The following is a 57,240-nucleotide window of genomic DNA, read 5'->3' as shown; positions in this document are numbered from 1 at the left end:
GACCTTCCGGGCGTACGGCGTCGGCGAGCGGTCGATCATCGGGCGGCACGCCCTGCGCGGGGCGTTCGCCCCGATCATCGCGCTGAACGCCAACAACGTCGGCTCGGCGGTCGGCGGCGCGGTGCTCACCGAGACGCTCTTCGGACTGCCCGGCATCGGACAGGAGCTGGTGCACGCGGTGAACGTCGTCGACCTGCCGGTGGTCGTCGGCATGGTCCTCGTCATCGGCTTCTTCGTGGTCATCGCCAACGCCGTCGCGGACGTGCTGTACGCGGTGGCCGACCGACGGGTGGTGCTCGTATGAGCTTGGTGGAAGTCACCGACCTGACGGTCGGGTTCGGATCGCTGCGCGCCGTCGACGGACTGTCCTTCCGACTGGAGAAGGGCGCCGCGCTGGGCCTGGTCGGCGAGTCCGGCTCGGGCAAGTCCACGGTCGCCTCGGCCCTCCTGGGGCTGCACCGCGGCACGGGAGCCGACGTCGGCGGCTCGGTGCGCGTGGCCGGCATCGACGTACAGGAGGCGTCCGACGCCGAACTGCGGCGGCTGCGCGGCGGAAAGGCCGCCATGGTCTTCCAGGACCCCCTGTCGTCCCTCGACCCGTACTTCGCGGTCGGCGACCAGATCGCCGAGGTCTACCGGGTGCACGTGAAGGCCTCCCGGCGTGCCGCACGCGCGCGTGCCGTCGAGGTGCTCGACCGCGTCGGCATCCCGGACGCAGCGCGCCGGGCGCGCTCCCGCCCGCACGAGTTCAGCGGCGGTATGCGCCAGCGCGCGCTGATCGCGATGGCGCTGGCCTGCGAACCCGACCTGCTGATCGCCGACGAGCCGACCACGGCCCTCGACGTGACCGTCCAGGCCCAGATCCTCGACCTGCTGCACACCCTGCGCGAGGAGACCGGAATGGGCCTGCTCCTCGTCACGCACGACGTGGGCGTCGCCGCCGAGAGCGTCGACGAGATCCTGGTCATGCGGCACGGGCGGGCCGTCGAGCACGGCCTCGTCGGTGCCGTCCTGGGGGCGCCCGCGCAGGCGTACACCCAGGAACTCCTCGGCGCGGTGCCCCGTGTGGACGCGCCGCGCACCGCCTCCGCGGTGACGGAGGAGGTCGTTCTCGAGGCGAGCGGTCTGCGGCGCGAATTCGGACGCGGGAAGAAGGCGTTCGCGGCCGTCGACGACGTGTCGCTGACGATCCACCGGGGCGAGACCCTCGGGATCGTGGGCGAGAGCGGCAGTGGCAAGACCACCCTGGGGCGGATGCTCGTGGGGCTGCTGGAGCCCACGGCGGGGGAGATCAAGCCCGGCGGAGGCGTGCGCCCGGACGTCCAGATGGTCTTCCAGGACCCCGTCTCCTCCCTCAACCCGCGCCGTAGCGTGGGCGAGTCGATCGCCGATCCCCTGCGCGCCCGCGGGGAACACGAGGAGGGACGCATCCGGGGGCGCGTACGGGAACTCCTGGAGCGCGTGGGGCTCGAAGCGGCGCACTACGACCGCTACCCGCACGAGTTCAGCGGCGGACAGCGCCAGCGCGTCGGCATCGCCCGGGCGCTCGCCGCCGACCCGCGCGTCATCGTCTGCGACGAACCGGTCTCCGCGCTCGACGTCACCACCCAGGCCCAGGTGATCGCCCTGCTCGCCGAACTGCAACGGGAACTCGGGCTCGCGCTCGTGTTCGTGGCGCACGACCTCGCGGTCGTCCGCCAGGTCAGCGACCGGGTCGCGGTGATGCGACGCGGCCGGATCGTCGAGTACGGGCCCGCCGACGAGGTGTACGAGTCTCCGCGCGACCCGTACACCAAGCAGCTGCTGGCCGCCGTACCGGCGCTGGATCCCGAGGTCGCGGCGCGGCGGCGGACGGCCCGAAGGCAGCTGACGGCGGTGTGATGCAACGTGACTGATTGATCTCGTAGCGCGACGGAACGCGACCCGCACGGGAAAGTTACGACCGTTCACCCCTTTTGGTGGCGCGATGGACAACCGTCCGTCGCGCCACCGCCATGTGCGCATACGTTCTTCCCGCTGCGAGCCGCCGGGTCAACGGCGGCTCCCCATAGGGAGATCGGGGGTGCACTGGTGCGCATCGGACTGCTTACGGAGGGTGGCTATCCGTATGTGAGCGGTGACGCCAGACTCTGGTGCGACCGGCTCGTGCGCGGGCTCGGGCAGCACGAGTTCGACATCTACGCGCTCAGTCGCAGCGAGCGGCAGGAGGACGAGGGCTGGATCCAGCTGCCGCCACAGGTCAGCCGGGTGCGGACGGCTCCGCTGTGGACGGCCGAGGACGACGGCGTGGTACACGGGCGACGGGCGCGCCGGCGGTTCGCCGAGTGCTTCGGGGAGTTGGCGGCGGCCGTGTGTGCCACGCCCGCGGTCCTCGACGGCTCGGAGGTCCCTGGCGGTGTGACGGCGACGGAGGCCTCGCACGGAGTGGTGGTGTCGGAGGCCTCTCACGGAGTGGTGGCGGACCGTTTCGGCAGTGCGCTGTACGGGCTCGCGGAACTGGCCCGCGACGAGGGCGGGCTGGTCGGGGCGCTGCGCTCCGAGGGGGCCGTGCGCGCCCTGGAGCGCGCCTGCCGTGCGCCCGGCGCACTGCGCGCCGCGCGTACCGCGCGTGTGCCCGACCTGCTGTCCGTCGCCGCTCACGTCGAGCGCGCTCTGCGCCCCCTCTCGCTGGACTGGTACGAGGACGACGGGCTCGGCTCGGTCGACCTCTGCCACGCGGCGGCCGGCGGCGAGGCCGCCCTGCCCGGCCTGCTCGCGCTGCACTTCGCCGGGGTGCCCCTGCTGGTGACGGAGTACGGCGTGCAGCTGCGGGCGCACTACCTCGCCTCCGCCGCCGCCGAGGAGTCCCCCGCGGTACGGGCGCTGCTCGCGGCCTTCCACGGCGCGCTGGCCGCCGAGGTCTACCGCAGGGCCGCGCTCATCACGCCCGGCGGCACCCACGCGCGCCGCTGGCAGGAGCGCTGCGGCGCCGACCGCGCCAAACTGCGCACCGTCTACCCCGGTATGGAGGCCGCCCGCTTCGCGGAGGTGGGCGAGCGGGCCGACGGCTCCGGATGCGCGGACCCGGACACCCTGGTCTGGGTCGGCCGCATCGAACCGGCCAAGGACCTGATCTCACTGCTGCACTCCTTCGCCGAGGTCCGCAAGGAGGCACCGAAGACCCGGCTGCGGATCGTCGGCGCGCCGGCCGACGGGCCTGAGGGCGCGCTGTACCTGGCCCACTGCAAGGCGCTGGCCGCCCAGCTCTTCCCCGACGAGGCGGAGGGGGTGCACGCGATCGGGGACAACCCGGTGTCCTTCGAGGAGATCGGCAGCCCGGAGGTCCCGAGCCTCGCGGAGGCGTACGCGTCCGGTGCCGTGGTCGTCCTCTCCAGCGTCGTCGAAGGCTTCCCGATCAGCCTGGTCGAGGCCATGTTCTGCGGGCGCGCCACCGTGTCCACCGACGTCGGCGCGGTCGTCGAAGTCATCGGCGGTACGGGGCTGGTGGTGCCGCCGCGCAATCCGCGGGCGCTCGCCGAGGCGTGCGTGGCACTGCTGCGCGACCCCGAACGGCGTGCGCGCCTCGGCGCGGCGGCCCGTGCGCGAGCCCTCGAACTCTTCACGGTCGAGCAGAACATCACGGCATTTCACGGCATTTACCTGGAGATCGTCTCGCGCTCCCCGGCCCGGCGGCTCGTCGTGGACGACGCGGGGGATCCCCTGCCGTTCGGCGTGCCGGCCGAGGCCCACGTACCCGGCCGCTGGACCGAGGCCCGCCTCATGGTCACGGGACGACCGCGCTGGGCGGCGGGGGCGCCGGTGCGTGCCACAGCTCCGCTGCCCGCGGGGGAGGGCGCGTGATGAGCGAACTCGTACGGGACGGCTCGGGTGGTGCGCGCGGCGACGCCGGGGGTGGTCCGGGGAACGACTCGGGGGGCGACTCGGGGGGTGCCCGCACCCCTCTCGGCGGTGGTCGCCGCGGTGCCGTGGACCCCGTGAAGGCGCTGATGCACCGGCATCGTGAACTCTGCGAGCGTGCCGTCGACCCCCTGGAGATCGCGGCGGGCCTGGAGGCGCACGGTGTGACCGACCGCACCGCCGCACGGTTCCGGCACCGGGACGTGTTCTCGCTCGCCGAGGAGATGTACGCGCGCGTGGCCCGCGACTCAGACCCCGCGCCGCGGCCCGCGACCCCCGAACACCCCGGCGCGCGCGCCGACTGGGCCCTGCTCTCCCTGCTGCCGGGTGCTCTGTGCGCGGCGACCGTAGCCGGGCTGCGGCTCACCGAAGGGCAGCCGCGCCTCGCGGTCGCCGCCGGCGGCACCCTCGCGGTGACGCTCGGCCTGCGCGCTGCGCTGCGCCGAGGTCCCCTCAGCACCACGCACCGCACGACGGGCGGCACCCTTGCCTGGACCTGCTGGCTGATCGCGTACGCCCTGCTCGGCGACGGACTGCTGAGCGTCGGCATCGAAGGCGGCCCCGACGGCCCCTGGCCCCCGGCCACCGCGCCCGTGCTGGCCCTCGCCCTGGCGTGCGCCCCCGCGGTCTGGTGCGCCCACCTCTTCACCGCGGGCGCCCGCCGCAAACTGACCGCGAGCCGGGGCCTGGAGGAGTTCGCCGTCTCCGTGCGGCCCCTGCTCCTGGGAGTGTTCGCCCTGTTCCTCTGCGCCCTGGGCGCGCTGCTCGCACTGTGCCGGGAGGCGCCGAGCGAGCCCGGTGCCTACAACGGGCCCGGCGCGTACGCCGGAGCGGGTGCCCTTGGCGCGCTGCTCCTGCTCGCGCGCCTGCTCACGACGCGCGGCTTCACTCACGCCCCGGCCGTCGTCCTCGGCGCCGCGGGCGCGGCCGAAGTGACCTCCCTCACCACGGTCTTCGCGGCCCGCCTGCCCGGCTGCTCGTTCGTCGCCACCCCCGTCGAGACCGTCGCCGACGCCTGGGGTCCGGGCGCCGTCCCGGCCCTGGTGTGCGGCGCGGCGGCGCTCGTCCTCCTGATCCACGCGACCCGCACCCTGACCCGGGCCTCGGCCCACGCCACACCGGGCGGGATGCCATGAGCCGCGACCGGCGCCCGAGGGTCGAGCCCTCGTGCCGGGCGCACCCTCCCGCGGGGCCGACACCGCGGGCGCTCCGTCCGACCCACGGCACCACCCCGAAGGAGAACGCCAGATGATCACCTCCCGAACCGGAGAATCCGCCCCGGGAGCCGCCCGATGAGGGTTCTGCTGATCGGAGCCAACGGATACCTCGGCCGTTTCGTCGCCGACAGACTGCTCGCCGACCCGGCCGTGCAGCTCACCGCGCTCGGCCGGGGCGACGACGCCGACGTACGGTTCGACCTCGCCTCGGGCAGCCCCGGCGCCCTCACCCGCTTCCTGGACGCGGTGCACCCCGGAGTCGTCATCAACTGCGCGGGCGCCACCCGCGGCGGAGCCCGCGAACTGACCCGGCACAACACCGTCGCCGTCGCCACCGTCTGCGAGGCCCTTCGCCGCAGCGGCTGCGGTGCCCGCCTGGTGCAGATCGGCTGCGGCGCCGAGTACGGGCCCAGCCAGCCCGGCTCCTCCACGGCCGAGGACGCCGTACCGCGCCCCGGCGGCCCGTACGGCGTCAGCAAGCTCGCCGCCACCGAACTGGTCCTCGGCTCCGGCCTCGACGCCGTCGTCCTGCGCGTCTTCTCGCCCGCGGGCCCCGGCACCCCCGCCGGATCCCCGCTCGGCCGCCTCGCCGAGGCCCTGCGCCGCGCCATGCAGTCCGGCGACGGCGAACTCAAACTCGGCGGACTCGGCGTCCAACGCGACTTCATCGACGTCCGCGATGTCGCCCGCGCCGTGCACGCCGCCTCCCTCTCCGCCGCGCAGGGCGTCATCAACATCGGCTCGGGCCGCTCCGTCCGCCTGCGCGACGCCGCCGCTGTCCTCGCCCGTGTGGCCGGCTACGGAGGCACGCTGCACGAACTCGACGGTCCACCCGGACCGATGAGGTCGGCCATCGGTCATCCCCGCACCGAAGCGGATCACGGGGCGCAGGTCGCGTACCCCTACCCGGACGGCTGCGGCAGCTGGCAGCAGGCCGATGTGCGCACCGCACGTGACCGGCTCGGCTGGCGGCCCCGCATCAACCTCGAGGAATCCCTCGCCGATATCTGGATGGAGGCCGCATGCCGCATCTGACCAGCGCCGCGACGGACATCGCGAGTACGGACTTAAGGGTCGGCCTCGGCGTCCCCGGCTATGCGCACCCCCTCGTCGCTCCGGCCGAGTGGGGCGAACTCACCCGCCCCGGTACCCCCGTGCACTGGGCCGCCCTGAACGTGGCCAACGGTCCCGGCACCCGTCCCGACCCGCACTGCCTGGAGGCCGCCGGCCGACTCCGCAACGCGGGTGTGCGCGTCCTGGGACACCTGGACGTGACGTACGGCGCACGCGCCTTCGCCGAGGTGATCTCCGACGCACACCGGTATCTCGACTGGTACCGGGTCGGTGGCTTCCTCCTGCACCGCTGCCCCACCGAGCGTGCCGCGCTCCCCGAGGTCCGCCGGGCGGTCACCACGCTGCGCACGCTTCTCGACGACGCGCACCTCGTCTTCGGCCACGGCACCCACCCCTACCCCGGCTATGCCGAAAGCGCCGACCAGCTGGTGACCTTCTCCGGCGCCTGGAGCGACTACCGCTGGTCGCAGGTGGCCGAGTGGACCGCCGACTATCCGCCCGAGCGCTTCTGCCACTTCGTGCACGGGGTACCGCGCGGTCATCTCGACGAAGCGCTCCGCATCGCCCGCTGGCAGGGCGCCGCCACGATCTACTTCACCGACCGCACGGATCACGGTGGACGGGCCGATCCCTGGGAGACGATGCCCGGCTACTGGGACGAGATCGTCTCGCGGATCGGAACGGGTGTCTCGGAATGAAGAAGGGCGTGGCAGTGTTACGGGGAGAACAACTGTAGTGATTGACCGACCAACGGAGTCCCCGTGTCGCTGCCACCCCTGGTTGAGCCAGCTGCTGAGCTCACCGTAGACGAGGTCCGCAGGTACTCCCGCCACCTGATCATCCCCGATGTGGGCATGGACGGGCAGAAGCGGCTGAAGAACGCCAAGGTGCTGTGCGTGGGCGCCGGCGGCCTCGGATCGCCGGCGCTGATGTACCTCGCCGCCGCGGGCGTGGGCACGCTCGGCATCGTGGAGTTCGACGAGGTCGACGAGTCGAACCTGCAGCGCCAGATCATCCACAGTCAGGCGGACATCGGCCGCTCCAAGGCCGAGTCGGCCCGTGACTCCGTGCTGGGCATCAACCCGTACGTGAACGTGGTCCTTCACGAAGAGCGGCTCGAGGCCGAGAACGTGATGGACATCTTCAGCCAGTACGACCTGATCGTCGACGGCACGGACAACTTCGCGACCCGCTACCTGGTCAACGACGCGTGCGTCCTGCTCAACAAGCCGTACGTGTGGGGCTCGATCTACCGCTTCGACGGCCAGGCCTCCGTCTTCTGGTCCGAGCACGGTCCCTGCTACCGCTGCCTCTACCCCGAGCCCCCGCCGCCGGGCATGGTCCCCTCCTGCGCCGAAGGCGGCGTGCTGGGCGTGCTGTGCGCGTCCATCGGCTCCATCCAGGTGAACGAGGCGATCAAGCTTCTCGCGGGCATCGGTGAGCCGCTCGTCGGCCGCCTGATGATCTACGACGCCCTCGAGATGCAGTACCGCCAGGTCAAGGTCCGCAAGGACCCGGACTGCGCGGTCTGCGGCGAGAACCCGACCGTCACCGAGCTCATCGACTACGAGGCCTTCTGCGGTGTCGTGTCCGAGGAGGCCCAGGCGGCGGCGGCCGGCTCGACGATCACTCCCAAGCAGCTCAAGGAGTGGATCGACGACGGCGAGAACATCGAGATCATCGACGTCCGCGAGATCAACGAATACGAGATCGTCTCGATCCCCGGCGCCAAGCTGATCCCGAAGAACGAGTTCCTCATGGGCACCGCCCTGGAGACTCTGCCGCAGGACAAGAAGATCGTCCTGCACTGCAAGACGGGCGTCCGCAGCGCGGAGGTGCTCGCCGTGCTGAAGTCCGCGGGCTTCTCGGACGCGGTGCACGTCGGCGGCGGTGTGATCGGCTGGGTCAACCAGATCGAGCCGGAGAAGCCGGTGTACTAGGCGCTGGTGTACCAGGCGAACGGCTTTTCGGGAGGGGCTCGGCACCGTGCGTGCCGGGCCCCTTTCCGTTGACTGGTCACTCGCGGGCCGGGGGTTCGCCGACCGGGCATCCGTGCACCGGGTCTTCGTCGGCCGGGTGCTCGCCGAGCGGGGGTTCGCCGGCCGAGTGCTTGCCGGCCGGGTGCTGGCCGGCCGGGTCGGCCCGGGCACAGGTCCGCGCCCGTCGGCCGCACCCGCCACTACGACGCGCAGACCTTCCCGTCCTTCGGCACCGTCCCGTCCAGCAGATAGCTGTTCACCGTGGAGTCGACACACTCGCTCCCGCTCCCGTAGGCGCCATGGCCCTCGCCCTTCCAGGTGAGCTCCACACCGACACCCTTGCCCAGCTCGTCGGCCATTCTGCGGGCGCCCTCGTACGGAGTCGCGGGGTCCCCGGTGTTGCCCACGATCAAGATGGGCGCGGCGCCCGGCGCGCTGACCTCCGGGTTGTCGTACTGGCCGGCGACCGGCCAGTCGTGGCACCAACCAGCGGTGTCCCAGCCCATGAAGTCCCCGAAGACGGGCGAGATCTTCTCGAACTCGGGCAGCAGCTTCTTCGTCTCCGCGGGAGTCGGCCGCTGCTTGTCGTCCAAGCACGATATGACCCGTTGGGAATGGGTCGTCGTGCCGTAGTGCCCTGAGGAATCGCGGTCGTTGTAGCCGTCGGCGAGGGCCAGCAGGCCCGAACCGTCACCGCCCTCGGCGCCCTTGAGCGCGCTGGTCAGGCGCGGCCAGCCCTCCTTGCTGTACAGGGGCAGGACGATGCCGGTGAGCGCCAGCGTCTGGGTGAGCTTGCGGCCGTCCGCCGTCGGCAGGGGGTTCGCGTCGATGCGGTTCAGCAGGTCCACGATCTTCTGGGAGCCCTGCTTGGGGTCCTGGCCGGTGGACTTGAGGTAGTCGTCCAGGGCGCGCTGGAAGCCCAGGGTCTGGTTCTTGGCGTGGCCGACCGTGTCGGCGCTCGGGTCGACGACGGCGTCCAGCACCAGACGGCCCACGTTCTTGGGGAACAAGTGGGCGTACACGCCGCCGAGTTCGGTCCCGTACGAAAAGCCGAGATAGTGCATCGTCCCGTCGCCGAGGACCTGGCGCATCAGGTCCATGTCGCGGGCCGTGTCGGTCGTGGAGACGTGTGACAGCAGCTTTCCGGCGGCCTTCGCGCAGCCCTTGCCGAAGTCGGCGGCGTCCTTGAAGTACGCGGTCTCCTCGGCCGCGTCGTCCGGGGTGGCGTCCACGGACTCGGCTGCCTGGATCGCCTTGTCACTGCGGCAGCGCACGCCCTCGCTGGCGGCGACGCCGCGCGGGTCCCAGCTCACCAGGTCATAGCGCTCGTGGAGCGGGCCGACGGCGCTCTCGTACGACGGCATCGTGTCGACGCCCGAGCCGCCGGGGCCGCCGAAGTTGAACAGGAGTGAGCCGATGCGCTTGTTCTGGCCGCCGGTCGCCTTCGAGCGGATCAGCGCCAGGCCGATCGTCTCGCCGTCCGGCTTCGCGTAGTCCAGCGGCACCTTGAGTGTCGCGCACTGCCAGCCGCTGCCCGGCGCGGAGGAGCTCTTGCAGTGGCCCCAGTCGAGCTTCTGTGAGGTGAGCGAGGCGGGCAGCCCCGAGGCGGTGCCGGAGGAAGGCGCCCCGGCCGACGGCCGGTCGCTGTTCTTCCCCTCGTCCTTCCCGTCCCCCGACGAGCCGCTGCCGCAGCCTGCCACCAGCAACGCGGCGGCCGCCGCGGCCGTCCACCGTGCGAAACGCGTCATGAACTTCCCCCCTCGCCCGTGGTCCGCCGGATGTCGCGGATCACATGCGGGCCATGGTAGGCGCCCGCGGCCGACACCGCGGAGGCCTGTGGATAACCCTTTGACCTGCACTTTCTCGGTTGGGATGGCGTCGGTTCTAGGTGCAGACGGTTCCCGCGGGCGGTACGGTCCCGTCCAGCAGATAGCTGTTCACCGCGTTGTGCACGCACTTGTTCCCGCTGTCGTACGCGCCGTGCCCCTGGCCCTTGTAGGTCAACTCGACGCCGACGCCCTTGCCCAGCGCGTCGACCATCTTCTTCGCGCCCTGGTACGGCGTGGCCGGGTCGCCGGTGTTGCCGACCACGAGGATCGGCGCCGCACCGGTGGCGCTGACGTCCGGGTGGTCGGCGGCGCCCGGGACGGCCCAGTTGGTGCAGCTGAGCATGCCCCAGGCCAGGAAGTCGCCGAAGAGCGGTGAGGCGGCCCGGAACGCCGGCAGCCCGGCTTGCACGTCGGGGATCGTGTACCGCGGTTTCGCGTCGGCGCAGCTGATGGAGACGTTGGCCGCGTAGAGGTTGCTGTACTGGCCGTTCTGGCTGCGTCCGTTCATCGAGTCGGACAGCAGCATCAGTACCTTGCCGTCACCGCTGTACGCCTGGTCCAGGCCCTCCGTCAGGTACTCCCAGAAGTCCTTGGAGTACAGCGCCTGCGCGATGCCGTTGGTGGCCTCGGTCTGGGTGAGCTGGCGTGGGAAGACGCCGGGGATGGGCTTGCTGTCCAGGTCCTTGAGGAGTTTGGCGATGCGGTTCTTGACGTCCTGCGGGGTGTCGCCGATCGGGCAGGGCTCGGCCTTCGAGGTGCAGTCGTTGGCGAAGTTGTCGAGCGCGAGCTGGAAGCCCCTGGCCTGTCCGAGCGCGCTCTGTTCCGGGTTCTGCGTCGGGTCGACGACCGCGTCGAAGACGGCGCGTCCTACGTTCTTGGGGAACAAGTGGGCGTAGACGCCGCCGAGTTCGGTGCCGTACGAGATGCCGAAGTAGTGCAGTTTGGCGTCGCCGAGCACCTGGCGCATGAGGTCGATGTCGCGGGCCGCGTCGGTGGTGCGCACGTGGGGGAGGGTCCGCCCGGAGTTCTTCTCGCAGGCCGCGTTGAACGTCTTCGTGTTGCTGAGGAGGTTCTTCTGCTCGGCGGCGTCGTCGGGGGTGGCGTCCTGCTGGAAGAACACGTCGAGTCGGCTGTCGTCCTCGCACTTCACGCCCGCGCTGCGGCCGACCCCGCGCGGGTCGAAGCTCACCAGGTCGTAGCGGGTGCGCAGCTTCGCGTAGTCCTCACCGAAGGCGGGGAGCGTGGTGACGCCGGAGCCGCCGGGGCCGCCGAAGTTGAAGATGAGGGAGCCGATGCGTTTGCTCTGGTCGCCGCTCGTCCGCGCCCGGATCAGCGCGATCCCGATGGTGTCGCCCTTGGGGTCGGCCCAGTCGAGGGGTGCCTTCATGGTGGCGCACTGCCACTGTGTGCCGCCCGGCAGGGGAGAGGGAGCGTTGCCGCCGCCCTCGGACTCGGCGGGGGCCGGGCAGTCCTTCCAGCTCAGCTTCTGGGCCGGCAGGTCCTCGCTGTTCGAGTTGTCGCTGCAGCCCGTCAGCACGGCGGACAGCACAGCGACGGAGAGCGCCAGCGCAGCGGCGCGCGGCGGAGACGGGTTCGGCATGCTCCCCATCCTGCGGTCGTGCGGGGCGGGGCGCTCGGGACACGGGCCGTGCGGGTGAGGGCGCGCGGGGGGCTCGTACGGGAGGGTCGGCGCGGGGCTCTAGAGGGCGCCCTTGCGGGTCAGGTGGTTGAAGAACAGCCAGCCCGGAAGCACCGGAAGCCACAGCGTCAGCAGCCGGTACAGCAGCACCGCGGGAGCGGCGACCTCCTTGGGGAGCCCCACGGCGATCAGACCGACCGTGAGGGTCGCCTCGACGGCGCCGACGCCACCGGGGGTCGGCGCCGCGGAGCCGAGCGCGTTACCGGCGAGGAAGACGACGGCGACGCTGGCGAGGCTGAGCGTGGTGGGCTGCTGGTGGCCGAAGGCGCGGATCGACGCGTCCAGGCACATCACGAAGCAGGCGGTCAGCAGCAGCATGCCGCCGATGCCGGTGATCAGCTTCTGGGGCCGCTGGAGCACGTCGAGCATACGCGGTACGACGCCCGCGAACAGCGACCTCACGCGCGTGCTGACGAATTTGCGCAGGAACGGCACCGACGTGACGACGAGCACCAGTACGGCGACCGTCAGCAGACCGGCGATGACCGTGCGGGAGGGCGACAGGGACGGCGTTTTCTCGGTGCCGGTCAGATAGCCGAAGGACAGCAGCATCAGGATGTGGCAGCCGAGCCCGAACAGCTGGGACGCGCCGACACTCGCCACCGCGAGCCCCGGCCGCACCCCCGCACGCTGCAGGAAGCGCGTGTTGAGGGCCACACCGCCGACCGCGGCGGGCGCCACGATCTTCACGAACGAGCCGGCGACCTGTGCCGCAACAGCCCGCATGAACGGCACCCGCTCCGGTACGAAGCCGAGCAGCGCCATCGCCGCCGCGAAGTAGCTCACCGCGGAGAACAGCACGGCCGCGGCGACCCAGCCCCACTGGGCGTTGTCGAAGAGCGTTCCGAACTCGATGTGGGTGAGCTGCGTCAGCAGGAAGTACCCGCCGATGGCGCCGGCGATGAAACTGATCAGTGTGCGTGGTCGCACCCGCTCCAGGCGGGCCGGTTCGACCGGCGCCTGCGGGCGGATCCGCAGCACCTGGTGGCGGATCTGGGTGAGGAGATCCTCCTCGCGCGCTTCGTCCAGTGCCTCGTCTATCGCCCGCTTCTCGGCCCGCTGTTCCGCGCGTACGGCCTTCTTGCCGGGCTTCTCCACCGCGGCCTCGGCGTGCTGGGCCTGTTCCGCGCGGGCGAGCTTGTTCTGCCGGGAGGCCTCCAGGACCGCGTCGCGTTCGCGCTGGGCGCGCTCCCGGGCCAGCTTGCGCAGTGTCGCGCGCGTGGAGCGCGTCAGCGCGATGGGCTGCAGCAGCGGCAGGCAGTCGGCGATCGCGTCCGGGCCGAGCACACCGACGGCCGACGCCACCGTGCGCTCGGCGCCGACGCGCAGCCCCAGCGTGGTCAGCAACTGGGCGATGTCCATGCGCAGCAGCAGATCGCCGGCCGCGATCTCGCCGCCGCGAAGGTCGGTGAGGATCACCATGCCGGAACGATCCACCAGAATCGCGTCACCCGCGAGCCTGCGGTGTGCGATGCGTCGCGACTGCAAGGCCTGCACCTGATGCCAGGTGTCGCGCAGGAGATCATCGGTGATGAGTTCGTCGGGCAGCGAGTCCAGTGTGTGCCCGCCGGTGTGCTCGTAGACGAGCATCACGGCGTCTGGGCCGAGCTCGGAGGTCGCGATCAGCTTCGGGGCGTTGGCCCCGGCCGCGATGGCCGCGTATGCGAGGAGTGCCTCCTGCTCCAGGGCCTGGCGCAGCGACTGGAGACTGCGACGGGTGGCGAGACCACGCAGCGTCAGGTTGCGCCACACTCGGTAGAAGAAGCCCTGCGCCTGCTGCTCGCGGTCGACCACGGTGACGTCCAGCGGCGGGCCGTCCTCCAGGGTGACGAAGTAGCGCCGCCCGCGATCGCCGTTCTCCGTGGTGTCGGGCGTGTCCTCGCGGGCCGCGCTGACGGGGTGGAAGCCGACGTGCCGCAGGCCGGCCATCAGCGTCCGCCCGGTCGGACGTACGTTCGGTGAGCCGACCGCGTACAGCGTCCCGTACGCGACGCTCCAGCCGATCAGTACCGTCAGGATGATCGAGAACGGTGTGGTGTAGCCGGTGACCAGCATGGAGAAGGCGTCGAGGAGCAGCACCACCCACAGCACCGCGCGCCAGCGCGGTCTGCGGGACATCCCGACGGCAGTCATGTACGCGATGACCGGCGCCAGATAGCCGTGTACCGGGTCGGTCAGGGCGTGGATGTCACCCGGCGAGGGCTGGGTGAGTGCCTCCTGGATGGAGTTCGGGGCACCCTTGGCGACCCACAGGTCCGTGGCGAGTGTCACTCCGTGCGCGAGCACCGCGGCCAGCACGCCGTCGGCGATGCGCAGCCCGTCCCGCTTGATCAGCCGCTCGATCGCGAAGGCGACCGGCACCAGGAGGATCGCGATGCTCGACGCCAGACCCGCGATCTTGATCAGCAGATCGGGTGCCTGACCGGTGCCCTTGTTGATGTCCTGTTCGAGCCCCGAGGTGGTGCCGTGCGCGAACGCGGCGATGGCCAGCAGCACGGCGATGGCGAGGACGCCGACCATGAGCCGCATCAGATCCGACGGACGGTGCACGCGCGCGGGCAGCAGCGGTTCGTCGCCCTCGACCTCGTCGTTGTGGACCTCGTCGCCGCAGTCGTCCGTCGGATCGAGTCGCTTCTGGGCTCGTCCGTGGGTGTCAGGAACGGGTTCTTCGTCCACCGTCGTGGTGGGCTCGTCCGCCGCCTCGCCCGGGTCCTTCGGGCCGGTATCGCCGGTGTCCGGACGCGACGAGGCCGCGGAGGTGCTCTCCGCGTCTTCGGGGTGCACGCCCTGCTGCCTCATCGTCTCTTCTTGATCTCGTATCACCAGTCACCGCCCGCACGATGGTGGCATGCCCCACCGACACACGGGGGCATCAGGGTGCAAATACGGGGGCGCACAGTCTGCCCCAAGTGCGCCTTCGTGGCGAGGGATACGCACAGTCACCGCATCGTCGCACTGTCGGTGGGATGGGGCAGGATGGGGCGGATGAGCGAGGAGAGCCTGCCGGCGGATGCCCTGCCGGAGTACGCGGAGCGGGTCCTTGAGGTCGCCGAGTCGATCCCGCCCGGGCACGTGATGACGTACGGGGACGTCGCCGAGTGGCTCGAGGAGGGCGGACCGCGCCAGGTGGGCCGGGTGATGGCCCTCTACGGAGGAGCGGTCCCGTGGTGGCGGGTCGTCCGCGCGGACGGCGCGATGCTCCCGGGCCACGAACTCGATGCGCTGGGTCACTACCGCGACGAGGGCACGCCCCTGAAGGAGGCGAGCAGGGCCTCCGGGGGGCATCTGCCGCGCATCGACATGAGACGGGCACGATGGGACGGCGGCGAACGCGCGCAGGGTCACACCTGACAGCTTCCGGCATCGGACGGGGCGATGGGGAACCTGTGGCCCGTACGGGGGAAACGGGGCACGCCCGTGACATGCCGTACGTTCGAGAGCCGGGGGACGCACGTGGTGTGAGGGAAGAAGGGGAAGCCCTCCTTCCACGATGCTCACCGGCGTAGCGTCGACGGCACGCATCCGCTTCACCCCGCGGCCACCGCCCTGAACGCGCGGTGCTCCTCCCACCCGTCGCCCGACCACCACCCCTCAACGACGGCGCTCCGCGCCGGCAGTGATATCCCGCACAACCTCCAGGACCGGCGAACCACGTGAGCTCCTCTTCTTCCACCAGGCGCCTGTCGCACCCCCAGGTGCGGCAGGGGACCCGCGGCGCGTACCGACTGGTACGTACCGCGCCGGTCCGAGTGGGGCCCCCTCGTCTGGACGCAGAGCAGCGCGCGGTGGTTGACCATGACGCGGGACCGCTGCTCGTGCTGGCCGGCCCCGGCACCGGCAAGACGACCACGCTCGTCGAGTCCGTCGCGGCGCGGATCGCGCGGGGCGGCGACCCGGAACGCATCCTGGTGCTGACCTTCAGCCGCAAGGCGGCCGTCGAACTGCGCGACCGCATGGCGCCGCGCATAGGGGCCGCCCGCGCTCCCCGGGCGACCACCTTCCACTCGTTCTGCTACGCCCTGGTCCGCGCCCACCAGGACAGCGACCTGTTCGTGGAGCCCCTGCGGCTGCTGTCCGGACCCGAGCAGGACGTGGCGGTGCGCGAACTGCTCGCGGGCCAGCCCGACCTGGAGCGGCTCGGTCTCGCCCATGTCCGCTGGCCGGACGAGCTGCGCGCCTGCCTGACCACGCGCGGCTTCGCCGACGAGGTCCGCGCGGTACTGGCGCGCAGCCGCGAGCTGGGCCTGAGCCCCGACGCCCTGACCGCCTTCGCCCGGCGCATCGGCCGCCCCGACTGGGGCGCGGCCGCCGCCTTCCTCGCCGAGTACCTGGACGTTCTCGACCTCCAAGGAGTGCTCGACTACGCGGAACTCGTCCACCGCGCGGTGCTGCTCGCCGGGCGTCCGGGCGTCGCCGAACGCCTCGCCGCGCAGTACGACGCCGTCTACGTGGACGAGTACCAGGACACCGATCCCGCGCAGGTCCGGCTGCTGCACGCCCTCGCCGGCGGCGGCCGCAACTTGGTCGCCTTCGGTGACCCCGACCAGTCGATCTACGCCTTCCGGGGCGCGGACGTGAACGGCATCCTGGAATTCCCCGACGCCTTCCCGCGCGCGGACGGCCGCCCCGCGCCGGTCGAGGTGCTGCGCACCTCCCGCCGCTCCGGCGCCGCCCTGCTGACCGCCACCCGTCTGATCACCCAGCGCATGCCGCTGACCCGCCTTCCGGCGGAGAAGGTACGCGCCCACCGCGAGCTGTCTCCGGTACGGGACGGCGGCGCCGTCGAGGTCTACACGTACCCGACGGCGGGCACGGAGCTGGACAACATCGCGGACATCCTGCGTCGCGCTCATCTGGAGGACGGCGTCCCCTGGGGCGACATGGCCGTCCTGGTGCGCGCCGGCTCCCGCACGATCCCGACGATCAGGCGGGCGCTCACCGCGGCGGGCGTGCCGCTCGACATCGACGGCGACGACCTGCCGCTGCGGCACGAACCGGCGGTCACGCCCTTGCTGACGGCACTGCGGGCGGTGGCGCGCGCGGAGTCGGGTACGGCCGCGCCCTCCGGCGGCGACAGCGACGTACCTGAAGACGCCGACGCACCCGAAGACGCCGACGCACCCGAAGACGCCGACGTACCTGAGGATGCCGACGCACCCGAAGACATCGACGTCTCTGAGGATGCCGATGCGCACGCCGCGCCCTGGCTCGACACCGAAACCGCGCTCACCCTGCTCGCCTCGCCTCTCGCGAGCATGGACGCGGCCGATCTGCGACGTCTGGGGCGCGCGCTGCGCGAGGAGGAGCGCGCCGCGGGCAACCACGTACCGCCGCCCTCCGACGAACTGCTCACCCGCGCGCTGGCCGAGCCGGAGCGGCTCGTCGCGCACGACCCGGCGTACGCCCGGGGAGCCCAGCGCCTCGGCGCGCTGCTGCGCAAGGCGCGGGAGCGCCTGGCGGGCGGTGGGACGGCCGAGGAGGCGCTCTGGGACCTCTGGGAGGGAACACCGTGGCCGCAGCGCCTGGAACGGGCCGCCCGACGCGGTGGCGCGGCCGGCCGCAACGCCGACCGTGACCTCGACGCCGTCTGCGCGCTGTTCGCGACCGCGGCCCGCGCCGAGGAACGCACGGGCGGGCGCGGCGCCCTCAACTTCCTGGAGGAGATCGAGGCCCAGGACATCGCCGCCGACACGCTCACCCGCAGGGCGGTGCGCCCGGCCGCCGTACGCCTGATGACCGCGCACCGCTCCAAGGGCCTGGAGTGGCGCCTCGTCGTCGTCGCGGGCGTCCAGGAGGGACTGTGGCCGGACCTGCGCCGCCGCGGCTCCCTGCTGGAGGCCGACCGCATCGGACGCGACGGCCTCGCCGAACCCCTCACCCCTGGAGCGCTCCTCTCCGAAGAGCGCCGTCTGTTCTACGTGGCCGCCACACGCGCGCGTGAACGCCTGATCGTCACCGCGGTGAAGGCCCCCGCCGACGACGGCGACCAGCCGTCCCGCTTTCTTACCGAACTCGGCGTCGAACCCAGGGATGTCACCGGCCGCCCCCGCCGCCCGCTGTCCGTCGCCGCCCTGGTCGCCGAACTGCGCGCCACCACGGTCGACCCGCGGGTCTCGGACACCCTCCGGCAGGCCGCGGCCCACCGCCTGGCCAAGCTCGCCGCACTCGGCGACGAGGACGGCCGCCCTCTCGTGCCGTCCGCGCACCCCTACCGCTGGTGGGGCATGTACGAGCCGACCGAGAGCAAGGTGCCGCTGCGCGACCGCGACCAGCCCGTCGTGCTCTCCGGAAGCGCCCTCGACCAGCTCGCCAACACCTGCGCCCTGCAGTGGTTCCTGGGCCGCGAGGTCAAGGCCGACGCGCCCGCGACCGCCGCCCAGGGCTTCGGCAACGTGGTGCACGTCCTCGCCGACGAGGTCGCCTCCGGACGCACCCCCGCCGACCTCGCCGTCCTCATGGAACGTCTGGACTCCGTGTGGAACGCGCTCGCCTTCGACGCGCCCTGGAAGTCCGTGCAGGAGAAGGAGCACGCGCGTGTGGCGCTCGAACGCTTCCTGAAGTGGCACGTCGACTCCAACGGCGTTCGTGCGGGACGTGTGCCGGTGGCCAGTGAGCACGACTTCGACGTGACCCTGGAGGCGGGCGACTACGAGGTGCGCATCCGGGGCTCCATGGACCGTGTCGAGACGGACACCGAGGGCCGCGCCTACGTGGTCGACTTCAAGACCGGCAAACACGCGCCCAGCGCCGCGGAGGTGGCGCACCACCCGCAGCTCGCCGTCTACCAGCTCGCCGTCCGCGAGGGGGCCGTCGACGACACCTTCGACGGCGTACGCCCCGAGCCGGGAGGAGCGGAACTCGTCCAGCTGCGCCAGGGCGCCGCCAAGAAGAACGGCGGCGAGACCCTCCCCAAGGTGCAGGCCCAGGAGCCCCTCGAGGGCGAGTGGGTCGGCGACCTGCTCGCCACCGCGGCCGGGAAGGTCCTCGACGAGCGGTTCTCTCCGACCACGGGACAACACTGCACACACTGCGCTTTCCGGGCGTCGTGCAGCGCTCGGCCCGAGGGACGCCACGTGGTCGAGTGAGGGGCTCAAGTGGACGTCACGTCAGCGAGTGACGTACGGCACCACACGTGTTGACCAGCACTTCTTCCGTCCCGGTGGCCGATGTGGCCTCCGCTGTCAGTGGGCGCCGCTAGCCTCTCCGACATGCCCGCTCGTATCACCGACCCCGAGCAGCTCAAGGAGCTCCTCGGCATCCCGTTCACCCCGGAGCAGACGGTCTGCATCACCGCACCGCCCGCCCCGCAGGTGATCGTGGCCGGAGCCGGATCGGGCAAGACCACGGTGATGGCGGCACGCGTGGTGTGGCTCGTCGGCACCGGACAGGTCGCCCCCGAGCAGGTCCTCGGTCTCACGTTCACCAACAAGGCGGCGGGCGAGCTCGCCGAGCGCGTCCGCAAGGCGTTGATCAAGGCCGGAGTCACCGACCCGGACGTGATCGACCCCGACAACCCGCCGGGCGAGCCGGTGATCTCCACCTACCACGCCTTCGCGGGCCGCCTGCTGACCGACCACGGCCTGCGCATCGGACTCGAACCGACCTCCCGCCTGCTCGCCGACGCCACCCGCTATCAGCTCGCCGCCCGCGTACTGCGCGAGTCCCCGGGACCGTACCCGGCGCTGACCCGCTCCTTCCCGGACCTTGTCGGCGACCTCCTCACACTCGACTCCGAGCTCGCCGAACACCTCGTACGGCCCGAGGACCTGCGCGCCTACGACGCCGAGCTGCTGCGCTCCCTGGAGGGCGCCAAACTCACCAACGCCGACCTGCGCAAGGTCCCCGAGGCGGCCGCGGCCCGGCGTGAACTGGCCGAGCTCGTGGGCCGCTACCGATCGGCCAAACGCGAGCGCGACCTCCTCGACTTCGGCGACCAGATCGCCCTCTCGGCCACTCTGGCCCGCACCCGCCCCGAGGTCGGTGAGATCCTCCGCGACGAGTTCCGGGTGGTGCTGCTGGACGAGTACCAGGACACCTCGGTGGCCCAGCGCATCCTGCTCGCCGGACTCTTCGGCGGCGGCACCGGCCACCCCGTGACCGCGGTCGGCGACCCCTGCCAGGCCATCTACGGCTGGCGCGGCGCCTCCGTCGCCAACCTCGACGACTTCCCCGAACACTTCGCACACGCCGACGGCCGCCCCGCGGCCCGCCAGGCGCTCAGCGAGAACCGCCGCAGCGGCGGTCGCCTCCTCGACCTCGCCAACGGCCTCGCGGAGCCCCTGCGCGCCATGCACGAGGGCGTGGAGGCCCTCCGCCCGGCCCCCGGAGCCGAGCACGACGGCCAGGTCCGCTGCGCGCTGCTGCGCACCCACGCCGAGGAGATCGACTGGCTCGCCGATTCCATCGCCCACCTGGTACGCACCGGAAAGGCGCCCGGCGAGATCGCCGTGCTGTGCCGTACGGCGGGCGACTTCGCCGAGATCCAGGGCGCGCTGGTCGCCCGGGACATCCCGGTCGAGGTGGTGGGCCTCTCCGGGCTGCTGCATCTGCCCGAGGTCGCCGACCTCGTCGCCGTCTGCGAAGTCCTCCAGGACCCCGGGGCGAACGCCTCCCTGGTCCGCCTGCTCACCGGCCCCCGCTGGCGGATCGGCCCGCGCGACCTCGCCCTCCTGGGGCGGCGCGCCCGCCTGCTCGTGTCCCACGCGCGCGTGGGCGCCGACGAGGACCCGGACCGCCGGCTCGCCGCGGCCGTGGAGGGGGTCGACCCGGCCGAGGTGATATCGCTCGCCGACGCCCTCGACACGTTCCTGGAGATGCCCATCGAAGCCGAAGGGGACGACGACGGGCTGCCCTTCTCGCCGGACGCGCGGGTGCGGTTCGCGCGGCTCGCCGCCGAGCTGCGCGACCTGCGCCGCTCGCTCGCCGACCCGCTGATGGACGTCCTGCACCGGGTGCTCGCCGTCACCGGCCTAGAGGTCGAGCTGTCCGCCTCCCCGCACGCGCTGGCGGCCCGCCGCCGAGAGACCCTGTCGAACTTCCTCGACGTCGCCGCGTCCTTCGCCGCAGGCGACGGCGAGGCCACGCTGCTGGCCTTCCTCGGCTTCCTGCGCACCGCCGCCCAGTACGAGAAGGGCCTCGACAACGCCCTGCCCGGCGGCGAGAACACCGTCAAGGTGCTCACCGCGCACAAGTCCAAGGGCCTGGAGTGGGACGTCGTCGCGGTCCCCGGACTCGTCACCGGCACCTTTCCCAGCGGCCAGGGCCGTGAGAAGTGGACCGCCCAGGGCAAGGTCCTGCCGCACGAGCTGCGCGGCGACGCCGACACGCTCCCCGAGATCGCCACCTGGGACGCCAAGGGCGTCAAGGCCTTCCACGAGGCCATGAAAGACCACCAGCACACCGAAGAGCTCCGCCTCGGCTACGTCACCTTCACCCGCCCCCGCTCACTCCTGCTCGGTTCCGGCCACTGGTGGGGCCCCTCCCAGAAGAAGCCGCGCGGCCCCTCGGACTTCCTCGACGCCCTCTACGAGCACTGCGCCGCCGGACACGGCGAGATCGAGGTCTGGGCCGAGGAGCCCGCCGAGGACGAGGAGAACCCCGCCCTGCGCGAGGCGTCCGCCGACCACGCGTGGCCGCTCCCGCTCGACGACGCGGCACTGGCCCGGCGTCGCGCCGCCGCCGAGACCGTACTCGCCCACCTGGAGCGCGTGGCGTCCCACGAAGAGCCCCACCCCGGGGCGGAGGGAGCCCGGCACAGGGCCGACCACGACCCCACCTCGTACGACGATCCGGACTGGCCACTCCCGCCCGAGGACGACGACCCCGCGTACGACGACGTGCACTACGGGGACGACGACCTCCCCGACGACGGCTTCCCCGACGGGGACGAGTCCGACTGGGACTCCTGGTCGACCGACCGCCCAGAGGACCGGCCGACGCGACCCGCGCAGGACCGCCCGACGGTCCCGCACCAGGCATCGGCTCCGGGGACTCGCCCGCACCCTGCGAATTCGCACCCTGAGGAACCGCATCCGGAGGAACCCGCGCACCTCACCCCGGAGGAGGCCCGCACCCTCGCCTCCTGGGACCGCGACCTCGACGCCCTGACCGGAGAGCTCCTGCGCGCCCGCGCGAGCGTCACCGACGTCCCCCTGCCGGCCTCGCTCACCGTGACGCAGCTCATGCGCCTGGCCGCCGACCCGGACGGCTTCGCGCAGGAGCTCGCGCGCCCCATGCCACGCCCCCCGCAGCCCGCCGCGCGCCGCGGAACGCGCTTCCACGCCTGGCTGGAGTCCCGCTTCGAAGAGCTGCGGCTGCCGATGCTGGAACCGGAGGACCTCCCCGGCAGCGACGCCGAGATCGCCGACGAACGCGATCTGGAGGAGCTCAAGGACGCCTTCGAACGCACTCCCTACGCGTACCGCACCCCCCACCGCGTCGAGGCACCGTTCCAGCTCGCCATCGCGGGACGCGTCGTACGGGGCCGGATGGACGCCGTCTACCAGGCGGAGGGTGACGCCGGCACGACGTACGAGATCGTCGACTGGAAAACAAGCCGCACCGGCACCGCCGACCCCCTCCAGCTCGCCCTGTACCGCCTCGCCTGGGCCGAACAGCAAGGCGTGCCCCTGGAGTCCGTCAAGGCCGCGTTCCTGTACGTCCGCAGCGGTGAGGTGGTCCACCCGGACGAGCTCCCGGACCGCGCGGCACTGGAACGACTGCTCACACAGGACCCGGCGGACCCACAGGAAGCGTCGGCCGGGGATCCGCCGGACGAACACGCCTCCGTGGGCGGATAGGCTCGTGAGCATGAGCAAGCCCGTTGACAACGCCGTCAGCACCGTCCGCACGTACATCCAGAACCACCGCACGGCCTTCCTCGACGACCTCGCGGAGTGGCTGCGCATCCCTTCGGTGTCGGCCCAGCCCGACCACGCCGCGGACGTGGCACGCAGCGCCGACTGGCTCGCCGCCAAGTTGCAGGAGACCGGCTTCCCGACCACCGAGGTCTGGGCGACCGAGGGCGCCCCCGCCGTCTTCGCCGAATGGCCCGCCGAGGACCCCGGGGCTCCCACGGTTCTCGTCTACGGACACCACGACGTGCAGCCCGCGGCCCGCGAGGACGGCTGGGACACGGACCCCTTCGAACCGGTGATCCGCGGAAACCGCCTCCACGCGCGCGGTGCCGCCGACGACAAGGGCCAAGTGTTCTTCCACACACTCGGCGTCCGCGCCCACCTCGCCGCCACCGGGCGCGGCGCACCGGCCGTGAACCTCAAGCTCCTGATCGAGGGTGAGGAGGAGTCCGGCTCCCCGCACTTCCGCGACCTTGTCGAAAGCCACGCCGACCAGCTCACCGCTGACGCGGTGATCGTCTCCGACACCGGTATGTGGTCCGGGGACACCCCCACCGTGTGCACCGGCATGCGTGGCCTCGCCGAGTGCGAGATCCAGCTGTACGGGCCGCGGCAGGACATCCACTCCGGCTCCTTCGGCGGTGCCGTGCCCAACCCGGCCACCGCCGCCGCCCGCCTTGTCGCCGCCCTGCACGACGAGCACGCGCGCGTAGCCGTCCCCGGCTTCTACGAAGGCATCACCGAACTCACCGAACGCGAGCGTGAGCTCTTCGCCGAACTGCCCTTCGACGAGGAACGCTGGCTGAGCACAGCCAAGTCGACGGCCACCTACGGAGAGGCCGGACACACCACTCTGGAGCGCATCTGGGTCCGTCCCACCGCCGAGGTCAACGGCATCGGCGGCGGTTACCAAGGTCCCGGCAGCAAGACGATCATCCCGTCCTCGGCGACCGTGAAACTCTCGTTCCGGCTGGTGGCGGGCCAGGACCCGGACCACATCGAGAAGGCGGTCCGCGCCTGGGCCGCCGACCGGCTGCCCGCCGGCATCCGGCACGAGATCACGTTCGGCGCCGCCACCCGCCCCTGCCTCACACCGCTGGACCACCCCGCCCTGCAGTCCGTCGTGCGCGCCATGGGCCGCGCCTTCGAACAGCCGATCCGTTTCACCCGCGAGGGTGGCTCGGGACCCGCGGCCGACCTCCAGGAAGTCCTCGGCGCCCCCGTGCTCTTCCTGGGTATCTCCGTCCCCTCCGACGGCTGGCACGCCCCCAACGAGAAGGTCGAACTCGACCTCCTCATGAAGGGCGTCGAAACCAGCGCCTACCTGTGGGGCGACCTGGCCGAGAACTGGCGCGAGGCACACTGAAAGAGCCCGTCTCCACCCTTCCTGAAAAGTCCGTCCCCACCCCGACCCCGAACAGCGCCCTTCGCACCCGCCCTGCTGAACCGCCCGCCGAAATAACCGTTCCACCGGGGGAGTTGGAAGCACCCGTGACCACCTGGACCGACCGAACCGCCGACCGTCCCATCTCGCTCACCGCCCCGAGCGGCATCGACAGGGCCGCCCACCACCGGCTCGACGAGGCCTGGCTCGCGGCGGCCTGGAGCCACCCCACCACCCGCGTCTTCGTGGTCTCCGGCGGTCAGGTGCTCATCGACGAGACGGCGGACGGCACCACCGAAGTCGTCATGACCCCCTCCTTCGAGGCCCCGCTCACCGAGGCGCACCGCTACTTCCTCGGCACGGACGACGACGGTGTGAGCTATTTCGCACTCCAGAAGGACGCACTGCCCGGCCGCATCGACCAGTCCGCCCGCCCGGCGGGCCTGCGCGAGGCGGGACTCCTGCTCTCACCCCGCGACGCGGGTCTGATGGTGCACGCCGTCGCCCTGGAGAACTGGCAGCGGCTGCACCGCTTCTGCTCACGCTGCGGCGAGCGCACCGTGATCGCGGCGGCCGGACACATTCGCCGCTGCCCCGCCTGCGGGGCCGAGCACTACCCGCGCACCGACCCGGCCGTGATCATGGCGGTCACGGACGAAGAGGACCGCATCCTGCTCGGCCGTCAGGTGCACTGGCCCGAGGGCCGCTTCTCCACGCTCGCCGGCTTCGTCGAACCCGGCGAGTCCATCGAGCAGTCCGTGCGCCGCGAGGTCTTCGAGGAGGCGGGCGTCACAGTCGGCGAGGTCGACTACGTCGCCAGCCAGCCCTGGCCGTTCCCCTCCAGCCTCATGCTCGGCTTCATGGCCCGCGCCACCTCGTCCGAGATCAACGTCGACGGCGAGGAGATCCACGAGGCCCGCTGGTTCTCCCGAGAGGACCTGCGTACCGCCTTCGAGTCCGGCGAGGTACTGCCTCCGTTCGGCATCTCCATCGCCGCCCGCCTGATCGAACTCTGGTACGGCAAGCCCCTGCCGCGCCCAGGAGCGGTTGCCGCCTGACGGGCACACACGACACCGCTCGCGCGGGTGGCGCAAGTCACACAACAGGGGCGGTCCTTGAGTCAGATTCAAGGACCGCCCCTGTTTTGCCCTCGGCAACCCCCGGGGGCGCACCGATGGTGAACCGCTTACGCGCCGATCTTCTGCTTGACCTGCGCCAGCGAAGGGTTGGTGAGCGTCGAGCCGTCCGCGAACAGCACGGTCGGAACCGTCTGGTTTCCGCCATTCGCCTTCTCCACGAAGGCCGCGGACTCCGGGTCCTGCTCGATGTTGATCTCGTTGTACGCGATGCCCGCGCGGTCCATCTGGCCCTTCAGTCGCGTGCAGTAGCCGCACCACGTGGTGCTGTACATCGTCACAGTGCCCGGCATGTGTCTCGCGCTCCTTTGCTGCTGGGGGTGCGTTGTCGCAGAGGTGGAACGTACGCGAGCGGGCCACCATTCCCGTGCCCGGGTACCCCGGCCCGGTACACCGGTGCACCTCGCGGCAGACGGGTGAGCAAGAGCACGCCCGGCGCCTGCCGCATTAGTACGACTGCGAGGGCCTCCCTGTGGACAACCGGCTCATGCGTCCCCGCCGACCTGGCAGCATGGCGGGGTGACAGCAGCAACGCACTCCACCCTCTTCCCGCAGGCACCGGACACGGCCGACGCGGTGCTCGACGGGCTCGACCCAGAGCAGCGCGAGGTCGCCACCGCCCTGCACGGTCCGGTGTGCGTGCTGGCAGGCGCCGGCACGGGCAAGACACGAGCGATCACCCACCGCATCGCCTACGGGGTGCGTGCCGGGATCCTCCAGCCCTCCAGTGTGCTCGCCGTCACCTTCACCAACAGGGCCGCGGGCGAGATGCGCGGCCGGCTCCGCCAGCTGGGCGCCGGTGGTGTCCAGGCCCGTACGTTCCACTCCGCAGCGCTGCGCCAACTCCAGTACTTCTGGCCGAAAGCGGTCGGTGGCGGCCTGCCCCGGCTCATCGACCGCAAGATCCAGCTCGTCGCCGACGCGGCAGCCGCCTGCCGCATCCGCCTCGACCGGGGCGAGCTGCGCGATGTCACAGCCGAGATCGAATGGTCCAAGGTCACCCAGACCGTACCGGCCGACTACGCGGCCGCCGCGGCCAAGACCGGCCGTCTCTCGCCCCGCGATCCGGCCGAGATCGCCCAGCTCTACGCCACGTACGAGGACCTCAAGCGCGACCGCGCCGTCATCGACTTCGAGGACGTCCTGCTGCTGACCGTCGCGATCCTCCAGGACCGTCACGACATCGCCGAGCAGGTCCGCTCCCAGTACCAGCACTTCGTGGTCGACGAGTACCAGGACGTCAGCCCCCTCCAGCAGCGACTCCTGGAACTGTGGCTCGGTGAGCGCGACAGCCTCTGCGTCGTCGGCGACGCCAGCCAGACGATCTATTCGTTCACCGGTGCAACTCCCGACCACCTGCTCGACTTCCGCACCCGCCACCCCGGAGCCACCGTCGTCAAGCTCGTCCGCGACTACCGCTCCTCACCCCAAGTGGTGCACCTCGCCAACGGCCTGCTCTCCCAGGCCCGCGGCCGGGCCGCCGACCACCGCCTGGAACTGATCTCCCAGCGTGCCCCGGGCCCCGAGCCCGTCTACGCCGAATACACAGACGAACCCGCCGAGGCCGAGGGCGCCGCCCGCCGCATCCGCGACCTCATCGCCTCCGGCATCCCCGCGGGCGAGATCGCCATCCTCTTCCGCACGAACTCCCAGTCCGAGATCTACGAACAGGCCCTCGCCGACGCCGGAGTGCCCTACCAGCTGCGCGGCGCCGAGCGGTTCTTCGACCGCCCTGAGGTGCGCAAAGCAGGCGCCGCCCTGCGCGCGGCCGCCCGCTTCGGCGCCAACGACTCCCTCCTCGACGATGCTGTCGACCTGCCCTCCCAGGTCCGCGCGGTGCTCTCCGGGGAGGGCTGGACCAGCCAACCCCCGGCCGGATCCGGCGCCGTCAGAGAGCGCTGGGAGTCACTGGCCGCCCTCGTCCATCTCGCCCAGGACTTCGCCGCCGCCAAACAGGGCGCCACCCTCGGTGACCTCGTAGCCGAGCTCGACGAGCGCGCGAGCGCCCAGCACGCCCCGACCGTCCAGGGCGTCACCCTCGCCTCCCTGCACTCCGCCAAGGGACTGGAGTGGGACGTCGTCTTCCTGGTCGGCGTCGCGGAGGGCATGATGCCGATCACCTACGCAAAGACCGACGAGCAGATCGAGGAAGAACGCCGACTCCTCTACGTCGGAGTCACCCGCGCCAGAGAACACCTCCTCGTCTCCTGGGCCCTGTCCCGCTCACCCGGCGGCAGACCCAACCGTCGGCCCAGCCGCTTCCTCGACGGGCTGCGCCCCGGCTCCGTCGCCACCGCGGGCCGCAGCGCCGGCGGCGGTCCAGGAGGCATCGAGCGCGGCATCGGAAGCAGCGGAGGCACGGTCGTACGGCGGACGAGCCGGACCCCGGCCCGCTGCCGGGTCTGCGGGCGCACGCTGACCGACGCCGGCGAGATGAAGCTGATGCGTTGTGAGGACTGCCCCTCCGACATGGACGAAGGCCTCTACGAGCGGCTGCGGGAGTGGCGGGCGGTACAGGCGCAGCGCAGTGGGCAGCCCGCGTTCTGCGTCTTCACCGACAAGACACTTATGGCGATCGCCGAGGCCGCGCCGGACGACGAGGGCGAGTTGACGCGGATCCCCGGGGTCGGCGTGCGCAAGTTCAACCGGTTCGGGGCCGATGTTCTGGCCATCTGCGCTGGTCAAGAGCCCCCGGAGGGCGGCGAGGGCGACTGATGCAAACTCGTCGAAAAAATAGTTTGCGCATGCCCCAGCAATCCCCATAGGTTCTTAACCACGGCAGCAGCGGCCTTCTCCGAGGCCCTGGTTCCGTGCTGTACTTAATAGCCGTCGGACTGGCTCACCCCAGTCCCCCAAGACGCCGAGAGGAGGCGATTCCAGTGATCAGCATCAACATCAGCTCCATCAGCACCGCCAAAATGACCGATCGCTCGGTCGTCTCCACGTGCCTGCTCGGCGTCTCGAACCCGGGTACCGGTCTGTCCGGCATCGCTGCCGTCCGGCCGGCCTCCCCTCTGTCTCTCGCGGTTCTTCCCATCCGTGAGCGCAATGAGCGACCGATGAAGGCACTGGAAGCGGCAGTAGTGGCAGAGGCCCAGGCCTATGCCTTTGCGGCAGCCGGTGCCGGATCCCTGAAGCAGACGAAGCAGCACCACACGATGTGGGCCTTCCGTGGGCCTGAACCCTGGAGTGATCCAGCCTGATCTTCGATCAGGCCGGCGCCTTCAGGGCCGCGGAACCCCACCCGGGATCCGCGGCCCTTCTGTTTGTCCCCGACCGGGGACGGCAGAGCGAAGGGGCCTCGGGACAAGAAAAGAACCCGGTACCAGCCGCCAACCGGCCAACCCGGCCGGCACGACCAGACGAGGAAGACCAACCGTGCAACTCGAAGCGCACGCCCCGTCCGTACCGCCTTCCGAAACGATCCCCCCGCCCGGCCTCACGGAGGACTCCACCTTGATCCCGCTCACTGCGCTCACCGCGCTCGACGACGCCATCGAGAACCTCGGCGTACCCGTCCCCTGCCGCTCCTACGACCCGGAGGTCTTCTTCGCCGAGTCGCCGGCCGACGTCGAGTACGCCAAGTCCCTCTGCCGCACCTGCCCGCTGATCGAGGCTTGCCTCGCCGGCGCCAAGGAGCGGCGCGAGCCCTGGGGTGTCTGGGGCGGCGAGCTCTTCGTCCAGGGTGTTGTCGTGGCCCGCAAGCGGCCGCGTGGCCGCCCGCGCAAGAACCCGGTTGCGGCATGAACACCGTAGGAACGATCGATCGCCCCCTGACGCACGACCCCAAGAAACAGGCCCCGATGAAGCCGTCCACCAGCGAGCCCGCAGGCTCCGCCATCCCAGACTTCACCGCCACCGGCGCGAACGACTCGCGTCAGAACAGGACCCGCGAGATGCAACTCATCCCAGAAGCCCTGGCTCGTGCGCATATGCACGAGCGACTGCACGAGGCCGAGCGGGAACGCCTGGCCGTGCGCCTGGCCTCCGCCCGTCGGATGCAGCGTCGGGCCGAGCGCGCCTCCATGCGCGCCCGGCGCGCGCTGGCCATGGCGGTCATGCACTAGCCGAAGGCAGTCGCTGCAGTACCAGTAAGCAGTTCCTCGCGGGGGTCGGTCCGAACGGACCGGCCCCCGCGGTGCGTTGTGCCGGGCGAACCGCCGATCACGGCGTTATCGTCGCCGAGTGACGAGTCTTCCCGGGGACAGTGACAGCACCGGCTCCATGCCGCGGCCCGATACGGCCGAGGCCCGGCACATCGTGTGCGCCCGCTGCGGCACCCCGGCCGACGGCCCTCCGCTGACGTGGACCTGCTCCATGGAGAACGGCACCCGCCACTACTTCTGCGACAACTGCGCCCGCAGCAACCTCAGGGCGATCGAGGGACGGCTGGACTCGGCCTGGTGGTAGGCCGAGCCCGGGGGCCGAAGGCGGCCCGAGTCATGCTCCGGCCGCGGATCCCTCCTCGTCCAGCAGCTCTTCCGTCGGGTCCTCTCCCGGTACGAACCCCGGCAGCCACTCCTCCAGTTCGTCGCGCAGCCGCACCGTCGCGCCCAGCTGACACAGGACTCCGATGGTGCTCAAAGTCACACGATGTATCAGGAGGTATGACGGTGGCAGGTTGAGGAGCCTGCCCAACTGGTGTGCGGGGGAGCGGGGGTCGGCGATGCGGGCGGCCTGACTGCGCATCCAGCCGCGGGTGAACGTGAACTCGTCGACCTGGGCCGGTTCGATGATCGGCAGGAGATAGTCCAGGACCGCGTCGGGTTCGAGCTCTATGGACTCCTTGACGAAGCCCTCCTCACGCAGCAGCTCGTAGACCGCTTCGGCCTCGCCCTCGAGAGTCATCCGGAAGGAGTAGCCGATCGTCGAGGGCAGACCGCCGGGAAGACGGTCGACCGTGCCGAAGTCCAGGACGCCCAGCCGCCAGCCGATCTTCTCGTCCGGCAGGAGGCGGAAGTTGCCCGGGTGCGGATCGGCGTGCAGCAGTCCGGTACGGGCGGGACCCGAGAAGAGGAACCGGGCCAGCAACTGGCCCGCACGGTCCCGCTGCTCCTGGGTGCCCTCGGCGATCACCTCCGACAGCGGTATCCCGTCGATCCACTCGGTCACCAGGACCTGGTCGCACTGGTGGACCACCGCCGGGACGAGCACGTCCGGATCGCCCGCGAACTCCGTGGCATGCGTCTCCTGGGCCTCTGCCTCCAGCGCGTAGTCGAGTTCCTCGGACACCCGGTCGCGCAGCTCCGCGATCAGCGGCTTGATGTCCATGCCGGGGATCAGAGGACCCAGGAGCCTGGCGAATCGGCTGAGCTGGGTCAGATCGGACAGCAGGGCCTCGCCTGCCCCCGGGTACTGCACCTTGACGGCGACCTCGCGTCCGTCGTGCCACACCGCCCGGTGCACCTGGCCGATCGAGGCCGCCGCGGACGGCTTGTCCTCGAACTTCTGGAACAGCTCGGACCAGTCCTCGCCGAGGCGCTCCCGCAGAACGGAGTGCACCGTGCGCGTCGGCATCGGCGGCGCCGCCTCCTGGAGCTTCGTCAGCGCCGCGCGATAGGGTCCCGCGACCTCCTCGGGCAGCGCCGACTCGAAGACGGACAGGGCTTGTCCGAACTTCATGGCACCCCCCTTCAACTCGCCGAGGACCTTGAAGAGCTGCTCCGCCGTACGCTGCTGCAGCTCGCGGCCGACGATCTCCGCGGACTTCCCGCCGATCCTCTTGCCCAGCCCCCAGGTCGCTCGCCCGGCGAAGCCGAGCGGTAGTGCGGCGAGTTTGGCAGTTCGGGTGACTGCCTTCCGGGGAAGATCAGACATGCGCCCTCCAAGTCCCAGACAGCCGTGCCGCGTGCGGCTGTTGCCCCGCCATTGTCTCGTGCGGCTGCCCGTCCTCGGCGGCGCGCTCCCCCTTCTTACTTTTCTCCGCCGCGCCGCACGGGCATGCGGGATGGGACCACACCGGCTTCGCATGCCAGTCGAAGCCCGGCACGGAGGACTCCCAGCGTGCTCCGGCGCTGGAGGGCAGCCGTCCGTCGAGGAAGGTGAGGGCGTGTCCCGCCGCGAGTCCGGCGACCCCGGTCGCCAGCGCGAGGTCGCAGGCCGGGATCTGGTGCGAGGCGCCGGAGCGCCACTGGGCGATCAGGCGTGGCCAGGTCGGGTCCCGGTCGACGCGCTGCTGATCCAGGCAGCCCGCGCAGCCGGTGTCGCCGGGCAGCACCAAGGGGCCGACGACACCCGTTCCCTCCACGACCCCCGCGTAGAGATGGGGGGTGCCGGAGGTGATCAGGGGCTCGGCGACGGCGGGATCGGGGGCGTGCACCGCCAGGCCGTCCCGGGGCGCGAGGATCACCAGGGAGAGACCGAGCTCCTCGCCTTCGGCAGCGGGCCGTGGTGGTCGATCGGGTGCCGCTCGGCGCACCGCGCGCCGGGCGGCTTCCTCCCGGCGCTCGCCGATGGACGCCGAGGGCAGTCCGCCTGGTGCCACGTCCCAGGGTTCGACGCTGCCGATGTCGCGCACCTCGACCTGGCCGACACCGGCGCCGGCCAGGAGGGAGGCCAGGACGACTCCGACCCGGCCGGCGCCCCTCACCTGCACCCGCAGGGAGCGACGGGCGGCCAGATGCTTCAGGGCGTCGCCCGGCGCGCGGGCGACGAGGGACAGGGACGCGAGGTCGGGGCGGAGCCGGTCCAGGACCGCCTTCTTCTCGCGCAGGGCGTCCGCGGCCCGGCCGCCGCCCGTCGCGTCGTCCAGCAGACCCGAGCGGGCCAGCCGCTCCACAAGTGCGTCGACATGACCGTCGGGCAGGCCCATCGCGCGACCCAGGTCGCGAAGGAGCGGCAGCCCGCGTGTTCCGTTGAGCAGGTCGAGAAAGCTGCCTGTCGCCGTGTCCACCGGGCCCAGCACCATCGCGTGCGCGGGCGCCATCCCGAACTGCACCGTGTTGAGATCCCGCCAGCCGCGCCGCAGCGCGGGCTTCACCATCGGATGCATGACCGACCCCCGTACCTGTAGAACATCCCCGTGTGTCGGCGGGGTCCGTCCCGGGCCCGCCGATCGAATGCCAGGATGCCCCGCCCCGCCGAACCATGCCGAAAGTTGTCCACAGGCGGTGGTGTTCGTCGTATAAATCAAGCGCGCGGGGTGCGGATCGGCATCGAACCGTCCAGGGGACGGGACTTCCCCCATGTGCAGCGGGTAACGTCGGGGCGTGCCCGCCGACCCACTGCACCGCGCCGGAAAGCCACAGCGCAGCACGACGAGCCTGCCGCCAAGCGGCTCGGGGGCGAGCGCGATCGAGGTTCGCAGGAGCGCGCGCCGGCGCAGAACGGTCTCCGCGTACCGCGAGGGCGATCGCACCGTCGTGCTCATCCCCGCCCGTATGTCCGAGGCGGAGGAACAGCGCTGGGTCACCGTCATGCTCGACAAGCTGGCCGCCCAGGAGAGCAAACGGGTGCTCGGCGACGCCGAGCTGACCGAGCGCGCCGCGCGGCTGTCGGAGCAGTACTTCGACGGCCGGGCCCGCCCCGCCTCGGTCCGCTGGGTCACCAATCAGAACACGCGCTGGGGGTCCTGCACCCCGGCCGAGGGCAGTATCCGTCTTTCGCATCGCCTGCAGGGCATGCCCGAGTATGTCGTCGACTACGTCCTCGTCCACGAACTCGCGCACCTTCTGGTGCCCGGTCACGGGCCCCGCTTCTGGCGGCTGCTGGAGGCGTATCCGCGTACGGAGCGTGCCCGCGGCTATCTCGAAGGGGTGGTCGCGGCCGAACGGCTGCCGCATCTGCCCGTGGCGAGCGACGAGTAGCGGGCGCTGGCGGCGGCGGACCGTCCCCGCCCGGGGGCGATTGTGTACCGGGTCTGTACCGGCGGCGTTCACTCCCAGAGTTTCCCGTTAGCCTGACGCGACGCAATCGCACACGGGATGGGGGACGGTCGTTACGCATGGCCAGGGAATTCCAACGCGGCCACAAGGCCAGGATCAGTGACCTCACCGCGGGCACGGATCTGTACGTAGGTGTGCAGATCACCGGTCCCGGACTGACCTTCGACATCAGCTGCTTCGGTCTGGACGCCGACGAAAGGCTGTCGGACGACCGGTACTTCGTCTTCTTCAACCAGCCGAAGACCCCCGAAGAATCCATCCAGCTCCTCGGCGCCCAGTCGGGTGACACGGAGTCCTTCCGCGTCACGCTCGACCGGATCCCGGCGCAGATCCAGAAGCTGTCGTTCACGGCGACGATCGACGGCGCCGGACAGATGTCGCAGATCGCCCCCGGATACCTCCGTGTTGTCGCGGGCGGCGAGGAGGTGGCCCGGTACTCCTTCAGTGGCGCGGAGTTCTCCACCGAGCGTGCCGTGATGCTGGGCGACTTCTACCTGAAGGACGTCTGGCGGTTCGCCGCCGTGGGGCAGGGCTTCGACGGCGGCCTCGACGCGCTGCTGAAGAACTTCGGTGGTGAGGTCGCCGACGAGCAGCCCGTCGCGCAGGAGCCGAAGGCCACTGCCGCACCGTCCTTCGCTCCGCCCGCCCAGGCCACCGCACCCCCCGCGTTCGGTGCCCCGGCTCCGGCTCCCGCGCCGGCGCCCGCCGCGCAGGGGTTCACGCCGTCGCCCGCCCCGGCGCCCTCGGTGCACGCCGCGCCGACCATCATCGCTCCGCTGCACACCCCGCCGGGCGGCACCGTGCCGCCGCCGGGCCCCGCTCCGTACATCCAGCCGCCCGGCCCGCCCGGACCGCCGCCGGGCTACGGACAGCAGCCTCCCGGTCAGACGGCTCCCATGCCGCCCGGTTACGGCCAGCAGGCACCGCCCGCGCCCCCCGGCTACGGGCAGCAGGCCCCGATGGCGCCTCCGGGCTACGGCCAGCAGCCGCCGTACGGCCAGGTTCCGGGCCAGGCGCCGGGCCAGCCCGGCGTGCCGTCCCCGTACGGCGTTCCCCAGGGCGCCCCGCAGGGCGGTGCCGGTGTGGCCGCCGCGCTGGGGGCCTACAAGGAGACGCCCACCGGTCAGCGGTGGACCCAGCAGAACAAGAAGCTCATCCGCGTCGACCTCGGTATCGGCGGCCAGCCCGTGCTGGCCCGCCAGGGCAGCATGGTGCTCTACCAGGGCAAGGTCGACTTCAGCTACAAGGGCGCCGGCTTCGCCGGGCGGATCGTGGGCAACGCGACCGGCCAGGAGATGCAGCTCATGCGCTGTACCGGCCAGGGGCAGGTGTTCCTCGCCGAGAACGCCACCCACGTGCATCCCATCGAACTCCAGGGCGACGCGATCTGCGTCTCCGCGGAGAGCGTGCTCGCCTTCGACGAGTCCCTCCAGTACGAGGTCCGGCGTATCGAGGGGCATGGCATCCCCGGAGGCGCGCTGTTCACCATGCAGTTCCAGGGGACCGGAACGATCGTCGTGAAGACGCACGGCGCTCCCGTCGTGCTGCCCGTGACGCCGACGACCTTCGCCGACTGCAACGCCGTCGTCGCCTGGTCCGCGGCCTCCCAGGTGATCGTCTCCAGCCAGGTGCGGATGCGCCGCAACGCCTACCCCGGCGACACCGGGGAGAGCGTGAACCTCCAGTTCCGCGGCGCGCCCGGCAATTTCATCGTCGTCCAGCCGTACGAGGTCTGAGGGAGTCCGTCATGAACCAGCCACTCGCGGGCTTCGCCCCGGCACCCGTCACCGCCCGTATGGAAAACCACGGCAACCACATGCTGAAGGTCGCCATGCAGACCGGAAGCGACCTCTTCGCGCGCGTGGGCTCGATGGTCGCCTACGAAGGGTTCGTCCAGTACGAGCCCAACCCGCCCGCGGTACGCCAGATCGCGCGGGACTGGATGACCGGTGAGGGCGCGCCCCTCATGAAGTGCACCGGCGACGGCCTGCTCTACCTGGCCGACTACGGGGCGAACGTCGTCGTGATCAACCTCAACGGGGACGCGATCTCCGTCAACGCCACCAATCTGCTCGCCTTCGACGCGCACCTCACCTGGGGTGTCGAGCGGGTGAAGGGGCTCGCCAAGTTCGCCGGACAGGGCCTGTGGAACACCAAGATCTCCGGTCAGGGCTGGGTCGCGCTGACCTCGCGCGGCACGCCGATCGTGGTCGACTGCGGCGGCGGTGAGGACGAGACGTACGTCGACCCGGACGCGCTCGTCGCCTGGTCCCCGAACCTCAAGGTGAAGGGCAAGCGCAGCTTCAAGGCGCAGTCGCTGATCGGACGCGGCAGCGGCGAGGCGTACCAGATGGCGTTCTCCGGGCAGGGCATCGTCGTCGTCCAGCCCAGCGAGGACAGCACCGACCGCCTCCGGATCCGGGGCTGAGGGGGAGCACCACATCATGCAGAGCCCGCTTTTCGGCTACAACGAGCAGCAGACCCAGGAGCGCTACAGCCTCCAGAACTCGCAGATGCTGCGAGTCGTCATGGAGGGGCACGACGACATCCTGGCTCGCAAGGGCACCATGGTCGCGTACCAGGGGCTTGTGGAGTTCGACGCCGAGTACCAGAACAACAGCCAGCACCGCGCGCGTGCGTACACCGGTGAGGGCCTCGACCTGATGCGGTGCCACGGGCAGGGGACGGTCTATCTGGCCAATCTCGCCCAGCACGTGCACGTGGTCGACGTGGAGCAGGACGGTCTGACCGTCGACAGCAGCTACGTCCTGGCGATGGACTCCTCGCTGCACCACGAGGTCATCGCCGTGGACAGCCAGTACGGCATCTCCGGCTCCGGCAAGTACCAGCTCAACATCACCGGCCGTGGCAAGGTCGCCCTGATGACCTCGGGCATGCCGCTGATGATGCAGGTCACGCCGGACAAGTACGTCAACTGTGACGCCGACGCGATCGTCGCCTGGTCCACCGGCCTGCGTGTCCAGATGCAGGCCCAGACGCACTCCTCCGGGGTGTGGCGGCGGCGGGGCAACACCGGTGAGGGCTGGGAGCTCAGCTTCCTGGGCCAGGGCTTCGCGCTCGTCCAGCCCAGCGAACTGCTGCCGCCGCAGAACGCGGTGATCGGCCAGGGGCTGCGCGCCCAGTACGGCATGGGGCAGCAGGGCGCCCGGGCGCAGAACCAGGGCAACGTCTGGAGCTGACCGGCCGATGGTCGGTTGATCGGCCGTACCCGAGGTCGGTTGATCGACCGGCGGTCAGTTGACCGGGTGACGGTCCGGGAAACCAACGTAAGGGGCGATCGCCTTGGCGATCGCCCCTTACACGTGCCTCAGGCCGCGAGCCGTTCGCGGGTTGCTTCCAGGAGCCGTACGACCGAGGCGTCCGCCACGTCCGCGACCTCCTCGTAGAGGAACCAGCGCAGATCCAGGGACTCGTCGCTGATCGCCGCCACGGCCTCGGCCGGGGCGAGCGCGGCGTACTGGACGTCCAGATGCCAGTTGCACGGCGCCGGGATGGCGTGCCGGTCCAGGGTCACGGGGCCGCCCGGCAGCAGGACCAGACCCTCGATGCCCGACTCCTCGGTCGCCTCGCGCAGCGCGGCCGCCGCCAGCGTCGGATCGCCCGGCTCGCAGTGGCCGCCCATCTGCAGCCACATCTGCAGCTTGCGGTGCAGCGTCAGCAGGACGCGGCCGCCGACCGGGTCGATGACCAGGGCGCTGGCCGTGACATGCCCCGCCGTGCAGGCCTTCCACATGCCGTCCGGATGCTCGGACAGATGGTCCAGATAGACCTGGCGCAGCTCTCCCTGGTCCTCGTACTGCTTCAGTACGAGGACGGCGTCGTCGTGAAGGGTCACTCGGTGCCGTCACCCTTGTCGTCGCCCTTGTCGTCGTCCGCGGGAGCGTCGTCCTTCTTCAGGTTCGTCTTCTCGGCGGAGCCGCTCGCCGCCTCGCCGAGCATCTTGTCGAGCTCGGAGAAGTCCAGCTGCTCACGGTGCACGAAGCCGTCCGGGTCGTCGAGGTCGGACGCGGTCGGCAGCATGTCCGGGTGGGCCCACAGGCCGTCGCGGCCGTCGACACCGCGCGCGTCGGTGAGCGAAGCCCACAGGCGCGAGGCGTCCCGCAGCCGGCGCGGGCGCAGCTCCAGGCCGATCAGCGTGGCGAACGTCTGCTCGGCGGGACCGCCCGTGGCGCGGCGCCGGCGCAGCGTCTCGCGCAGCGCGTCCGCGGAGGAAAGACGCGGCTTCGCGGCCGCGTGCACGACCGCGTCCACCCAGCCCTCCACGAGCGCGAGTGCCGTCTCCAGACGGGCCAGCGCGGCCTTCTGCTCCGGCGTGTCCTCCGGCTGGAACATGCCCTGCTGGAGGGCGTCCTGCAGCTGCTCGGGGTTCTGCGGGTCGAGCTGGCCGACCACGTCCTCCAGCTTGGCCGTGTCGACCTTGATCCCGCGCGCGTAACCCTCGACCGCGCCGAACAGGTGCGAGCGCAGCCACGGCACGTGCGAGAAGAGACGCTGGTGGGCGGACTCGCGCAGGGCGAGGTAGAGCCGCACCTCCTCCAGGGGGATGCCCAGGTCCTTGCCGAACGACGCGATGTTCAGCGGCAGCAGCGCGGCCTTGCCGGCCGGGCCGAGCGGCAGGCCGATGTCGGTGGAGCCGACGACCTCGCCCGCGAGCACGCCGACGGCCTGCCCGATCTGCGTACCGAACATGGCGCCGCCCATGGAGCGCATCATGCCGATGAGCGGGCCCGCCATGGCCTGCATCTCCTCCGGCAGGACATCGCCCATGGCCGCGCCGACGCGCTCGGCGACCGGGTCGACGAGCTCCTTCCACACCGGCAGGGTCGCCTCGACCCACTCCGCGCGGCTCCAGGCCACGGCGGAAGCGGCGCCGGACGGCAGGGACGTCGCGTCGTCCAGCCACAAATCGGCCAGGCGTACGGCATCCTGGACCGCGGTGCGCTCGGCGGGACCGACGCTCGCGTCCTTGGTGCCGTCAGAAGTGCCCTGGGAGACCGTCTGGCGGGCGATCTGCTTGGCCATGTCCCAATTCACCGGGCCGCCCTCGTACGAGAGCATCTGGCCCAGTTGCTGGAACGCGGCACCCAGATCGTTGGGGTTCATGGAACCGAACATCGCTGCGAGCGGATTGTCGGCGCCGGGGCCGCCGGCTCCGGGCGGCCCGAAACCGAACGGTCCCTGTCCACCGCCGCTCTGCTGGTCCTTCTTCTTGCCCTCGTCGCCGTTCTCCGGCTCCTCCGGCGGAAGGCCGAATCCGAATGGGGTGTCACTCACGGGATTCCTCGGCTGGTAAGGCCGCCGGTTCGTTCCGACGGCGACTGCCCGACAACACCACCCAGCGTAGACACCCGAACCCGATCGGGCCTCGGTGCTTCGCCGACTCTTGGCCTGCGGCAGGATGGATGCCACCTGGTACTGACGCGTCACGCGCGTCCGTTACTGAAGACAACCGCTGGAGACGCCCGGTGAGTTCCCCAGATCCACAGGTTCGCGCAGCGCGAAACCACTCAACCAGCCCGCCCTTGCGCGGGCCCGTCGTCGCGGTCACCGGCGCCGCGTCCGGCGTGGGCGCGATGCTGACCGAGCGGCTTGCCGCCAGCGAGGAGATCAAGCAGGTCATCGCCATCGACGAGCGTCGCGGCGAGTGCGAGGGCGCCCAGTGGCAGATCCTCGACGTGCGGGACCCGGCGATCGCCGAGAAGCTGCGCGGCGCGGACGTCGTGGTGCATCTCGCGCTCGACCTCGACCTGGAGACGGACGCGGCGGCGCGCACGGCGTACAACGTCCGGGGGACGCAGACCGTGCTGACGGCCGCCGCCGCGGCTGGGGTGCACCGGGTCGTGCTGTGCACCTCCGCGATGGTCTACGGAGCGCTGCCCGACAACGAACTGCCCCTCTCCGAAGACGCCGAACTGCGGGCGACCGCGGAGGCCACGGGGGTCGGGGACCTGCTGGAGATCGAGCGGCTCGCCCGGCGGGCGCCGCGCGCGCATCCGGGGCTCAATGTCACCGTCGTACGGCCGGGGGTCTTGGTCGGTGGCGGTACCGACACCGCCCTGACCAGGTACTTCGAGTCTCCTCGACTCCTTGTGGTGGCGGGGTCGCGGCCTGCCTGGCAGTTCTGCCACGTCGAGGATCTGTGCAGTGCTCTGGAGTACGCCGTCCTGGAGAAGGTGGAGGGGGAGCTGGCCGTCGGGTGCGACGGGTGGCTGGAACAGGAGGAGGTCGAGGAGCTCAGCGGGATTCGGCGGATGGAGTTGCCGTCCGCCGTCGCGCTGGGGGCTGCCGCGCGACTTCACCGGATTGGGCTCACTCCTTCGCCCGCCGGGGATCTGGCGTACACGATGTACCCCTGGGTGGTGAGTGGGAGCCGGATGCATGACGCCGGGTGGCGGCCGCAGTGGTCCAACGAGGAGGTTCTCGCGGAGCTGCTGGAGGAGGTTGCCGGGCGGCACACCGTGGCTGGGCGGCGGCTGGGACGCAAGGATGCGACGGCGGCGGGGGCCGCGGGGGCGACGGTTGCTCTTCTGGGTACGGCCGCGTTGGTTCGGCGGGCTCGGAAGGCTCGGCGGCGGATCTGAGTCTTGGGGGGTGGTCGGGTGCGGGTGCGTCGTGGCTGAGGGCCGGTGTTCCGCCCCCGCCGCCCCTACCCGTCCCATCCCCCGGGACCCCCGGCGGGGCTGCGCCCCTGCACCCCGGCGGAGCTGCGCCCCTGCACCTGCAACGGGGCTGCGCCCCTGAACCCCGGCGGGCTGCGCCCTTGCACCCCCGGTGAGGTGCCCCTGGACCCCTGGCGGAGCTGCGCCCTTGCACCCGCAACGGGGCTCCGCCCCAGGACCCCAACGGGGCTCCGCCCCTGCCCCCGGCGCCGCTGCCCCCGGCATCTCGGCAGGTTCGTGCCCCCGTTGCCCCCGCTGATCCCGGGGCTTCGCCCCCGACCCAGGTGGTGGGCTGAATGGGGTCGTCGGCGGAAGGTGGACGGGGCGGGGTGGGTGGGGTGCAGGGTTGTTCGCCCTGTAGGAGGCTCCAAAAGGTCGCGCGGGTGTGCGGGGTGAACGGCGTATTTCGTGGGTGCCGTGGGGTGCGGCACGATGGGGCCATGGCACCTACCTTTGAGCATCCGGGTGAGTTGGGGGCGCAGGATCCGATTCGGCTGTTGGCGATTCGGGACGAGCCGCTCTCCTTGGACGAGGTCTTCCGGGCCGTCGGGGACGACGCCGCCGGAGGGACCGCGCTCTTCGTGGGGACCGTGCGCAATCACGACGGGGGCGCCGACGTCGACGGGCTGGGGTATTCGTGTCATCCCAGCGCGGAGGCCGAGATGCGGCGGATCGCCGAGAAGGTGGTCGCCGGGTATCCGGTGCGGGCGCTGGCCGCCGTGCACCGGGTCGGTGACCTGGCCGTCGGTGATCTCGCGGTGATCGTCGCCGTGTCGTGTCCGCACCGCGGCGAGGCCTTCGAGGCGTGTCGCAAACTGATCGACGACCTCAAGCACGAGGTGCCCATCTGGAAGCACCAGAAGTTCTCCGACGGCACGGAGGAGTGGGTCGGAGCCTGTTGAGGGAGTCGGCCGGACGTGTGAGTCCGGCCTCACCGACTTCTCACCCTTGCTCCGGTTGCGTAACCGACCCCCTGGTATGAGCGTTAACGAGGCGGATGGTTAATCTGCTGATCAGTCAGTTGCGGTCGCTCGTGGGGTTGGGAGGTGGGCATGGCGTCGCTCGCCTGGTTGCTGATTCCGCTTTTGGCCGCGATCGGTGCCGGACTGTGGGGCGGTTGGGCCAGCCGGAACCGCAAGACGGTGGGAGACGGCATCGAGCTCGAGGGGTATGCGCGCTTCCGCGCGGCCATGGAGCGCTCCGAGGCCGTCATGGTGCGGCCCGGTGCCGGGGAGAAGCCGCACTCCGACGCGGTTTGAGGCCAGGGCCCCGCAGAGGCCGCCCGGGCCCCGTACGGACGGCCCCGACAGTGCGCTGACAGCACCGTCCCGTACTGTCGTGGCATGCCACGCCGCACCGCGACGATGCTCGCCTCCACCCTGATCCTGATCGCGCTCCTGTGCGCGGGAGTGTTCATCAAAGTGCCGTACTCGGAGATGTCACCGGGGCCGACGGTGAACACACTGGGCGAGCACGACGGCGCGCCGGTGCTGCAGATCTCCGGACGCAAGACGTACCCGGCCACCGGGCACCTGAACATGACCACTGTCCGGGTCACCAGCGCCGACTACAACATGAACCTCGTAGAGGCCGTGTATGGGTGGCTCGCGCATGACAACAAGGTCGTGCCGCACGACACCCTCTACCCGGACGGCAAGACCGAGCAGCAGTCGACGCAGGAGAACGCCGAGGAGTTCAGCCAGTCCCAGGAGAGCGCCAAGGTGGCCGCTCTGAAGGAGCTGGGCATCCCGGTGAAGTCCTGGGTGATCGTGTCGACCGTCGTCAAGGACTCCCCGGCCGAGGGCCGGCTGCACGCCGGTGACGTGATCAAGAGCGTCGACGGTACGGCCGTCAAAGCACCCGAGGACGTCGCCAAGCTGGTCACGAAGCACAAGCCCGGCGAGAAGGTCGTCTTCACGGTGGTGCCCGCCAAGGAGCAGGCCGCCGCCGAGAAGGCGGGCAAGACGGCCACCGCGACCACGGACGTGACCATCACCACGGCGAAGTCCAGCGACAGCGGCGCGTCCCGCGCCATCGTCGGCATCTCGGCCGGGACCGATCACACGTTCCCGTTCAGCATCGACATCAAGCTCGCCGACGTCGGCGGTCCGAGCGCCGGGCTGATGTTCGCGCTGGGCATCGTGGACAAGCTGACCCCCGGCGACCTCACCGGCGGCAAGTTCGTGGCCGGCACCGGCACCATCGACGACAGCGGAACCGTCGGTCCGATCGGCGGCATCGAGTTGAAGACGATCGGAGCGCGCGAGAAGGGCGCCCAGTACTTCCTGACGCCCAAGGACAACTGCGCGGCCGCCGCCAAGGACACCCCCAAGGGGCTCACCCTCGTCAAGGTCAACACCATCGACGACGCGATGAACGCCCTGAAGGACATCAGCTCCGGCAAGACCGCCGACCTGCCGGAGTGCACCACCAAGGGCTGAGGGACCGACCGGCGGCGGTACACATGGGCCGTACGGCGTGATGGGGGCGCCCCAGGAAGTCCGGGGCGCCCCCGTCCGCGTACACCAGGACGTCAGTCCGCGAACGTCGCCGACAGCGCCTCTGCCAGGCCCGGCACCAGGCCCGCGCCCGTGAGGACCTCGGTCGGCGCGTCCTTCTCGCGCAGACGCAGTGCTGAGTCGCGGGTGCCGTCGCGCAGGACGCCGACCGTCATACGGACCTCCTGGCGGTCCGGGTGCTCGGCGACCCACTTCGCGAGCTTCTTGTCGCTCAGGCCCTCCGGGACGGAGGCCTCCGCGGACGGCGGCAGCATCAGCCGCTCCACGGTGAGCGCGCAGCCGACCACGGCGTCGGGCCAGGCGATGGTGCCGAGGAACTCGTCCAGCGGCTTGTCGGCAGGGATCTCGTCCTGCTCGATGGGGGTGAGACCGGTGGTCTCGGGCTCGTCCTGGAGGCCGAGCTGGGCCGCGAGACCGGGCTCCTGGGCCCGCAGTCGCGCGGTGTCTACGAGGGCGAAGAGGCGAGCGGGCTGGTCCCAGCCGAGGCTGGAGGCGTACTCGTCGATCTCGAGTACGGCCCGGGTGAGCGGGCTCGCTGCCATGGGAGTGTTGGACATGGTCACAATCCTGCCTCGTTCGTACCCGGATCCGGGAACCGAGTAAAGCGTGAGTAAGTTGCATAGATGAGGCTCCACGATCACGGAGCCTGACGGATGGTCCGCTTCACGGGGACCTGACGGATCAACAGCGAACTTCGAGGTGCGCACCTTGGCTTTCCAGATGCCGGACCGCGGCGGAGGCCCGACGGGGCCACGGATCAGAGTGGGCCGACCGTCCCGGCGGGTCCGGACCCTGCTCATGACACTGGGCGTGCTGGCCGTGCTGGCCATGGCGTTCGTCATGTTCGCGGGGTTCTGGACGGACTGGCTCTGGTACCGGTCGGTTCACTACTCGTCCGTCTTCACGACCACCCTGTGGACCAAGATCGGGCTCTTCTTCGTCTTCGGCCTGATCATGGCGGCCTCGGTCGGCGTGAACATCTGGCTGGCACATCGGCTGCGACCGCCGCTGAGCGCGATGTCGATGGAGCAGCAGAGCCTCGACCGGTATCGGATGGGGATCGCGCCCTACAAGAGGTGGCTGCTGCTCGGCATCACCTCCCTGGTGGGGCTGATCGCCGGCGCGTCGGCGTCGGGCCAGTGGCGTACATGGCTGATGTGGGTGAACGGGGTCCCCTTCCACCAGAAGGACCCCCAGTTCCACCTCGACGTCTCCTTCTATGCCTTCGACCTGCCCTGGTACCGGTTCCTGCTCGGCTTCGGCTTCGCCGCCGCCGTGCTCTCGCTGATCGCCGCCGCGCTCACGCACTACCTCTACGGAGGGCTCAGGATCACCTCCCCGGGCGCGCGCGCCACGGCCGCGGCGACCGGGCACCTGTCGGTGCTGCTGGGCGTCTTCGTCGCCCTGAAGGCGGTCGCCTACTGGCTCGACCGCTACGGACTCGCCGTGAAGTCAAGCGACTTCAAGGCGACCGGCAACTGGACGGGTCTCAGGTACGTCGACGCCAACGCGTATCTGCCCGCCAAGACGATCCTGTTCTGCATCGCCGTCATCTGTGCGCTGCTGTTCTTCGCCACCCTGTGGCGGCGCACCTGGCAGCTGCCCGTCATCGGCTTCGGCCTGATGGTGCTCTCGGCGATCCTCATCGGCGGTCTCTACCCGGCCATCGTGCAGAAGTTCCAGGTCCAGCCGAACGAGCAGGCCAAGGAAGCGCCGTACGTCGAGAAGAACCTGAAGGCGACCCGCGAGGCCTACGGCATCGACGGCACCCAGGTCTCGGAGTACGCGGGCAAGAGCGCCACCAAGGACAAGACCAAGCAGCGCGACGACGCCGACACCACGGCGAGCATCCGTCTGCTGGACCCGAACATCGTCTCGCCGACGTTCCAGCAGTTGCAGCAGATGAAGAACTACTACGCGTTCCCGACCAACCTGGACGTCGACCGGTACAGCAAGGACGGCAAGGACCAGGACACGGTCATCGGACTGCGTGAGCTGAACCTGAACGGCATTCCGAAGAACAACTGGATCAACGACCACTTCCGCTACACGCACGGATACGGCGTGGTGGCCGCCAAGGGCACCACGGCGACCTCCGGTGGCCGGCCCGTCTTCACCGAGTCCGACCTGCCGTCCAACGGCGACCTGGGGACGTACGAGCAGCGGGTCTACTACGGCGAGAAGACCACGCAGTACTCGATCGTCGGCGGTCCCCAGAAGGAGATCGACTACTCCGACGACAGCGGTGAGAAGACCACCAGCTACCAGGGCAAGAGCGGGGTCAGCCTCTCCAGCCCGATCAACCGTGCCGCGTACGCCGTGGCGTTCGGCGAGCCGCAGATCCTCTACTCGGGCGCGATCGGCGAGGGTTCCCGGATCCTCTACAACCGGACCCCCAAGGACCGCGTCGAGGCGGTGGCCCCCTGGCTGACCATCGACGGCGACGCCTACCCGGCCGTGGTCGACGGCAAGATCCAGTGGATCGTCGACGCCTACACCACGACCAACGGCTACCCGTACGCCTCCCGCACCACCCTCGGTGACACGACGGCGGACTCGCTCACCGCGACCAACAACCAGCGCGCGGTGGTGGCCCAGCAGAACCAGGTCAACTACATCCGCAACTCGGTGAAGGCGACCGTCGACGCGTACACCGGTGAGGTCAAGCTCTACCAGTGGGACACCAAGGACCCGGTCCTCAAGACCTGGATGAAGGCGTTCCCGAACACGGTGGAGCCGAAGACGGCCATCTCGCAGTCGCTCATGGACCATCTGCGGTACCCGCAGGACCTGTTCAAGGTCCAGCGCGAGCTGCTCACCCGCTACCACGTGAAGGACGCGCAGACGTTCCTCAGCGGCAGCGAGGTGTGGCAGGTCCCCGACGAGCCGACCAACAAGTCGGGCGACGCGGTGCCGCCGTACTACCTGAGCATGAAGATGCCCGACCAGTCGGCGCAGGCGTTCTCTCTGACGACGACCTTCACGCCCAACGGCCGGGACAACCTCAGCGCGTTCATGGCGGTCGACTCCGAGGCGGGCACGCCCGACTACGGCAAGATCAGAATCCTGAAACTGCCGACCAGCGAACCCGTCGACGGGCCCAAACAGGTCCAGAGCCAGTTCAACTCCCAACAGGACATCGCCGAGTCGATCAGACTTCTGAAGGGCGGGGACTCGGAGGTCGAGTACGGCAATCTGCTGACGGTTCCGCTCGACGGAGGACTGCTCTACGTGGAGCCTGTCTACGTACGCGGTGGTGACCTCAAGTACCCCTTGTTGCGCAAGGTGTTGGTGACCTACGGAGGCAACACCGCCTTCGAGGACACGCTCGACCAGGCGCTCAACAAGGTCTTCGGGACGGACAGTACGACCAGTCCACCGGCCGGCACGGGGACCACCCCACCGCCGACGTCGAGCAACCCGACGGTCCAACAGGCGCTCACCGACGCCCAGAAGGCCTTCGACGAGGGCCAGGACGCCCTCAAGAAGGGCGACTGGACGGCGTACGGGCAGGCGCAGAAGGATCTTCAGGACGCGCTGAAGCGGGCCGAGGACGCTCAGGCCAAGGCCGACAAGAGCGCCACCGGTGGCAGCGGCGGTAGCAAGAGCAACGACAAGGCCAGCAGCCCGAGCAGTAGTCCGAGCCCGAGTGGCAGCAGCAGTCCCAGCGGCGGTACGACCTAGGGCGGCGGTACGGGCCAGGGCGCCGACCGGTCCGTCGGGCCGGTCGGCGGCTGGTCCGGTTCTTGGATCAGCCGCTGGTCAGAGGCCCCCTCCGCGCCGTGGTACGGTTGCAACACAACGGCGCGGGGTGGAGCAGCTCGGTAGCTCGCTGGGCTCATAACCCAGAGGTCGCAGGTTCAAATCCTGTCCCCGCTACTGAAAAGCGAAGGCCCGGATCCTCACAGGATCCGGGCCTTCGCTGTGTGCGCACACGTGTACTGCACCCGTATGACGACCTGGGTAGGACGCGTGCGCGGGGTGCGTGCGGCGACCATGGGCGACGCGCCGAAGACTGCGCCATCCGTGGGGAGTTGGGAAAACTGTGTTTGACTTGTCTCTCTGTGGGCATGTCGACAAAACGCTGAAGTGACCTCACTGACTGCGGTATACCAGGTGTACCCAGGTTGCAGGTGGTGCGACGATGGACGTTATGGGGGACAAGGCAACTCTGTTGGATACAGGGCGTTTTGCGCAGCCTTCAGACCGGGACGAAACCGGCGAGGCTGCCGAGGAAGCACGTCAGCGGCTCGCCGCCGAGGCCGGCGACGTCGAGGCGATGAGTGTCCTCGGAGCGATGCTGCTGCGCCGTGGCGATCTCGACGGAGCCGAGACTCAGTTGCGCGCTGCCACCGCCGCCGGTGACCGCGCAGCCGCCAACAACCTTGGTGTCCTCCTGCACCAGCGCGGGTACGCCGACGAGGCCGCCGGGTGGTGGCGGATCGCCGCCGTCGCGGGGTCCGCGGCCGCCGCGCACGCGCTCGGGCGCTATCACCGGGAGCGGGGAGACGAGCCTGCCGCCGAGTACTGGCTGCGCCAGTCCGCCGAGCAGGGGCATGCCCTCGGGGCGTACGCGCTCGCCGATCTGCTGGAGCACCGCAGTGACGTCGGCGCGGAGCAGTGGATGCGGTCGGCCGCTGAGCGGGGGCACCGCGAGGCGGCGTACCGGCTCGCGCGCACGCTCGACCGCAAGGCCGCGGACGCGGGCGAGGGCAGGGGCGACAACGGTGTCATGGGGGTCATAGGAGCCGCCGGTGAAGAGGCCGAGCAGTGGTACCGGCAGGCCGCCGCGCGCGGGCACCGGCGGGCCGCGCTGCACCTCGGGGCGATCCTGGAGAAGCGGGGGCACCTCAAGGAGGCGGGGCGCTGGTATCTGACGTCCGCCAAGGACGGAGAGGCGCGGGCAGCCTGCGCGCTCGGGTTCCTGCTGCGGGACGCGGGGGACACGGAGAGCGCGGCCGTGTGGTGGCTGCGGGCGGCGCAGGACGGGGACGGGAACGCCGCGAACGCGCTGGGGGCGCTGCACGCCGAGCGCGGCGAGACGCAGACCGCGGAGCGGTGGTACCGGGCCGCCATGGACGCCGGTGATGTGAACGGCGCGTACAACCTCGGGCTGCTCTGCGCAGAGCAGGGGCGGACCGCGCAGGCCGAGCAGTGGTACCGGCGGGCCGCGTACGCGGGGCACCGTGAGGCCGCGAACGCGCTGGCGATCCTGTTGCTTCAGGTCGGGGACTCGGCCGGAGCCGAGCCGTGGTTCTCCAAGGCCGCGGAGGCCGGGAGTGTGGACGCCGCGTTCAATCTCGGGATCCTGCATGCCGGGCGGGGGAGTGAGGACGACGAGGAGGCGGCGCTGCGGTGGTACGAGCGGGCGGCTTCCGCCGGGCACACCGAGGCGGCGCTGCAGGTCGGGATCGCGCGGCTGCGGGACGGGGACGAGCTGGAGGCGGAGCGGCATCTGAGGTGTGCGGCGGGGGGCGGTAGCGCGGAAGCCGCGTACCGGCTGGCCGCCGTGCTCGACGCTCGGCGGCCGCCGGCGCCCGCGCATGAGCTCGGGGAGCCGACGCAGGAGAAGAGTGAGTGCGAGGAGTGGTACGAGCGGGCGGCATCCCTGGGGCACCGGCGGGCGCAGGTGCGGGTCGGGATGCTCGCCGCGGCGCGGGGTGATGTGGTGGAGGCGGCTCGGTGGTACCGGTCGGCCGCGGAGGCCGGGTCTCGGAACGGGGCCTTCAATCTGGGGCTGCTGTTGGCTCGGGAGGGGAGTGAGCCGGAGGCCGCGTTGTGGTGGACCCGGGCGGCGGATGCGGGGCATGGGCGGGCGGCGCTTCGGCTTGCGCTCGTGTATGCGCGGCGGGGGGAGTTGGCGGAGGGGCAGCGGTGGGCTGATCGGGCGGTTGCGCTGGGGCCGGCGGAGGTGGCTGAGCGGGCGGCTCGGTTGCGGGACGCGTTGCGGCAGGAGTTGTCTGCGTGAGGTTGTGGCGGTGGGTGGGGGCTGGGCTCGGGTTGCTCTCGCCCCCGCCGCCCCTACCCGACCCATCCCCGGGGCTCCGCCCCGAACCCCACCAGAGGCCCCGCCCCTGAACCCCGGCGGGGCTCCGCCCCTGAGCCCCGGCGGGGCTCCGCCCCTGAGCCCCGGCGGGGCTGAGCCCCTGAGTCCCCGTCGGGCTGGCCGGGGCTGTGCCGCTGGACCCCGCCGGGCGTGCCCCGGACCTGCGCGGGGCTGCGCCCCTGCACCCCGCCGGGCCCCGCCCCCGGACCTGCGCGGGGTTGTCCCCTGCGCCGCGCAGGGCTGTGCCTCTGGACCTCCCGGGGGGGGGCTCCGCCCCTGCAACCCCGTCAGGGACTGCGTCCCCGTACCCCCGTGGGGCTCCCGCCCCCGTACCCCCCCCGCGTGGGGCTCCCGCCCTCGTACCCGTGGGGCTCCCGTCCCCGTACCCCCGCGGGGCTCCCGTCCCGGCCCCCGTGGGTGCTGCTCTTCTCCTCGTATCCCGGGAGGGGAGACGACCTGGAGCTTCCCTCGCCCCTGTTCAAGGGAACGTCTATGGGATTTGCGCTGGTCCACCTGGTTGACGTAATGTTCAGTTCATCGACGCGGGGTGGAGCAGCTCGGTAGCTCGCTGGGCTCATAACCCAGAGGTCGCAGGTTCAAATCCTGTCCCCGCTACTTGAAGACGAAGGACCCAGATCATCTAGATCTGGGTCCTTCGGCGTTTGACCGGAGTGTGGGGGCACGGGGAAGCCCCGGCGTCCGTGGTGGAGGCCGGGGCTTCGGGGGAGTCAGGCTGAGGCGCAGTTGGGGCACAGGCCCCGGTATGTCACCTCTACGTCCGAGACCGTGAAGCCGAAGCGCTCCGAGTCGGGGAGGTCGGCGAGCGGGTTGCCGCTCGGGTGGACGTCGCGGATCGAGCCGCACTGGGCGCAGACCAGGTGGTGGTGCGGACGGTGCGCGTTCGGGTCGTAGCGCTTGGCGCGCTTGTCCGTCGCGACTTCCAGCACCTCGCCGAGCGAGACCAGCTCACCCAACGTGTTGTAGACGGTCGCCCGGGAGATCTCGGGCAGCTTGACGACGGCCCGGGCATGCACCTCGTCGGCCGTCAGATGGACGTGATCGCCGTCGAGGACCTCGGCCACGACGCGCCGCTGCGCGGTCATTCGCCATCCGCGTCCGCGCAGTCGTTCCAACAGGTCACTCATGCAGGCCAGCTTAACAGCAAGGTGACCAGATCCCGAATGGGTGTGACTTTGGATGCGTGCTTGATTTGGATATTGTCTAATGTAGGATCGGTTCGGCATCGGGCCATGGGTGGGACCGGGCAGGACCGGTCCGGAATGACGCAGGAGGCGCACGTGACGCAAGGACCGCTTACGACGGAGGCCGGCGCGCCGGTGGCCGACAATCAGAACAGCGAGACCGCGGGCGTCGGTGGCCCGGTGCTCGTTCAGGACCAGTTGCTTCTCGAGAAGCTCGCCCACTTCAACCGTGAGCGCATCCCGGAGCGTGTCGTGCACGCCCGTGGCGCCGCCGCCTACGGGACCTTCACGGTCACCGCGGATGTCACCCAGTACACCCGCGCCGCGTTCCTCGCCGAGGTCGGCGAGCAGACCGAGACCTTTCTGCGGTTCTCGACGGTGGCCGGCAACCTCGGCTCCGCGGACGCGGTCCGTGACCCCCGCGGCTTCGCGCTGAAGTTCTACACCGAGGAGGGCAACTACGACCTCGTCGGCAACAACACCCCGGTGTTCTTCATCAAGGACGCCATCAAGTTCCCCGATTTCATCCACACGCAGAAGCGCGACCCGTACACCGGTTCGCAGGAAGCCGACAACGTGTGGGATTTCTGGGGTCTCAGCCCCGAGAGCACGCACCAGGTGACCTGGCTCTTCGGTGACCGGGGGATCCCTGCCTCCTACCGGCATCTCAACGGGTACGGCTCGCACACATACCAGTGGAACAACGAGGCCGGCGAGGTCTTCTGGGTCAAGTACCACTTCAAGACCGACCAGGGCATCAAGAACCTCACCCAGGCGGAGGCCGACAAGCTCGCCGGCGAGGACCCCGACTCCCACCAGCGCGACCTGCGCGAGGCCATCGAGCGCGGTGAGTTCCCGTCCTGGACCGTGCAGGTGCAGATCATGCCGGCGGCCGACGCGGCGACCTACCGGTTCAACCCGTTCGACCTCACCAAGGTGTGGCCGCACGAGGACTACCCGCCGATCGAGATCGGCCGGTTGGAGCTCAACCGCAACCCGGAGAACATCTTCGCCGAGGTCGAGCAGTCCATCTTCTCGCCGGCGCACTTCGTGCCGGGTATCGGGCCTTCCCCCGACAAGATGCTTCAGGGGCGGCTCTTCGCCTATGGCGACGCGCACCGCTACCGCGTCGGCATCAACGCCGACCACCTGCCGGTGAACCGCCCGCACGCCGCCGAGGCGCGCACGAACTCCCGTGACGGCTCCCTGTACGACGGTCGCCACAAGGGCGCGAAGAACTACGAGCCGAACAGCTTCGGCGGTCCGTTCCAGACGGACCGGCCGCTGTGGCAGCCGATCGCGGTGACCGGCCACACCGGTGAGACCGAGGCGCCGTCCCACTCCGAGGACGACGACTTCGTGCAGGCGGGCAGTCTGTACCGCCGGATGTCGCAGGACGAGCAGGGGCGTCTGATCGCGAACCTGGCGGGTTTCCTCGCCAAGGTCTCCCGTGACGACATCGCCGAGCGCGCGATCAACAACTTCCGTCAGGCTGACGAAGACTTCGGCAAGCGGCTGGAGGCCGCGGTCCAGGCCCTGCGCGGCTGAGAACCAGCACTGGATCGCTTGTCGTGGGCGGTGGGCCGGATCCCTCTGAGTGATGAGGGGTCCGGCCCGTCGGCATGTACGTGGCAGTGATGCCGGAGCGTCTACGCGGGTACTCGCTGCCGCTTCGGAGCCCAGCAGCGGATGATGTCGCGGACCGAGACGATGCCGACCGGGCCGTTGTCGTCGAGCACGATCAGGTGTCGGAAACCGCCGTGCGCCATCGCCGCCGCGGCTTCCTCCAGGGTCCAGACGGGGGCGGCGAAGACGACGTCGGTCGTGGTGTGGGTGCCCGCGGTCTCGGTGTCCGGGTTCTGTCCGAGGGCGATCGAGTTGAGGATGTCGCGTTCGGTGAGGATGCCGAGGCCGGAGGAGTCCTCGTCGTGGACGACGGCCGCGCCTACGCGGCGGGAGGACATCAGGCAGGCCGCCTGACGGAGTGTGTGTGCCGGGCCGATGGTGAGGACCACCGTGCTCATGGCGTCGCGGACGAGCATGGGCTGGAGCCACCTCCTTGGTGAAGCGCCAAGAGAAGCGATTCACAAGTTCACAAGTGGGGGGACTCTCAGAGTCGCAGTTAAAGGGAGGGTCAACAAGGGGGCGTGCGGTGAGTTTCGGGGGCGCCCATGGGTCACAAGGGCGCGCCACCGGCTCTTCAGTAACGCTGGTTCAGATAACCCAGCAGTTCGTCGTGGAGGACGCCGTTCGACGCTGCCGCGTTGCCGCTGTGCGGGCCCGGGCGGCCGTCGAGGCCCGTGAAGGATCCGCCCGCCTCGGTCACCACGATCGCGTTCGCCGCCATGTCCCACAGCGACAGCTCGGGCTCCGCGCAGATGTCCACCGAGCCCTCCGCCACCATCATGTACGGCCAGAAGTCGCCGTACCCGCGCGTGCGCCAGACCGCCTTCGTCAGGTCCAGGAAGCCGTCGAGGCGGCCCTGGTCCTCCCAGCCGGACAGCGAGGAGTACGCGAAGGACGCGTCGGCCATCCGCGAGACCTGGGAGACCTTCAGGCGCGTGGCCGAGGACAGGCTGCGGCCGGTGAACGCGCCGTGCCCCTTCGCCGCCCACCAGCGGCGGCCCAGCGCGGGCGCGGAGACCACTCCGACCACCGGCTGGTAGCCGCCCTCGCCCGCTTCCATCAGGGAGATCAGCGTGGCCCAGACGGGCACCCCGCGGACGTAGTTCTTGGTGCCGTCGATCGGGTCGATCACCCAGCGACGCGGGCCGGTGCCCTCGATGCCGTACTCCTCGCCGAGGATCGCGTCGCGTGGCCGTGCCCGCTGGAGGTGGCCGCGGATCAGCTCCTCGGCGGCCTTGTCCGCCTCGCTGACCGGTGTCATGTCCGGCTTGGTCTCGACCTTGAGGTCGAGCGCCTTGAACCGGTCCATCGTCGCCGCGTCGGCGGCGTCCGCCAGGACATGGGCCAGGCGCAGGTCATCGCGATAGTCGGGCATGACTGCACCGTATATGGCCCACTCGGGCCACAGCCATACGGCCCGGGGGATCATCGGGCACGGTCATGGGGCTCGGGGCGCCTCGGGGCGCGGGCCGCACGGCCGGGTTGATCATCGCGGCGTGCGGGGGTCGGCGTACGCCCCTCGACGCCGCCGCGAACCCTTGACAGTGCCCCTGTGCGCGTCAAATCTGAGCTGCAGTGCCGCCCGCTCGCCCCCAGGGAGGCGAAAAGATGCCTGCAGCGCGGGAATCCCTTCTGGATGCCGCCTATACGGCGCTCGCACACCGCCCGTGGTCCACGGTGCGGATGGTCGACGTCGCCGCCGTGGCCGGTGTGTCCCGCCAGACGCTCTACAACGAGTTCGGAAGCAAGGAGGGGCTCGCACGAGCCCTCGTACGCAGGGAGGCCGACGGCTATCTCGCCGGTGTCGAGCGCGCGCTGGCCGCCCACGCGGACGCGCGCGAGCGGTTGGTCGCGACCGCCGAGTGGACCACGTCGGCGGCCCGGGGCAACGCGCTCGTACGGGCCATGCTGACCGGGTGCTGGAGCGAGCGGCTGCCGTCGCCGACGCTCTCGGCGGTGCCGTCGTCGTCCGCGGTGCCCGCGCAGCGCAGGGCGGACGGGCCGTTGCCCTCGCCGGCGGACTTCGTGGCGCTCGTACGGGATCGGGCCGTCGCGGCGTTGTCCGGGCCCGGGGCGATGCGGGGGGACGTGGGGGAGTTGACGGGGGCCTGTGAGTTGGTGGTGCGGTTGTCGTTGTCGTGTGTGGCGGCTCCGCCGAGGGAGGGGGGAGTGACGGAGCTGGTGCGAGGCGCGCTGCCGCGGCAGTGGAGATGACTCGCCTGCTGGGGTGCCGGGGAGCGGGCGTCGGCGGGTGCGGCGTCGTTGTGGCTGGTCGCGCAGTTCCCCGAGCCCTTTGGGGGGCGCCTCAGTGGGCGGAGCCCGAGAGTTGGAGGCCGATGACGCCGATGATGACGAAGCTGATGGAGACGATCTTGAGCGTCGACACCAGGTCGCCGAGGAAGATCATGCCGTAGACGGCGGTGCCGGCCGCGCCGATGCCGGTCCACACCGCGTACGCCGGGCCGACGTCGAGTTTGCGCAGGGCGAGAGTCAGGAGACCGAAGCTGCCCAGCGCGAAGACGCAGAAGGCGACCGTCGGCCAGAGTCTGGTGAAGCCGTGCGAGAGCTTCAGGCAGACGGCGAAGCCGGTTTCGAGCAGTCCCGCCACAACGACCAGCAGCCACGCCATGTCTCGTCCTCCCGTGTCCGCACGTCGACTGCTTCGCCTGGCCTGGGTCCGGCTTGGTGCGATTATGCATTTGCCGACCGGCTAAGCACTTACCGACGGGCCGCCCACGCAAACAACGCGGAGGTCACAAGGGGGCTCAGGGGACTCAGTCGCCCTCCGTGCGTTCCCGCGTCGCCAGCAGCCGGCGCAGGGAGTAGAGCCGTTGCGGGTCCGCGTGGCCGTCCGCCACCCACTGGTCCAGCGCGCAGTCCGGCTCGTCGTGACTGCACGCGCGCGGACAGCCCTCGGTACCGGGTTCGAGGTCGGGGAAGGCGTGGATGACCCGGGACGGGTCGACGTGATGCAGGCCGAAGGAGCGGACGCCGGGGGTGTCGATGACCCAGCCCTCACTGCCCGGCAACGGGATCGCGCGTGCCGAGGTCGTGGTGTGCCGGCCCCGGCCCGTGACGGCGTTCACGTGGCCGGTGCTGCGCCGGCGCTCCTGCGAGACCAGCGCGTTGACCAGGGTCGTCTTGCCGACGCCGGAGTGCCCGACGAACGCCGTGATCTTGCCGTCCAGCTGCTTGCGCACCCGGTCCACCGCCGCGCCGCTCTCCAGCTCCGCACGGCTCGTCACGACGTAGGGGACGCCCAAGGCCCCGTACAGCTCGAGGAGTTCGTCGGGCGGGGCGAGGTCCGACTTGGTCAGCACCAGCAGGGGCTCCAGGCCGGCGTCGTACGCCGCGACCAGGCAGCGGTCGATCAGGCGCGGGCGCGGCTCGGGGTCGGCGAGGGCGGTGACGATGGCGAGCTGGTCGGCGTTGGCGACGACCACGCGCTCGTAGGGATCGTCGTCGTCGGCCGTGCGGCGCAGTACCGAGCTGCGCGGCTCGATGCGGACGATGCGGGCGAGGGTGTCCTTCTCGCCGGACAGGTCACCGACGATCGCGACGCGGTCACCGACGACGGCGGCCTTGCGGCCCAGCTCGCGGGCCTTCATCGCCATCACGAGGCGGTCCTCGACGAGGCAGGTCAGACGGCCTCGGTCGACGGTGACGACCATGCCCTCGACCGCCTCCTCGTGCTTGGGGCGGATGTTCGTACGCGGACGGTTGCCCTTGCGGTTGGGGCGCTGGCGGATGTCGTCCTCGTCGGTGTGCTTGCCGTAGCGGCGCATGATCCCGGTCCGCCCGTCAGTTCCCGAGCATTCCGGTCCACAGATCGGGGAAGTCCGGCAGGGTCTTCGCTGTCGTCGCCACGTTCTCGATCTGTACGCCCTCCACCGCCAGCCCGATGATCGCGCCGGCGGTCGCCATGCGGTGGTCGTCGTAGGTGTGGAAGATGCCGCCGTGCAGTCGACGCGGGCGGATGTGCAGGCCGTCGGCGGTCTCGGTGACGTCACCGCCGAGTTCGTTGATCTCCTTGGTGAGCGCGGCCAGCCGGTCCGTCTCGTGCAGGCGCAGATGGGCCACCCCCCGCAGGGTGGACGGGGAGTCGGCGAGGGCCGCGACCGCCGCGATGCCCGGGGTCAGCTCACCGACCTCGCTCAGGTCCACGTCGATGCCGTGGATCGCACCCGAACCGGTGAACTCCAGACCGCTGTCGTTCAGTTCACAGGAACCACCCATCTCGGTGAAGATCTCCCGCAGCCGGTCTCCGGGCTGGGTGGTGTGCGCGGGCCAGTCGGGGACGACGACCGTGCCGCCGGTCACCAGGGCCGCCGCCAGGAACGGCTGGGCGTTCGACAGGTCCGGCTCGATGATCAGGTCGCGGCCGAGCAGCGCGCCGGGCGTGACCCGCCAGACATTGGGCTCGCCGCCCGACTCCGGGGTGTCCACCTGCGCGCCGACCGCGCGCAGCATGTCGACCGTCATCCGGATGTGCGGCATCGAGGGCAGCGTCGAGCCGATGTGGCGGACCTCCACGCCCTGGTTGAAGCGTGGGCCGGACAGGAGGAGGGCGCTCACGAACTGGGACGACGAGGACGCGTCGATCTCCACCGGGCCGCCGTCCAGGGCGCCGCCGCCGTGCACGGTCAGCGGCAGCGCGCCGCGGCCGTCGTCGTCGATGCGGGCGCCGAGCAGACGCAGCGCGTCGATCACACCGTTCAGCGGGCGCTCGTACGACCGGGAGTCGCCGTCGAAGCGGATGGGGCCGTCCGCGAGGGCGGCGACCGGGGGCAGGAAGCGCATCACGGTGCCGGCGTTGCCGACGTCGACCGTGGCCGGGCCCTGGAGACCCGAGGGGATGACCCGCCAGGCCTCGCCGGAGGCGTCCGGGCCCGCGGCGACCGTGGAGCTGGACGCCACCGTCTCCTCGATGCCGACGCCCATCGCGCGCAGCGCGCCCGCCATCAGCAGCGTGTCGCGGGAGCGCAGCGGGCGGCGCAGCCAGCCCGGCTCCGAGGCGAGCGCGGCGAGGACCAGGGCGCGGTTGGTGACCGACTTGGACCCCGGCACGTGGACCGTCGCGTCGACGGCTCCGCTCGCGTGCGGGGCGGGCCAGAGGGCGGTGTGGGCGGGGTTCGCGGTCATGCGCCCACTTTAGTGGGTGGGGGTGGGGGTAGATCTTGATCAAAAGTGACGGAATGTGAGCGAAAGATTCAGGGATGCCTCGACGTCCCAGCACTCGACGTCCCAGCACTCGACGTCCCAGCACTCGACGTCCCAGCACTCGACGTTCCAGTACTCGACGTTCCGGCAGCCGGCACTCAAAGCCCGAGCAGCCAGCGGCCGCCGCCCAGCAGAGAGCACAGGGACACCGCGTGGAACAGGAACAGCCACAGTCCCGCCGGGACGTGGGTGAGCCGGGAGAGCTGGTCGGCGTCGGAGTCGCCGGCGCCGCCGCGGCTGCGCTTGGCCTGGAGTTCGAAGGCCGGACGGACGCCGCCGAGCAGCAGGAACCACACCACGGCGTACGCGAAGGCCGCCTGTACCTGGGGTCCGGCGAGCCACGAGACCACCAGGAACGTACCGCCGGTGAGGACCACCGTGAGCGCCCCGTAGGCGTTGCGGATCATCACCAGCATCGCGACGAGCAGGCCGGTGGCCAGCCACAGCAGGAGGGTGATGCGGCCCAGGCCCAGCAGCGCGGCGCCGCCGAGGCCGAGCAGCGGGGGAGCGGTGTAGCCGGCCGCCGCGGTGAGGATCATGCCGAGACCGGTGGGCTTGCCACGGCTGACGGTGAGGCCGCTGGTGTCGGAGTGCAGCCGGATACCACTGAGGCTCCGCCCGGTCAGCAGCGCCACCAGCCCGTGGCCGCCCTCGTGCGCGATGGTGATGGCGTTGCGCGAGACGCGCCATACGCCGTGCGGGACGATCACCGCGAGAGCGGCGACGATGGTGGCTATCACCACCCACAGATCGGGGTCCGGCTGGGTGCCGGAGACCTGGTCCCAGAGCGAGGCCAGCGAGGTGGATGCGGTGCTGTCCATTGTCGGTGGTGGCTCCCTCTGGTGTCGCGGAATCTGGCAGTGTGGCACGTATGTGCGGACGGTATGCAGCGAGTCGTGGACCCGAGGATCTCGCAGGAATCTTTGAGGTCGAGAAGTGGGAGCCCGAGGAGACCTTGGACCCCGACTACAACGTGGCCCCGACCAAGGACGT

At 70.9% G+C, this 57,240-nt stretch carries 46 protein-coding genes and 2 tRNA genes (2 of these 48 only partly in view); 32 read left to right on the top strand and 16 right to left on the bottom strand.

Going from position 1 to position 57,240, the window contains the following annotated elements; genetic code table 11:
- The 7 genes from ACZ7M2_RS08750 to moeZ form a co-directional block, all read left to right on the top strand.
- Positions 1-304: the end of an ABC transporter permease gene (locus ACZ7M2_RS08750; RefSeq protein WP_352045917.1), read on the top strand. It extends 695 nt beyond the left edge of the window; the window shows 304 of its 999 coding nt (coding positions 696-999); its start codon lies beyond the left edge, outside the window; its stop codon occupies positions 302-304.
- Entirely contained in the window at positions 301-1,881 is a 1,581-nt protein-coding gene (locus ACZ7M2_RS08745) for a dipeptide ABC transporter ATP-binding protein (protein WP_471594688.1), read from the top strand. The genes ACZ7M2_RS08750 and ACZ7M2_RS08745 overlap by 4 nt, the downstream gene beginning before the upstream one ends.
- Before the next feature lie 189 nt (positions 1,882-2,070).
- A complete protein-coding gene (locus tag ACZ7M2_RS08740; RefSeq protein WP_471594687.1) occupies positions 2,071-3,840 on the top strand; it encodes a DUF3492 domain-containing protein in 1,770 nt (589 codons plus the stop codon).
- On the top strand, positions 3,840-5,033 hold the full coding sequence (locus ACZ7M2_RS08735; RefSeq protein WP_471594686.1) for a hypothetical protein: 1,194 nt from the start codon (positions 3,840-3,842) through the stop codon (positions 5,031-5,033). Before ACZ7M2_RS08740 ends, ACZ7M2_RS08735 begins: the two co-directional genes overlap by 1 nt.
- Positions 5,034-5,189: 156 nt before the next feature.
- A complete protein-coding gene (locus ACZ7M2_RS08730; RefSeq protein WP_471594685.1) occupies positions 5,190-6,149 on the top strand; it encodes an NAD-dependent epimerase/dehydratase family protein in 960 nt (319 codons plus the stop codon).
- Entirely contained in the window at positions 6,137-6,886 is a 750-nt protein-coding gene (locus ACZ7M2_RS08725) for a spherulation-specific family 4 protein (RefSeq protein ID WP_471594684.1), read from the top strand. Before ACZ7M2_RS08730 ends, ACZ7M2_RS08725 begins: the two co-directional genes overlap by 13 nt.
- 63 nt (positions 6,887-6,949) lie before the next feature.
- A complete protein-coding gene (moeZ, locus tag ACZ7M2_RS08720) occupies positions 6,950-8,128 on the top strand; it encodes an adenylyltransferase/sulfurtransferase MoeZ (RefSeq protein ID WP_168510986.1) in 1,179 nt (392 codons plus the stop codon).
- Between the two features lie 239 nt (positions 8,129-8,367).
- Here moeZ and ACZ7M2_RS08715 read toward each other — a convergent pair whose 3' ends face one another.
- The 3 genes from ACZ7M2_RS08715 to ACZ7M2_RS08705 all read right to left on the bottom strand — a co-directional run bounded on the left by ACZ7M2_RS08715 (position 8,368) and on the right by ACZ7M2_RS08705 (position 14,494).
- The gene (locus tag ACZ7M2_RS08715; RefSeq protein ID WP_471594683.1) at positions 8,368-9,915 is read right to left on the bottom strand and encodes an alpha/beta hydrolase; all 1,548 of its coding nucleotides are present in this window, start codon (positions 9,913-9,915) and stop codon (positions 8,368-8,370) included.
- A gap of 136 nt (positions 9,916-10,051) precedes the next feature.
- Complete coding sequence (locus tag ACZ7M2_RS08710; RefSeq protein WP_471594682.1) at positions 10,052-11,596, bottom strand: alpha/beta hydrolase; 1,545 nt, start codon at positions 11,594-11,596, stop codon at positions 10,052-10,054.
- 99 nt (positions 11,597-11,695) lie between these two features.
- Positions 11,696-14,494, bottom strand: coding sequence for a lysylphosphatidylglycerol synthase transmembrane domain-containing protein (locus ACZ7M2_RS08705; protein ID WP_471594681.1), 2,799 nt, complete (start codon positions 14,492-14,494; stop codon positions 11,696-11,698).
- Between the two features lie 186 nt (positions 14,495-14,680).
- Between ACZ7M2_RS08705 and ACZ7M2_RS08700 the strand changes: the two genes are divergently transcribed.
- The 5 genes from ACZ7M2_RS08700 to nudC all read left to right on the top strand — a co-directional run bounded on the left by ACZ7M2_RS08700 (position 14,681) and on the right by nudC (position 24,993).
- Positions 14,681-15,046 (top strand): MGMT family protein, encoded by a 366-nt coding sequence (locus tag ACZ7M2_RS08700; RefSeq protein WP_352045926.1) that lies wholly within the window; start codon positions 14,681-14,683, stop codon positions 15,044-15,046.
- Positions 15,047-15,348: 302 nt separating this feature from the next.
- A complete protein-coding gene (locus ACZ7M2_RS08695) occupies positions 15,349-18,780 on the top strand; it encodes an ATP-dependent helicase (RefSeq protein ID WP_471594680.1) in 3,432 nt (1,143 codons plus the stop codon).
- 123 nt (positions 18,781-18,903) lie between these two features.
- Entirely contained in the window at positions 18,904-22,494 is a 3,591-nt protein-coding gene (locus tag ACZ7M2_RS08690) for a UvrD-helicase domain-containing protein (RefSeq protein WP_471594679.1), read from the top strand.
- Positions 22,495-22,504: 10 nt separating this feature from the next.
- A complete protein-coding gene (locus tag ACZ7M2_RS08685; RefSeq protein WP_471594678.1) occupies positions 22,505-23,917 on the top strand; it encodes a dipeptidase in 1,413 nt (470 codons plus the stop codon).
- A 125-nt stretch (positions 23,918-24,042) separates the two neighbouring features.
- A complete protein-coding gene (nudC, locus tag ACZ7M2_RS08680) occupies positions 24,043-24,993 on the top strand; it encodes an NAD(+) diphosphatase (RefSeq protein ID WP_471594677.1) in 951 nt (316 codons plus the stop codon).
- Between the two features lie 128 nt (positions 24,994-25,121).
- Here the strand turns inward: nudC and ACZ7M2_RS08675 are convergent, their stop codons facing one another.
- A complete protein-coding gene (locus ACZ7M2_RS08675) occupies positions 25,122-25,364 on the bottom strand; it encodes a mycoredoxin (RefSeq protein WP_054228181.1) in 243 nt (80 codons plus the stop codon).
- A gap of 226 nt (positions 25,365-25,590) precedes the next feature.
- Here ACZ7M2_RS08675 and ACZ7M2_RS08670 point away from each other — a divergent pair, with 226 nt between their 5' ends.
- The 5 genes from ACZ7M2_RS08670 to ACZ7M2_RS08650 all read left to right on the top strand — a co-directional run bounded on the left by ACZ7M2_RS08670 (position 25,591) and on the right by ACZ7M2_RS08650 (position 29,481).
- On the top strand, positions 25,591-27,786 hold the full coding sequence (locus tag ACZ7M2_RS08670; RefSeq protein WP_471594676.1) for an ATP-dependent DNA helicase UvrD2: 2,196 nt from the start codon (positions 25,591-25,593) through the stop codon (positions 27,784-27,786).
- Positions 27,787-27,950: 164 nt separating this feature from the next.
- Positions 27,951-28,274, top strand: a complete 324-nt coding sequence (locus tag ACZ7M2_RS08665) for a hypothetical protein (protein ID WP_471594675.1) — start codon at positions 27,951-27,953, stop codon at positions 28,272-28,274.
- A gap of 175 nt (positions 28,275-28,449) precedes the next feature.
- The gene (locus ACZ7M2_RS08660) at positions 28,450-28,818 is read left to right on the top strand and encodes a WhiB family transcriptional regulator (protein ID WP_054228178.1); all 369 of its coding nucleotides are present in this window, start codon (positions 28,450-28,452) and stop codon (positions 28,816-28,818) included.
- Positions 28,815-29,138: a hypothetical protein gene (locus tag ACZ7M2_RS08655; protein WP_471594674.1), complete on the top strand. Its 324-nt coding sequence runs from the start codon at positions 28,815-28,817 to the stop codon at positions 29,136-29,138. The genes ACZ7M2_RS08660 and ACZ7M2_RS08655 overlap by 4 nt, the downstream gene beginning before the upstream one ends.
- 118 nt (positions 29,139-29,256) lie before the next feature.
- Complete coding sequence (locus ACZ7M2_RS08650; RefSeq protein WP_129592095.1) at positions 29,257-29,481, top strand: hypothetical protein; 225 nt, start codon at positions 29,257-29,259, stop codon at positions 29,479-29,481.
- 30 nt (positions 29,482-29,511) lie between these two features.
- Here the strand turns inward: ACZ7M2_RS08650 and ACZ7M2_RS08645 are convergent, their stop codons facing one another.
- Positions 29,512-30,888 carry an ABC1 kinase family protein gene (locus tag ACZ7M2_RS08645; protein WP_471594673.1) on the bottom strand — a complete coding sequence of 459 codons (1,377 nt, stop codon included), beginning with the start codon at positions 30,886-30,888 and terminating at the stop codon, positions 29,512-29,514.
- Positions 30,881-32,062, bottom strand: coding sequence for a TOMM precursor leader peptide-binding protein (locus ACZ7M2_RS08640; RefSeq protein WP_471594672.1), 1,182 nt, complete (start codon positions 32,060-32,062; stop codon positions 30,881-30,883). The genes ACZ7M2_RS08645 and ACZ7M2_RS08640 overlap by 8 nt, the downstream gene beginning before the upstream one ends.
- A 217-nt stretch (positions 32,063-32,279) precedes the next feature.
- On the opposite strand from ACZ7M2_RS08640, the gene ACZ7M2_RS08635 reads away from it, so the two are divergent.
- From ACZ7M2_RS08635 to ACZ7M2_RS08620, 4 genes are all read left to right on the top strand, one after another.
- Positions 32,280-32,876: a M48 metallopeptidase family protein gene (locus tag ACZ7M2_RS08635; protein ID WP_352045935.1), complete on the top strand. Its 597-nt coding sequence runs from the start codon at positions 32,280-32,282 to the stop codon at positions 32,874-32,876.
- A 137-nt stretch (positions 32,877-33,013) separates the two neighbouring features.
- Complete coding sequence (locus ACZ7M2_RS08630) at positions 33,014-34,690, top strand: TerD family protein (protein ID WP_471594671.1); 1,677 nt, start codon at positions 33,014-33,016, stop codon at positions 34,688-34,690.
- 11 nt (positions 34,691-34,701) lie between these two features.
- Positions 34,702-35,382 carry an AIM24 family protein gene (locus tag ACZ7M2_RS08625; protein ID WP_266431663.1) on the top strand — a complete coding sequence of 227 codons (681 nt, stop codon included), beginning with the start codon at positions 34,702-34,704 and terminating at the stop codon, positions 35,380-35,382.
- A 16-nt stretch (positions 35,383-35,398) separates the two neighbouring features.
- Positions 35,399-36,154, top strand: coding sequence for an AIM24 family protein (locus ACZ7M2_RS08620; protein ID WP_060900241.1), 756 nt, complete (start codon positions 35,399-35,401; stop codon positions 36,152-36,154).
- A 128-nt stretch (positions 36,155-36,282) separates the two neighbouring features.
- Here the strand turns inward: ACZ7M2_RS08620 and ACZ7M2_RS08615 are convergent, their stop codons facing one another.
- Both ACZ7M2_RS08615 and ACZ7M2_RS08610 read right to left on the bottom strand, forming a co-directional pair.
- Positions 36,283-36,810 carry an NUDIX hydrolase gene (locus tag ACZ7M2_RS08615; RefSeq protein WP_471594670.1) on the bottom strand — a complete coding sequence of 176 codons (528 nt, stop codon included), beginning with the start codon at positions 36,808-36,810 and terminating at the stop codon, positions 36,283-36,285.
- The gene (locus ACZ7M2_RS08610) at positions 36,807-38,249 is read right to left on the bottom strand and encodes a zinc-dependent metalloprotease (protein ID WP_471594669.1); all 1,443 of its coding nucleotides are present in this window, start codon (positions 38,247-38,249) and stop codon (positions 36,807-36,809) included. Before ACZ7M2_RS08610 ends, ACZ7M2_RS08615 begins: the two co-directional genes overlap by 4 nt.
- Positions 38,250-38,440: 191 nt before the next feature.
- Here ACZ7M2_RS08610 and ACZ7M2_RS08605 point away from each other — a divergent pair, with 191 nt between their 5' ends.
- The 4 genes from ACZ7M2_RS08605 to ACZ7M2_RS08590 all read left to right on the top strand — a co-directional run bounded on the left by ACZ7M2_RS08605 (position 38,441) and on the right by ACZ7M2_RS08590 (position 42,075).
- Positions 38,441-39,556 (top strand): SDR family oxidoreductase, encoded by a 1,116-nt coding sequence (locus tag ACZ7M2_RS08605; protein WP_471594668.1) that lies wholly within the window; start codon positions 38,441-38,443, stop codon positions 39,554-39,556.
- A gap of 518 nt (positions 39,557-40,074) precedes the next feature.
- Entirely contained in the window at positions 40,075-40,536 is a 462-nt protein-coding gene (locus ACZ7M2_RS08600; RefSeq protein WP_352045940.1) for a molybdenum cofactor biosynthesis protein MoaE, read from the top strand.
- Positions 40,537-40,686: 150 nt separating this feature from the next.
- Complete coding sequence (locus ACZ7M2_RS08595) at positions 40,687-40,893, top strand: hypothetical protein (RefSeq protein WP_351437308.1); 207 nt, start codon at positions 40,687-40,689, stop codon at positions 40,891-40,893.
- 84 nt (positions 40,894-40,977) lie between these two features.
- Entirely contained in the window at positions 40,978-42,075 is a 1,098-nt protein-coding gene (locus ACZ7M2_RS08590) for a YlbL family protein (RefSeq protein ID WP_471594667.1), read from the top strand.
- Positions 42,076-42,167: 92 nt separating this feature from the next.
- Here ACZ7M2_RS08590 and ACZ7M2_RS08585 read toward each other — a convergent pair whose 3' ends face one another.
- Complete coding sequence (locus tag ACZ7M2_RS08585; RefSeq protein WP_403697147.1) at positions 42,168-42,710, bottom strand: PPA1309 family protein; 543 nt, start codon at positions 42,708-42,710, stop codon at positions 42,168-42,170.
- A gap of 163 nt (positions 42,711-42,873) precedes the next feature.
- On the opposite strand from ACZ7M2_RS08585, the gene ACZ7M2_RS08580 reads away from it, so the two are divergent.
- The 4 genes from ACZ7M2_RS08580 to ACZ7M2_RS08565 all read left to right on the top strand — a co-directional run bounded on the left by ACZ7M2_RS08580 (position 42,874) and on the right by ACZ7M2_RS08565 (position 48,814).
- Positions 42,874-45,837: a UPF0182 family membrane protein gene (locus tag ACZ7M2_RS08580; protein WP_471595205.1), complete on the top strand. Its 2,964-nt coding sequence runs from the start codon at positions 42,874-42,876 to the stop codon at positions 45,835-45,837.
- A 121-nt stretch (positions 45,838-45,958) separates the two neighbouring features.
- Positions 45,959-46,032, top strand: a tRNA-Met gene (locus ACZ7M2_RS08575).
- A 265-nt stretch (positions 46,033-46,297) separates the two neighbouring features.
- Entirely contained in the window at positions 46,298-48,121 is a 1,824-nt protein-coding gene (locus tag ACZ7M2_RS08570; RefSeq protein ID WP_471594666.1) for a tetratricopeptide repeat protein, read from the top strand.
- Positions 48,122-48,740: 619 nt separating this feature from the next.
- Positions 48,741-48,814: transfer RNA gene (locus ACZ7M2_RS08565), tRNA-Met, on the top strand.
- Positions 48,815-48,927: 113 nt separating this feature from the next.
- Here ACZ7M2_RS08565 and ACZ7M2_RS08560 read toward each other — a convergent pair.
- On the bottom strand, positions 48,928-49,344 hold the full coding sequence (locus ACZ7M2_RS08560; RefSeq protein ID WP_352045944.1) for a Fur family transcriptional regulator: 417 nt from the start codon (positions 49,342-49,344) through the stop codon (positions 48,928-48,930).
- 135 nt (positions 49,345-49,479) lie between these two features.
- Here ACZ7M2_RS08560 and ACZ7M2_RS08555 point away from each other — a divergent pair, with 135 nt between their 5' ends.
- A complete protein-coding gene (locus ACZ7M2_RS08555; RefSeq protein WP_471594665.1) occupies positions 49,480-50,949 on the top strand; it encodes a catalase in 1,470 nt (489 codons plus the stop codon).
- Between the two features lie 101 nt (positions 50,950-51,050).
- Here the strand turns inward: ACZ7M2_RS08555 and ACZ7M2_RS08550 are convergent, their stop codons facing one another.
- Positions 51,051-51,443 (bottom strand): CBS domain-containing protein, encoded by a 393-nt coding sequence (locus ACZ7M2_RS08550; protein WP_067368643.1) that lies wholly within the window; start codon positions 51,441-51,443, stop codon positions 51,051-51,053.
- A gap of 158 nt (positions 51,444-51,601) precedes the next feature.
- Entirely contained in the window at positions 51,602-52,402 is an 801-nt protein-coding gene (hisN, locus tag ACZ7M2_RS08545) for a histidinol-phosphatase (protein ID WP_403697193.1), read from the bottom strand.
- Between the two features lie 233 nt (positions 52,403-52,635).
- On the opposite strand from hisN, the gene ACZ7M2_RS08540 reads away from it, so the two are divergent.
- Positions 52,636-53,241, top strand: coding sequence for a TetR/AcrR family transcriptional regulator (locus ACZ7M2_RS08540; RefSeq protein ID WP_471594664.1), 606 nt, complete (start codon positions 52,636-52,638; stop codon positions 53,239-53,241).
- Positions 53,242-53,332: 91 nt separating this feature from the next.
- On the opposite strand, the gene ACZ7M2_RS08535 is transcribed toward ACZ7M2_RS08540, so the two are convergent.
- From ACZ7M2_RS08535 to ACZ7M2_RS08520, 4 genes are all read right to left on the bottom strand, one after another.
- Positions 53,333-53,656: a DMT family transporter gene (locus ACZ7M2_RS08535; protein WP_352045968.1), complete on the bottom strand. Its 324-nt coding sequence runs from the start codon at positions 53,654-53,656 to the stop codon at positions 53,333-53,335.
- A gap of 145 nt (positions 53,657-53,801) precedes the next feature.
- Positions 53,802-54,812 (bottom strand): ribosome small subunit-dependent GTPase A, encoded by a 1,011-nt coding sequence (rsgA, locus tag ACZ7M2_RS08530; protein WP_075028836.1) that lies wholly within the window; start codon positions 54,810-54,812, stop codon positions 53,802-53,804.
- Positions 54,813-54,828: 16 nt separating this feature from the next.
- Positions 54,829-56,169, bottom strand: coding sequence for a 3-phosphoshikimate 1-carboxyvinyltransferase (gene aroA / locus ACZ7M2_RS08525; RefSeq protein ID WP_471594663.1), 1,341 nt, complete (start codon positions 56,167-56,169; stop codon positions 54,829-54,831).
- A 176-nt stretch (positions 56,170-56,345) separates the two neighbouring features.
- Positions 56,346-57,068, bottom strand: a complete 723-nt coding sequence (locus ACZ7M2_RS08520) for a M50 family metallopeptidase (RefSeq protein WP_352045971.1) — start codon at positions 57,066-57,068, stop codon at positions 56,346-56,348.
- A 50-nt stretch (positions 57,069-57,118) separates the two neighbouring features.
- Here ACZ7M2_RS08520 and ACZ7M2_RS08515 point away from each other — a divergent pair, with 50 nt between their 5' ends.
- Positions 57,119-57,240, top strand: the beginning of a protein-coding gene (locus ACZ7M2_RS08515) for an SOS response-associated peptidase (RefSeq protein WP_471594662.1). 694 nt of this gene lie beyond the right edge of the window; only the first 122 of its 816 coding nucleotides appear in the window; it begins with the start codon at positions 57,119-57,121; the stop codon falls past the right edge of the window.

The sequence above is a fragment of the Streptomyces sp. NPDC111507 genome, assembly GCF_055638955.1.
This window is presented reverse-complemented; position numbering and strand designations above follow the sequence as displayed.

What these genes read in the sequence shown, in the direction of transcription:
- ACZ7M2_RS08745 (WP_471594688.1), top strand. Translation starts at nt 301, where the DNA reads ATGAGCTTGGTGGAAGTCACCGACCTGACGGTCGGGTTCGGATCGCTG.
- ACZ7M2_RS08735 (WP_471594686.1), top strand. Translation starts at nt 3,840, where the DNA reads ATGAGCGAACTCGTACGGGACGGCTCGGGTGGTGCGCGCGGCGACGCC.
- ACZ7M2_RS08730 (WP_471594685.1), top strand. Translation starts at nt 5,190, where the DNA reads ATGAGGGTTCTGCTGATCGGAGCCAACGGATACCTCGGCCGTTTCGTC.
- ACZ7M2_RS08725 (WP_471594684.1), top strand. Translation starts at nt 6,137, where the DNA reads ATGCCGCATCTGACCAGCGCCGCGACGGACATCGCGAGTACGGACTTA.
- ACZ7M2_RS08715 (WP_471594683.1), bottom strand. Translation starts at nt 9,915, where the DNA reads ATGACGCGTTTCGCACGGTGGACGGCCGCGGCGGCCGCCGCGTTGCTG.
- ACZ7M2_RS08710 (WP_471594682.1), bottom strand. Translation starts at nt 11,596, where the DNA reads ATGCCGAACCCGTCTCCGCCGCGCGCCGCTGCGCTGGCGCTCTCCGTC.
- ACZ7M2_RS08705 (WP_471594681.1), bottom strand. Translation starts at nt 14,494, where the DNA reads ATGAGGCAGCAGGGCGTGCACCCCGAAGACGCGGAGAGCACCTCCGCG.
- ACZ7M2_RS08700 (WP_352045926.1), top strand. Translation starts at nt 14,681, where the DNA reads ATGAGCGAGGAGAGCCTGCCGGCGGATGCCCTGCCGGAGTACGCGGAG.
- ACZ7M2_RS08690 (WP_471594679.1), top strand. Translation starts at nt 18,904, where the DNA reads ATGCCCGCTCGTATCACCGACCCCGAGCAGCTCAAGGAGCTCCTCGGC.
- ACZ7M2_RS08685 (WP_471594678.1), top strand. Translation starts at nt 22,505, where the DNA reads ATGAGCAAGCCCGTTGACAACGCCGTCAGCACCGTCCGCACGTACATC.
- ACZ7M2_RS08675 (WP_054228181.1), bottom strand. Translation starts at nt 25,364, where the DNA reads ATGCCGGGCACTGTGACGATGTACAGCACCACGTGGTGCGGCTACTGC.
- ACZ7M2_RS08655 (WP_471594674.1), top strand. Translation starts at nt 28,815, where the DNA reads ATGAACACCGTAGGAACGATCGATCGCCCCCTGACGCACGACCCCAAG.
- ACZ7M2_RS08645 (WP_471594673.1), bottom strand. Translation starts at nt 30,888, where the DNA reads ATGTCTGATCTTCCCCGGAAGGCAGTCACCCGAACTGCCAAACTCGCC.
- ACZ7M2_RS08640 (WP_471594672.1), bottom strand. Translation starts at nt 32,062, where the DNA reads ATGCATCCGATGGTGAAGCCCGCGCTGCGGCGCGGCTGGCGGGATCTC.
- ACZ7M2_RS08630 (WP_471594671.1), top strand. Translation starts at nt 33,014, where the DNA reads ATGGCCAGGGAATTCCAACGCGGCCACAAGGCCAGGATCAGTGACCTC.
- ACZ7M2_RS08625 (WP_266431663.1), top strand. Translation starts at nt 34,702, where the DNA reads ATGAACCAGCCACTCGCGGGCTTCGCCCCGGCACCCGTCACCGCCCGT.
- ACZ7M2_RS08620 (WP_060900241.1), top strand. Translation starts at nt 35,399, where the DNA reads ATGCAGAGCCCGCTTTTCGGCTACAACGAGCAGCAGACCCAGGAGCGC.
- ACZ7M2_RS08600 (WP_352045940.1), top strand. Translation starts at nt 40,075, where the DNA reads ATGGCACCTACCTTTGAGCATCCGGGTGAGTTGGGGGCGCAGGATCCG.
- ACZ7M2_RS08595 (WP_351437308.1), top strand. Translation starts at nt 40,687, where the DNA reads ATGGCGTCGCTCGCCTGGTTGCTGATTCCGCTTTTGGCCGCGATCGGT.
- ACZ7M2_RS08590 (WP_471594667.1), top strand. Translation starts at nt 40,978, where the DNA reads ATGCCACGCCGCACCGCGACGATGCTCGCCTCCACCCTGATCCTGATC.
- ACZ7M2_RS08585 (WP_403697147.1), bottom strand. Translation starts at nt 42,710, where the DNA reads ATGTCCAACACTCCCATGGCAGCGAGCCCGCTCACCCGGGCCGTACTC.
- ACZ7M2_RS08580 (WP_471595205.1), top strand. Translation starts at nt 42,874, where the DNA reads ATGCCGGACCGCGGCGGAGGCCCGACGGGGCCACGGATCAGAGTGGGC.
- ACZ7M2_RS08570 (WP_471594666.1), top strand. Translation starts at nt 46,298, where the DNA reads ATGGACGTTATGGGGGACAAGGCAACTCTGTTGGATACAGGGCGTTTT.
- ACZ7M2_RS08560 (WP_352045944.1), bottom strand. Translation starts at nt 49,344, where the DNA reads ATGAGTGACCTGTTGGAACGACTGCGCGGACGCGGATGGCGAATGACC.
- ACZ7M2_RS08555 (WP_471594665.1), top strand. Translation starts at nt 49,480, where the DNA reads ATGACGCAGGAGGCGCACGTGACGCAAGGACCGCTTACGACGGAGGCC.
- ACZ7M2_RS08550 (WP_067368643.1), bottom strand. Translation starts at nt 51,443, where the DNA reads ATGCTCGTCCGCGACGCCATGAGCACGGTGGTCCTCACCATCGGCCCG.
- hisN (WP_403697193.1), bottom strand. Translation starts at nt 52,402, where the DNA reads ATGCCCGACTATCGCGATGACCTGCGCCTGGCCCATGTCCTGGCGGAC.
- ACZ7M2_RS08540 (WP_471594664.1), top strand. Translation starts at nt 52,636, where the DNA reads ATGCCTGCAGCGCGGGAATCCCTTCTGGATGCCGCCTATACGGCGCTC.
- ACZ7M2_RS08535 (WP_352045968.1), bottom strand. Translation starts at nt 53,656, where the DNA reads ATGGCGTGGCTGCTGGTCGTTGTGGCGGGACTGCTCGAAACCGGCTTC.
- rsgA (WP_075028836.1), bottom strand. Translation starts at nt 54,812, where the DNA reads ATGCGCCGCTACGGCAAGCACACCGACGAGGACGACATCCGCCAGCGC.
- aroA (WP_471594663.1), bottom strand. Translation starts at nt 56,169, where the DNA reads ATGACCGCGAACCCCGCCCACACCGCCCTCTGGCCCGCCCCGCACGCG.
- ACZ7M2_RS08520 (WP_352045971.1), bottom strand. Translation starts at nt 57,068, where the DNA reads ATGGACAGCACCGCATCCACCTCGCTGGCCTCGCTCTGGGACCAGGTC.